Source organism: Allochromatium palmeri (assembly GCF_009720725.1).
In the GTDB taxonomy this organism is placed as follows: domain Bacteria; phylum Pseudomonadota; class Gammaproteobacteria; order Chromatiales; family Chromatiaceae; genus Thermochromatium; species Thermochromatium palmeri.
The window spans coordinates 173,015-229,193 of the sequence record NZ_WNKT01000001.1 but is presented as its reverse complement, the minus strand read 5'-3'; the positions used below and the strand labels follow the sequence as shown (position 1 = coordinate 229,193).

The 56,179-nt window shown below is 64.5% G+C and carries 54 protein-coding genes (2 of these 54 cut by a window edge); 32 read left to right on the top strand and 22 right to left on the bottom strand.

Annotated features, from left to right (window positions below; translation table 11 throughout):
• A protein-coding gene (gene hemC, locus GJ668_RS01050) for a hydroxymethylbilane synthase (RefSeq protein ID WP_155448245.1) crosses the window boundary here: on the bottom strand, positions 1 to 877 show its 5' portion. 50 nt of this gene lie to the left of the window's left edge; 877 of the gene's 927 nt are visible here — the first part of the coding sequence; the start codon lies at positions 875 to 877; the stop codon falls past the left edge of the window.
• A gap of 259 nt (positions 878 to 1,136) precedes the next feature.
• On the bottom strand, positions 1,137 to 1,406 hold the full coding sequence (locus GJ668_RS01045) for a hypothetical protein (protein ID WP_155448244.1): 270 nt from the start codon (positions 1,404 to 1,406) through the stop codon (positions 1,137 to 1,139).
• Between the two features lie 225 nt (positions 1,407 to 1,631).
• Here GJ668_RS01045 and GJ668_RS01040 point away from each other — a divergent pair, with 225 nt between their 5' ends.
• From GJ668_RS01040 to GJ668_RS01025, 4 genes are read left to right on the top strand one after another with little or no spacing between them, the layout of a single operon-like run.
• Positions 1,632 to 4,505: a 2-oxoglutarate dehydrogenase E1 component gene (locus GJ668_RS01040; RefSeq protein ID WP_155448243.1), complete on the top strand. Its 2,874-nt coding sequence runs from the start codon at positions 1,632 to 1,634 to the stop codon at positions 4,503 to 4,505.
• Entirely contained in the window at positions 4,502 to 5,788 is a 1,287-nt protein-coding gene (gene odhB, locus GJ668_RS01035; RefSeq protein WP_155448242.1) for a 2-oxoglutarate dehydrogenase complex dihydrolipoyllysine-residue succinyltransferase, read from the top strand. Before GJ668_RS01040 ends, odhB begins: the two co-directional genes overlap by 4 nt.
• Entirely contained in the window at positions 5,781 to 6,320 is a 540-nt protein-coding gene (locus GJ668_RS01030; protein WP_343032157.1) for a retropepsin-like aspartic protease family protein, read from the top strand. The genes odhB and GJ668_RS01030 overlap by 8 nt, the downstream gene beginning before the upstream one ends.
• Positions 6,317 to 6,829 carry a retropepsin-like aspartic protease family protein gene (locus GJ668_RS01025; RefSeq protein ID WP_155448241.1) on the top strand — a complete coding sequence of 171 codons (513 nt, stop codon included), beginning with the start codon at positions 6,317 to 6,319 and terminating at the stop codon, positions 6,827 to 6,829. The genes GJ668_RS01030 and GJ668_RS01025 overlap by 4 nt, the downstream gene beginning before the upstream one ends.
• Before the next feature lie 82 nt (positions 6,830 to 6,911).
• Here the strand turns inward: GJ668_RS01025 and GJ668_RS01020 are convergent, their stop codons facing one another.
• Positions 6,912 to 8,108 carry an ATP-binding protein gene (locus tag GJ668_RS01020; protein WP_155448240.1) on the bottom strand — a complete coding sequence of 399 codons (1,197 nt, stop codon included), beginning with the start codon at positions 8,106 to 8,108 and terminating at the stop codon, positions 6,912 to 6,914.
• A gap of 115 nt (positions 8,109 to 8,223) precedes the next feature.
• Here GJ668_RS01020 and GJ668_RS01015 point away from each other — a divergent pair, with 115 nt between their 5' ends.
• From GJ668_RS01015 to GJ668_RS00980, 8 genes are all read left to right on the top strand, one after another.
• Positions 8,224 to 8,406, top strand: coding sequence for a hypothetical protein (locus tag GJ668_RS01015; RefSeq protein ID WP_155448239.1), 183 nt, complete (start codon positions 8,224 to 8,226; stop codon positions 8,404 to 8,406).
• 32 nt (positions 8,407 to 8,438) lie between these two features.
• On the top strand, positions 8,439 to 8,669 hold the full coding sequence (locus GJ668_RS01010) for an AbrB/MazE/SpoVT family DNA-binding domain-containing protein (RefSeq protein WP_155448238.1): 231 nt from the start codon (positions 8,439 to 8,441) through the stop codon (positions 8,667 to 8,669).
• A complete protein-coding gene (locus GJ668_RS21060; protein ID WP_343032156.1) occupies positions 8,644 to 8,958 on the top strand; it encodes a type II toxin-antitoxin system PemK/MazF family toxin in 315 nt (104 codons plus the stop codon). Before GJ668_RS01010 ends, GJ668_RS21060 begins: the two co-directional genes overlap by 26 nt.
• An 85-nt stretch (positions 8,959 to 9,043) precedes the next feature.
• Positions 9,044 to 9,511: an alpha/beta hydrolase gene (locus GJ668_RS01000; protein WP_155448237.1), complete on the top strand. Its 468-nt coding sequence runs from the start codon at positions 9,044 to 9,046 to the stop codon at positions 9,509 to 9,511.
• Positions 9,508 to 10,551, top strand: coding sequence for an HlyD family secretion protein (locus tag GJ668_RS00995; protein WP_155448236.1), 1,044 nt, complete (start codon positions 9,508 to 9,510; stop codon positions 10,549 to 10,551). Before GJ668_RS01000 ends, GJ668_RS00995 begins: the two co-directional genes overlap by 4 nt.
• Before the next feature lie 28 nt (positions 10,552 to 10,579).
• Entirely contained in the window at positions 10,580 to 12,316 is a 1,737-nt protein-coding gene (locus GJ668_RS00990) for an ATP-binding cassette domain-containing protein (RefSeq protein ID WP_155448235.1), read from the top strand.
• Positions 12,316 to 13,446 (top strand): ABC transporter permease, encoded by a 1,131-nt coding sequence (locus GJ668_RS00985; protein WP_155448234.1) that lies wholly within the window; start codon positions 12,316 to 12,318, stop codon positions 13,444 to 13,446. Before GJ668_RS00990 ends, GJ668_RS00985 begins: the two co-directional genes overlap by 1 nt.
• Positions 13,446 to 14,564 carry an ABC transporter permease gene (locus GJ668_RS00980; RefSeq protein WP_246194575.1) on the top strand — a complete coding sequence of 373 codons (1,119 nt, stop codon included), beginning with the start codon at positions 13,446 to 13,448 and terminating at the stop codon, positions 14,562 to 14,564. The genes GJ668_RS00985 and GJ668_RS00980 overlap by 1 nt, the downstream gene beginning before the upstream one ends.
• 76 nt (positions 14,565 to 14,640) lie before the next feature.
• On the opposite strand, the gene GJ668_RS00975 is transcribed toward GJ668_RS00980, so the two are convergent.
• Positions 14,641 to 15,954 carry a DUF3422 family protein gene (locus GJ668_RS00975; RefSeq protein ID WP_155448233.1) on the bottom strand — a complete coding sequence of 438 codons (1,314 nt, stop codon included), beginning with the start codon at positions 15,952 to 15,954 and terminating at the stop codon, positions 14,641 to 14,643.
• Between the two features lie 208 nt (positions 15,955 to 16,162).
• On the opposite strand from GJ668_RS00975, the gene GJ668_RS00970 reads away from it, so the two are divergent.
• Entirely contained in the window at positions 16,163 to 17,620 is a 1,458-nt protein-coding gene (locus tag GJ668_RS00970) for an SUMF1/EgtB/PvdO family nonheme iron enzyme (protein WP_246194574.1), read from the top strand.
• A 32-nt stretch (positions 17,621 to 17,652) separates the two neighbouring features.
• Here GJ668_RS00970 and GJ668_RS00965 read toward each other — a convergent pair whose 3' ends face one another.
• The 5 genes from GJ668_RS00965 to egtB form a co-directional block, all read right to left on the bottom strand.
• On the bottom strand, positions 17,653 to 18,732 hold the full coding sequence (locus GJ668_RS00965; protein WP_155448232.1) for a phosphotransferase enzyme family protein: 1,080 nt from the start codon (positions 18,730 to 18,732) through the stop codon (positions 17,653 to 17,655).
• A gap of 34 nt (positions 18,733 to 18,766) precedes the next feature.
• Positions 18,767 to 21,013 (bottom strand): RelA/SpoT family protein, encoded by a 2,247-nt coding sequence (locus GJ668_RS00960; protein ID WP_155448231.1) that lies wholly within the window; start codon positions 21,011 to 21,013, stop codon positions 18,767 to 18,769.
• 72 nt (positions 21,014 to 21,085) lie between these two features.
• The gene (locus GJ668_RS00955; protein WP_155448230.1) at positions 21,086 to 22,321 is read right to left on the bottom strand and encodes a DUF1015 domain-containing protein; all 1,236 of its coding nucleotides are present in this window, start codon (positions 22,319 to 22,321) and stop codon (positions 21,086 to 21,088) included.
• A 127-nt stretch (positions 22,322 to 22,448) separates the two neighbouring features.
• Positions 22,449 to 23,444 (bottom strand): L-histidine N(alpha)-methyltransferase, encoded by a 996-nt coding sequence (gene egtD, locus GJ668_RS00950; protein WP_425482463.1) that lies wholly within the window; start codon positions 23,442 to 23,444, stop codon positions 22,449 to 22,451.
• A 32-nt stretch (positions 23,445 to 23,476) separates the two neighbouring features.
• Entirely contained in the window at positions 23,477 to 24,769 is a 1,293-nt protein-coding gene (egtB, locus tag GJ668_RS00945) for an ergothioneine biosynthesis protein EgtB (protein WP_155448228.1), read from the bottom strand.
• Positions 24,770 to 24,968: 199 nt separating this feature from the next.
• Between egtB and GJ668_RS00940 the strand changes: the two genes are divergently transcribed.
• Entirely contained in the window at positions 24,969 to 25,631 is a 663-nt protein-coding gene (locus tag GJ668_RS00940; RefSeq protein ID WP_155448227.1) for an LON peptidase substrate-binding domain-containing protein, read from the top strand.
• 9 nt (positions 25,632 to 25,640) lie between these two features.
• Here the strand turns inward: GJ668_RS00940 and GJ668_RS00935 are convergent, their stop codons facing one another.
• Together GJ668_RS00935 and GJ668_RS00930 are read right to left on the bottom strand one after the other, a co-directional pair.
• Complete coding sequence (locus tag GJ668_RS00935; protein ID WP_155448226.1) at positions 25,641 to 26,351, bottom strand: glutamine amidotransferase; 711 nt, start codon at positions 26,349 to 26,351, stop codon at positions 25,641 to 25,643.
• Positions 26,352 to 26,355: 4 nt separating this feature from the next.
• On the bottom strand, positions 26,356 to 28,197 hold the full coding sequence (locus GJ668_RS00930; protein ID WP_246194573.1) for an ATP-binding response regulator: 1,842 nt from the start codon (positions 28,195 to 28,197) through the stop codon (positions 26,356 to 26,358).
• 140 nt (positions 28,198 to 28,337) lie between these two features.
• On the opposite strand from GJ668_RS00930, the gene GJ668_RS00925 reads away from it, so the two are divergent.
• A complete protein-coding gene (locus GJ668_RS00925; RefSeq protein WP_155448225.1) occupies positions 28,338 to 28,664 on the top strand; it encodes a HesB/IscA family protein in 327 nt (108 codons plus the stop codon).
• Between the two features lie 18 nt (positions 28,665 to 28,682).
• Positions 28,683 to 29,102: a SufE family protein gene (locus GJ668_RS00920; protein WP_155448224.1), complete on the top strand. Its 420-nt coding sequence runs from the start codon at positions 28,683 to 28,685 to the stop codon at positions 29,100 to 29,102.
• Here the strand turns inward: GJ668_RS00920 and GJ668_RS00915 are convergent.
• The 3 genes from GJ668_RS00915 to GJ668_RS00905 all read right to left on the bottom strand — a co-directional run bounded on the left by GJ668_RS00915 (position 29,099) and on the right by GJ668_RS00905 (position 33,214).
• Positions 29,099 to 31,222 carry a xanthine dehydrogenase family protein molybdopterin-binding subunit gene (locus GJ668_RS00915; protein ID WP_246194572.1) on the bottom strand — a complete coding sequence of 708 codons (2,124 nt, stop codon included), beginning with the start codon at positions 31,220 to 31,222 and terminating at the stop codon, positions 29,099 to 29,101. The genes GJ668_RS00920 and GJ668_RS00915 overlap by 4 nt on opposite strands.
• 10 nt (positions 31,223 to 31,232) lie before the next feature.
• The gene (locus GJ668_RS00910; RefSeq protein WP_155448222.1) at positions 31,233 to 31,697 is read right to left on the bottom strand and encodes a (2Fe-2S)-binding protein; all 465 of its coding nucleotides are present in this window, start codon (positions 31,695 to 31,697) and stop codon (positions 31,233 to 31,235) included.
• Between the two features lie 71 nt (positions 31,698 to 31,768).
• Complete coding sequence (locus tag GJ668_RS00905) at positions 31,769 to 33,214, bottom strand: TrkH family potassium uptake protein (RefSeq protein ID WP_155448221.1); 1,446 nt, start codon at positions 33,212 to 33,214, stop codon at positions 31,769 to 31,771.
• A gap of 287 nt (positions 33,215 to 33,501) precedes the next feature.
• On the opposite strand from GJ668_RS00905, the gene GJ668_RS00900 reads away from it, so the two are divergent.
• Complete coding sequence (locus GJ668_RS00900; protein ID WP_155448220.1) at positions 33,502 to 33,870, top strand: cupin domain-containing protein; 369 nt, start codon at positions 33,502 to 33,504, stop codon at positions 33,868 to 33,870.
• 52 nt (positions 33,871 to 33,922) lie between these two features.
• Here the strand turns inward: GJ668_RS00900 and nifA are convergent, their stop codons facing one another.
• On the bottom strand, positions 33,923 to 35,509 hold the full coding sequence (nifA, locus tag GJ668_RS00895; RefSeq protein ID WP_155448219.1) for a nif-specific transcriptional activator NifA: 1,587 nt from the start codon (positions 35,507 to 35,509) through the stop codon (positions 33,923 to 33,925).
• 18 nt (positions 35,510 to 35,527) lie between these two features.
• A complete protein-coding gene (gene nifL, locus GJ668_RS00890; protein ID WP_186342810.1) occupies positions 35,528 to 37,174 on the bottom strand; it encodes a nitrogen fixation negative regulator NifL in 1,647 nt (548 codons plus the stop codon).
• A 471-nt stretch (positions 37,175 to 37,645) separates the two neighbouring features.
• Between nifL and rsxA the strand changes: the two genes are divergently transcribed.
• The 15 genes from rsxA (at position 37,646) to GJ668_RS00815 (ending at position 52,127) form a co-directional block, all read left to right on the top strand.
• Complete coding sequence (gene rsxA, locus GJ668_RS00885; RefSeq protein WP_155448218.1) at positions 37,646 to 38,221, top strand: electron transport complex subunit RsxA; 576 nt, start codon at positions 37,646 to 37,648, stop codon at positions 38,219 to 38,221.
• A 13-nt stretch (positions 38,222 to 38,234) separates the two neighbouring features.
• Positions 38,235 to 38,768: an electron transport complex subunit RsxB gene (gene rsxB / locus GJ668_RS00880; RefSeq protein WP_155448217.1), complete on the top strand. Its 534-nt coding sequence runs from the start codon at positions 38,235 to 38,237 to the stop codon at positions 38,766 to 38,768.
• A complete protein-coding gene (rsxC, locus tag GJ668_RS00875) occupies positions 38,765 to 40,282 on the top strand; it encodes an electron transport complex subunit RsxC (RefSeq protein WP_155448216.1) in 1,518 nt (505 codons plus the stop codon). Before rsxB ends, rsxC begins: the two co-directional genes overlap by 4 nt.
• A gap of 2 nt (positions 40,283 to 40,284) precedes the next feature.
• Complete coding sequence (locus tag GJ668_RS00870; protein ID WP_155448215.1) at positions 40,285 to 41,376, top strand: RnfABCDGE type electron transport complex subunit D; 1,092 nt, start codon at positions 40,285 to 40,287, stop codon at positions 41,374 to 41,376.
• Positions 41,373 to 42,035 carry an electron transport complex subunit RsxG gene (gene rsxG, locus GJ668_RS00865; RefSeq protein WP_155448214.1) on the top strand — a complete coding sequence of 221 codons (663 nt, stop codon included), beginning with the start codon at positions 41,373 to 41,375 and terminating at the stop codon, positions 42,033 to 42,035. Before GJ668_RS00870 ends, rsxG begins: the two co-directional genes overlap by 4 nt.
• Entirely contained in the window at positions 42,032 to 42,742 is a 711-nt protein-coding gene (locus GJ668_RS00860; protein ID WP_155448213.1) for an electron transport complex subunit E, read from the top strand. Before rsxG ends, GJ668_RS00860 begins: the two co-directional genes overlap by 4 nt.
• 21 nt (positions 42,743 to 42,763) lie before the next feature.
• On the top strand, positions 42,764 to 43,045 hold the full coding sequence (locus GJ668_RS00855) for an RnfH family protein (RefSeq protein ID WP_155448212.1): 282 nt from the start codon (positions 42,764 to 42,766) through the stop codon (positions 43,043 to 43,045).
• A 120-nt stretch (positions 43,046 to 43,165) separates the two neighbouring features.
• Complete coding sequence (gene phoU / locus GJ668_RS00850) at positions 43,166 to 43,831, top strand: phosphate signaling complex protein PhoU (RefSeq protein WP_155448211.1); 666 nt, start codon at positions 43,166 to 43,168, stop codon at positions 43,829 to 43,831.
• A 49-nt stretch (positions 43,832 to 43,880) separates the two neighbouring features.
• On the top strand, positions 43,881 to 44,870 hold the full coding sequence (locus tag GJ668_RS00845) for a TIGR00341 family protein (RefSeq protein ID WP_155448210.1): 990 nt from the start codon (positions 43,881 to 43,883) through the stop codon (positions 44,868 to 44,870).
• 17 nt (positions 44,871 to 44,887) lie between these two features.
• Complete coding sequence (gene hyfB, locus GJ668_RS00840) at positions 44,888 to 46,897, top strand: hydrogenase 4 subunit B (protein ID WP_155448209.1); 2,010 nt, start codon at positions 44,888 to 44,890, stop codon at positions 46,895 to 46,897.
• Entirely contained in the window at positions 46,894 to 47,841 is a 948-nt protein-coding gene (locus GJ668_RS00835; protein ID WP_155448208.1) for a respiratory chain complex I subunit 1 family protein, read from the top strand. The genes hyfB and GJ668_RS00835 overlap by 4 nt, the downstream gene beginning before the upstream one ends.
• Entirely contained in the window at positions 47,838 to 48,554 is a 717-nt protein-coding gene (locus GJ668_RS00830) for a formate hydrogenlyase (RefSeq protein WP_155448207.1), read from the top strand. The genes GJ668_RS00835 and GJ668_RS00830 overlap by 4 nt, the downstream gene beginning before the upstream one ends.
• A gap of 1 nt (position 48,555) precedes the next feature.
• Positions 48,556 to 50,028, top strand: coding sequence for a hydrogenase 4 subunit F (locus tag GJ668_RS00825; protein WP_155448206.1), 1,473 nt, complete (start codon positions 48,556 to 48,558; stop codon positions 50,026 to 50,028).
• The gene (locus GJ668_RS00820) at positions 50,025 to 51,638 is read left to right on the top strand and encodes a hydrogenase large subunit (RefSeq protein WP_155448205.1); all 1,614 of its coding nucleotides are present in this window, start codon (positions 50,025 to 50,027) and stop codon (positions 51,636 to 51,638) included. The genes GJ668_RS00825 and GJ668_RS00820 overlap by 4 nt, the downstream gene beginning before the upstream one ends.
• 54 nt (positions 51,639 to 51,692) lie before the next feature.
• Positions 51,693 to 52,127: a DUF29 domain-containing protein gene (locus tag GJ668_RS00815; protein ID WP_155448204.1), complete on the top strand. Its 435-nt coding sequence runs from the start codon at positions 51,693 to 51,695 to the stop codon at positions 52,125 to 52,127.
• Positions 52,128 to 52,206: 79 nt separating this feature from the next.
• On the opposite strand, the gene GJ668_RS00810 is transcribed toward GJ668_RS00815, so the two are convergent.
• The 6 genes in view from GJ668_RS00810 to miaB are tightly spaced (at most 17 nt apart) and all read right to left on the bottom strand, a layout consistent with a single transcriptional unit that may run on beyond the window.
• Complete coding sequence (locus GJ668_RS00810; RefSeq protein WP_343032160.1) at positions 52,207 to 52,605, bottom strand: HAMP domain-containing protein; 399 nt, start codon at positions 52,603 to 52,605, stop codon at positions 52,207 to 52,209.
• 17 nt (positions 52,606 to 52,622) lie between these two features.
• Positions 52,623 to 52,949, bottom strand: coding sequence for an extracellular solute-binding protein (locus tag GJ668_RS00805; protein ID WP_155448202.1), 327 nt, complete (start codon positions 52,947 to 52,949; stop codon positions 52,623 to 52,625).
• Positions 52,949 to 53,833 carry a CorC family transporter gene (locus GJ668_RS00800; protein ID WP_155448201.1) on the bottom strand — a complete coding sequence of 295 codons (885 nt, stop codon included), beginning with the start codon at positions 53,831 to 53,833 and terminating at the stop codon, positions 52,949 to 52,951. The genes GJ668_RS00805 and GJ668_RS00800 overlap by 1 nt, the downstream gene beginning before the upstream one ends.
• Positions 53,814 to 54,350, bottom strand: coding sequence for an rRNA maturation RNase YbeY (gene ybeY / locus GJ668_RS00795; protein ID WP_155448200.1), 537 nt, complete (start codon positions 54,348 to 54,350; stop codon positions 53,814 to 53,816). The genes GJ668_RS00800 and ybeY overlap by 20 nt, the downstream gene beginning before the upstream one ends.
• Positions 54,347 to 55,318, bottom strand: coding sequence for a PhoH family protein (locus GJ668_RS00790; protein WP_155448199.1), 972 nt, complete (start codon positions 55,316 to 55,318; stop codon positions 54,347 to 54,349). The genes ybeY and GJ668_RS00790 overlap by 4 nt, the downstream gene beginning before the upstream one ends.
• Before the next feature lie 5 nt (positions 55,319 to 55,323).
• A protein-coding gene (miaB, locus tag GJ668_RS00785; protein WP_155448198.1) for a tRNA (N6-isopentenyl adenosine(37)-C2)-methylthiotransferase MiaB crosses the window boundary here: on the bottom strand, positions 55,324 to 56,179 show its 3' portion. The gene runs 470 nt beyond the window's last position; 856 of the gene's 1,326 nt are visible here — the last part of the coding sequence; its start codon lies off the right edge, out of view; its stop codon occupies positions 55,324 to 55,326.

Sequence of the window (56,179 nt, the reverse complement as noted above, 5' to 3'; positions counted from 1 at the left end):
GATCCTCGGCCACGCGCACGCCGATCGCCTCGGCCTCGGCACGCGGTCCAGACGCCTCGGCACGCAGGATGCGCGTGCCGTCGGTGGTTCCGACCAGACCCTTGAGGATGAGCTGATCGCCGTCGAGCACCGCATGACCGCCGATCGGCACCTGACAGCCGCCGTTGAGCCGCGCGTTCATCGCACGCTCGGCGAGCACGCGGTCGGTGGTGTCGCGATCGGCCAGCGGCGCGATGAGCTGATGCACGCGCGCGTCGTCGATGCGGCACTCGATGCCGATGGCACCCTGACCGATGGCCGGCAACGAGTCGACCGGATCGATGCAGTCACGGATGCGCGACTCAAAACCGAGCCGGATCAGTCCGGCCGCCGCCAGGATGATGGCGTCGTACTCGCCGGCATCGAGCTTCGCCAGACGGGTGTTGACGTTGCCGCGCAGCGGCTCAATACGCAGATCGGGACGGCGATCGGCGAGCTGGCTCTGACGGCGCAGGCTGGAGGTGCCGACACAGGCGCCCTCGGGCAAGTCGGCCAGGCTGGCATAGGTGTTGGAGACGAAGGCGTCATAGGGATTCTCGCGCTCCATGATCACCGCCAGATGGAGTCCCTCGGGGAACTCGACTGGCACGTCCTTCATCGAGTGCACGGCGATGTCCGCCTCCCCGGCCAGCATCCCCTGCTCCAGCTCCTTGACGAACAGCCCCTTGCCGCCGACTTTCGACAGCGGCGAGTCGAGCAACTGGTCGCCCTTGGTGGTCATGCCGATGATCTCGACGGTGAGACCGGGATGGAGTGCCTTGAGCCGGGCGGTGACGTGCTCGGCCTGCCACATGGCCAGGGGGGATTTGCGGGTGGCGATACGAATGCTGTTGGACATGTTGGATCCTGGGGTCAAACCGCGTCCGATCATCGGCTCGACGCCGAGCCGGCGATGCAAGCATCGTCGTCGACGCGGTTCAAGATTGAAAACAAGATTGGCCAACCGCGTCGAGGCTGGTTCCGGATCGGCGGAAATGGCGTGGTTCCCACCGGAGACGACGCCTCACAACCAAACGGACGCGGCTTGGGTGGCGATTGTGTCACAGGATAGCGCGACAGGTCTCGGGATCGGTGCGCTGAAGGCACACTGAACGCCCTCAGCGCAGTTCGGCATGGTGCCGCCGGGTGTCGAGAATCTCCTTGGCGACGGCCTTGTGCAACAGCGTGAACAGCTTGCGCTGTGCGGCACGGTTGCTGCTAGTGGGTTCACCGATCAATTCGAGACGCGCCTGGAAATAGGCGATGTCGGCTTCGAGCTTGGCCAAGCGGATGCGCGTCTCGCGCAAACGCTGTACATGGCCCTGGTGGCGATCAAACGCGAAATCAGGGATTACAAGACGCTCGGCTGAATCCGGATCGTTTGGCATGGCTGTCTCGGGTTCGTCGGCTACAGCCGCACTGTCGACGCGAACCAACTATTTAATAACACGATCATTTCAATTGCTTTCATTGACCATAAGCGGTTTGTGACAGCGTGTCGGGTTCTGTGTCGAGTATGCTATAAAACCCGCGCGTCGGGCCGTATCCCGTGGAGCCGAGCCAGACTATCCACAATAAAAAATACACCACCAAAGGCAATCGAACACTTCAGCATGAGCACACTCCTAGACCTATTCCGAGGCTCCAGCGCGCTCTATGGCGGCAATGCGGCCTTTATCGAGGATCTCTACGAACGCTATCTGGTCGACCCGGAAAGCATCGATGTCGCCTGGCGCGCGCGCTTCGACGGCCTGCGCCGGGAGGCGGCCAACGAGCCGGCCACCGCCGAGACGCCACACGGCCCGATCCGCGACAACTTCCGGCGTCTCGCCCGTGAGCCACGCGCGCATGCCGCCAGCCGCGCGGTCGACTGTCTGGATCCGGCCGCCGCCGAGAAGCAGGCTGCCGTACTCAGTCTCATCAACGGCTATCGCTATCGCGGACATCAGGTCGCCGCCATCGACCCGATCCAGCTGCGTGAACCGCCGCGCATCGCCGATCTGGATCTGGCCTATCACAATCTGGAGCCAGACGACCTGGACAGCGTTTTCAACACGGGTTCGCTCTATGCCCCGGATCGCCTGCCGCTGCGCGAGATCGTCAGCATGGTCCAGGAGACCTACTGCGGCACGGTCGGCTCGGAGTACATGCATATCACCAGCACCCAGGAGAAGCGCTGGATCCAGAAGCGACTGGAGGGCTATCGCGCCCGGCCCGAGCTGGATACGGACGGTCGGCGCTGGCTGCTGACGCTCCTGACCGCCGCCGAGGGCATCGAAAAATATCTGCATCAGCGTTATGTCGGTCAAAAACGCTTTTCGCTCGAAGGCGGCGAAGCGCTCATCCCGCTGCTCGACGAGATGATCCAGCGCGCCGGACGCCAGGGGATGCAGGAGATCGTGATCGGCATGGCCCATCGCGGTCGGCTCAACGTGCTCACCAATATTTTCGGCAAGCCGCCGGCTGACATCTTCGACGAGTTCGAGGGCCGGGTCCAGATGGATTGGCGTCAGATGGCCGGCGACGTCAAGTATCACATGGGTTTTGCCACGGATGTCGAGACGCCCGGCGGTCTGGTGCATCTGGTGCTCGGTTTCAATCCCTCGCATCTGGAGATCATCAACCCGGTGATCGAGGGTTCGGTGCGTGCGCGCCAGCGCCGCCGGGGCGATCGGACCGGCGATCAGGTGCTGCCGGTGCTCATCCACGGCGATGCCGCCTTCGCCGGTCAGGGCGTGGTCATGGAAACGCTGCAACTGTCGCAGACGCGCAGCTATGGCACCGGCGGCACGGTGCACATCGTCATCAACAACCAGATCGGCTTCACCACCAGCCATCCGCTCGACGCGCGCTCCACGCCCTACTGCACCGATGTCGCCAAGATGGTGCAGGCGCCGGTGTTCCATGTGAACGGCGACGATCCCGAGGCGGTGATCTTCGTCACCCGACTGGCGCTCGACTTCCGCAACCAGTTCCACAAGGATGTCATCATCGACCTGATCTGCTATCGCCGGCTCGGGCACAACGAGGCCGACGAGCCGGCCGTCACCCAGCCGATGATGTACCAGAAGATCCGCCAGCATCCGACATCGCGCGCCGTCTATGCCGAGCGGCTGATCGCGCAGGGTCTGCTCACGCATGACGACGAACAGGCGATGGTCGCCGCCTATCGTCATTCCATCGAGCAGGGCGTGGTCATCGCCCGTCCGGTGCTCTGCGGGCTGGACAACATCTCGCGCGTCGACTGGAGTTTCTGTCGCGGGAAGCACTGGAACCAGGACATCGACACCGGCGTGCCGCTGGAGACAGTGCGCGCGCTCACCGAGTCCATACTGCGTCTGCCCGAGGGCTTCGAGCTGAATCCGCGCGTGGAGAAGATCTGGGACGAGCGACGCAAGATGGCCCTGGGCGATCAGCTCCTCAACTGGGGCTATGCCGAGAATCTGGCCTATGCCAGCCTGCTCGACGCCGGTATTCCGGTGCGGCTCTCGGGTCAGGACGTCGGACGCGGTACCTTCGTCCATCGTCATGCCAAGCTCCATGATCAGGTGACGGGCGAGGCCTACACGCCGCTCCAGCATCTGGGGCCGCATCAGGGCGCGTTCATCGCCATCGACTCCATCCTCTCCGAGGAAGCCGTGCTCGGCTATGAATACGGCTTCGCCACGGCCGAGCCGCACGCGCTCACGCTCTGGGAGGCCCAGTTCGGTGACTTCGCCAATGGCGCCCAGGTGGTCATCGATCAGTTCATCACCTCGGCCGGCACCAAGTGGGGTCTGTACTGCGGTCTGGTGATGCTGCTGCCGCACGGCATGGAGGGCCAGGGTGCCGAGCATTCGTCGGCGCGTCCCGAGCGCTTCCTGCAACTGTGCGCCGGGCACAACATCCAGGTCTGCGTGCCGACCACGCCGGCGCAGATGTTCCATCTGCTGCGCCGCCAGATGCTGCGTCCCTATCGCACGCCGTTGATCGTGATGACACCCAAGAGCCTGCTGCGGCATCGGCTCGCCGTCTCCTCGCTCGACGAGCTGACCCACGGCCAGTATCAGGTGCTGATCCCCGAGACCGACCCCATCGACCCGACCGAGGTCGAGCGCGTCGTCTTCTGTAGCGGCAAGGTCTACTATGATCTGCTGGAGGCACGGCGTGCGCGCGGTCAGACCAATGTCGCGCTGCTGCGCATCGAGCAGCTCTATCCCTTCCCCAAGGAAGCCTTCGCAAGCGCGCTCGAAGCCTATGCGCACGTCGAGGAGATCGTCTGGTGTCAGGAGGAGCCGCAGAATCAGGGCGCCTGGGATCAGATCAAGCATCGCTTCCACAACCTTATCCAGGAGGGCAAGCGGCCCTATTATGTCGGCCGCCCGGCCTCCGCCGCTCCGGCCGTCGGTCATCGCGCAGCCCATGTCGAACAGCATGAGCGTCTGATCGACGAGGCGCTGAGCGGTTACTACAACCCGACCATGAACCAAAGGATCCCGCCGCAATGAGTCTCGAAGTCCGCGTACCCGCCCTACCCGAATCCGTCGCCGATGCACGGGTGTTGACCTGGAGCAAACGGCCGGGCGAGGCGGTCAGGGAGGGCGAGAACCTGGTCGAGCTGGAGACCGACAAGGTGGTGCTGGAGGTACCGGCGCCGCGCGCCGGCGTGCTCGGCGAGATCCTGGCCGAGGAAGGCGCGCTGGTCCACACCGATGACGTCCTGGCCCTGATCAGCGAAGGGGCGGCGAGCACCGCCGCACCCGCGCCCAAGCCTGCCGCGCCGGTGAGCACGGCACCGGCCGCGACGCCCACGCCGCCCGCCGCCGCGTCCCCGCTGAACGTACCACCTCATGTCACGCCCTCGGCGCGTCAACTGGTCAAGGAACTGCATCTGGAGCCGAACCAGATCCCCGGCCGCGACGGGCGCATCCAGAAGGCCGATGTGCTCGCTTATCTGGACGCGCGCGAACATCAGGCGCCCGAGCGTCATCCCGACCTTTCGGGCGCATCCCGGACGACTGCCGCGCCATCGTCCTTCGCGGCGGCGCCGCTCGACACAGCGCCGACGCCCGCCCTCAGCGGCGAGGCCGGTCGCCCCGAGCAGCGTGTGCCCATGACCCGGTTGCGCGCGCGCATCGCCGAGCGGCTGCTCCAGGCGCAGCAGAACGCCGCGCTGCTGACCACCTTCAACGAGATCAACCTGGCCGCCGTCAATGCCCTGCGCGCGCGCTACAAGGAAACCTTCGAGCAGCGTCATGGCGCGCGTCTGGGTCTGATGTCGTTCTTCGTCAAGGCGGTGGTCGAAGCCCTGCAACGCTTCCCGGTACTCAATGCCGGTATCGACGGCGAGGACATCCTCTATCACGGCTATTACGACATCGGCATCGCCGTCAGCTCGCCGCGCGGTCTGGTGGTGCCCATTCTGCGCAACGCCGATCAGCTCGGCATGGCCGAAATCGAGCAGGGCATCGCTGAGTTCGGTCAGAAGGCCAAGGACGGAACACTCAGCTATGAGGAACTGACCGGCGGCACCTTCTCCATCACCAATGGCGGGGTGTTCGGTTCGCTGCTCTCCACGCCGATCCTCAACCCGCCGCAGAGTGCCATCCTGGGTCTGCACAAGATCCAGGAGCGTCCGATCGTCGAAGACGGCCAGATCGTGATTGCGCCCATGATGTATCTGGCGCTTACCTATGATCATCGGCTCATCGACGGGCGCGATGCGGTGCAGTTCCTGGTCGCGATCAAGGAGCTGCTGGAAGATCCGGCGCGGCTGCTGTTGCGTGTCTGACGAGGATCGCGTCCGCGATGACTGGCCCGCCCGTCTCGGTCGAGCCATGCTGTTCGGGGCCTGGATCTCCGGGCTGGCGGTGCTGGCGCTGTTTTTTCATCAATGGCTGGAGCGGGACAACAATCCCAATCCGCATCCACTCACGCTCCAGGGGGCCGATGGCGTCGTCGAGGTGGTGCTCCAGCGCAATCGGGCCGGGCACTATGTCGCGAGCGGCAGGATCAATGGCGAGCCGGTGCGCTTTCTGGTCGATACGGGCGCAACGGATGTGGCGCTGTCGCTGGATCTGGCGCGGCGGTTGGATCTGCGGCTCGGTCCCGAGGGCAGCAGCCGCACAGCCAACGGGATCACCCGCACCTGGTCGACGCGGCTGGCGCAGGTCGAACTCGGCGGACTGGTCGCGCATGGCGTGCGCGCGAGCGTGTTGCCGAACATGCCGGGCGACGAGGTGTTGCTGGGCATGAGTTTTCTCAAGCCGCTCGAACTCATCCAGCGCGGCAACACCCTGACTCTGCGAGGTACCATGCCTTGAAGGTTCCTGGATTCTTTCGCTATGGCCGTCTCGTTGTCATCGCCCTGCTGGGGCTGGCCATCGTGCTGGTGTTGAGCCAGGTCGGTCGCCGTGGCAATCCCAATCCGCGTCCGGTGGCCTATCTGGGCAGCGATGGCGTGCCCGAGGTAATGCTCGAACAGAACCAGCTCGATCAGTATGTGGTCACTGGACGGATCAATGGTGAGCGTATCGAGTTTCTGATCGACACGGGGTCGGCTGATGTCGCCCTGCCCTATGCTGTGGCGCAACGGCTCGGTCTGCGATTGCATCCGGGGGCGGTGAGCAAGACCGGCAATGGCAATGTGCGCAGTTGGACGGCCTGGCTCGACAGTGTCGATGTCGGTGGGCTGGTCGCGCAGCAGGTCAAGGCGACCGTGCTGCCAAATATGGCCGGCGAGCAGGCGTTGCTCGGGATGGCGTATCTCAAGCATATGGAGGTGTGGCTGGCTGGGGGACAGATGCGGTTGCGGCCGTATGTCAGCCCTTGAAGCCCTGGATCTCATCGGGTCGCTGGCCGAACAGGGCTATCGCGCCGAACCCGTGGCCGGCGCCGATGCGCCGCTCAGCGCATCAGAACGGATCTTCCTCAGTGACCAAGTCGAGATCGCCGGGCGTCCCCTGTGGTGGCCAGCGACCATCCTCGACCCGTTTTTCGAACCAACGGTGCATGGCGGCATCATCCACGGCATATTCGCCCCGCGCCGATTTCCAGACCAGTGCCGGGGTGCGCTGTCGCAAGGCTTCGAGCGCATTTTGTGCCTTCTGTGCCGTGACCTTGACACCGGTTTTCTCTCGGTAGAAACGCAGTGCCTCCACGTCATAGGGCCGAAATCTTGGCCCCTGTTCCAGCAGACGCCAGAGGATGGCTCGTTCGAGTGGTTTCAGGCCCAGATACTCGGATTCCATCTGAGCTTCATCATCCGCTCGACGCTGAGCCGCCGCCTCCAGCACTGCCTGCTCAAAACGGATGGTTAGTCCAGACAGCGGACTCAGCGCCTGTCCGAGCGCCTCCATGAAAAACTGCGGGCGACATCCAAAGGCCTGAAAGGCGTCGAACAATTTGACCTCATCCACGGGTGCCAGATTGGAGCGCTGGGCTTCGATCAGGTGCGCGAGATAGTCGATGAAACCTTGGTCCAGCTCAGGCATTCGCTGGATCTGCGAGCCATAGAAGGGTGCGCCGTTAGTATTGACCAGGCGCAGCAGTTTGTCCCGATCCGACCCCGACATCACCAGCATCAGATGGATCTCGCCGGGCCGGTTGATCTGATCGCGCGCCGATTTGAGCGCGGCCATTGTTGTATCCCCAGCCTCGCTGGTTAAGGCCTGTTGCGCCTCGTCGATGATCAGGGCTACGGGGGCCTGTGTCGTCTCATGCAGTGCGCGCAGCGCATCAGGCAGGGTGGCGCCATCCTGCCGGCCGATCCTGGTCGTATCGAGCTTGACGCCGGCAATACTCACGCTTTCCAGGCCGGCCGATTTGACGGTCTTAGCCAGCTTGCCCAAGCGGGCCTGCAAGGTTCGGCCAATGGCCTCTGTGATCAACATGCCGGGATCGCGGCGCAGATCCGCCCACAGATCCACATAGATAACCACGACTCCCTGTCGCTCCAGCGTTGGTTTCAGGTCGGACTGCAAGAAGGTGGATTTGCCGGTTCGGCGTGGCGCGGCGAGAAACAGGCCATTGTGGGCATCGCTGAAGATAGTCTTGCCCTGGAGGGCCGCCGCCAGCGCTTCAGCCAGTTCTGTGCGGGGATAGTGGATCATGAAATTATCGATCTTTATCCAAATAAAGATAATTTATCCGATTCAGAATAAAAATCAATAATTTTGCACCCGCCCTGATCAGCGGCCTGATCGCGTCTAATCACCTGGACGCAACATGTACTCGCTGAACAAGCCGGACGATTTCATCCCGGCGATGGTCGAATTCCTTGGCGACCAGCAGTATCGTGTACACTACCTGCGCCAACCCTTTATCCGGGAGCCGGATTTTGGCGTCACCAGCGTCAACTACAGCTTTGCCGAATTGCTGGCCCGAGCGGAGGCGTTGGTACTACCGTAATGCGGTAATACTTGCACAGCTCGGAGGGTTCAATGGGTCACATCGTCAAAATCACAACCAAGGGTCAGACCACCATCCCCCAAGACGTGCGTGCCGCCCTGCATGTCTCCCCTGGAGACTATGTTTCCTGGGAGATGGCCGAAGACGGCAGCGCCCGTGTGCGCCGTGTGCAACCGCTTGATATCGATTATCTGCGTGCCATTGAAGGCACCCTCTCCGAATGGGCTGGGGAGAACGATGAGGCCGCCTACCGTGATCTTTGAGCGCTACACCGTGGTGCGAGTGCCTTTTCCATTCACTGACCGCACGGCGACCAAGAACCGGCCGGCTTTGGTGCTCTCCGACGCTGAAGCCTTCAATACACCAGTCGGCCACTCGGTGATGGCCATGATCATCTCTCAATCCAACGCCCCTTGGCCTCTCGACTGCCCGCTCACGATGTACTGCGGAGTGACGCCAAGCTCAAACGCAAGGCCAAGACGCGGCTCAAGGCCCGGCGCAAGGTCTGGGATGAGGCCAGGGCGCTCGCTGAAAAGGCCCAGGGCACGTTGATCGACGCGCCGGTGCCAGGCCCCAAACTTTTCAAAAAACGCGCCTACAATCTCCAGAGACTTGACACTCAAATGGTTGCGAATCGATGAAAATTCTATTTTTACACGGATGGCACTCAACCCCAGGCGGCATGAAACCTTCGTTTCTACAAAGCCTGGGGCATGAGGTGCTCAATCCCGCCCTGGATGACGATGACTTTCAGTTGGCGGTCGACGTCGCCCAAGCCGCTTATGATCAGCATGCTCCCGATATCATCGTCGGCTCCTCGCGCGGCGGCGCCGTGGCCATGCACCTAGCGTCCCGAGACACCCCCTTGGTGCTGCTGTGTCCGGCCTGGCGCAATCACGGCAGGATCGATCGCGTCAAACCTGAAACCTGGATTTTGCATTCACAGCAGGATGACGTCGTGCCCTATGTCGACTCGGAACGGCTGCTGGCACACAGCGGCCTGCCGGCATCGCGGCTGATCACCACAGGCTCCGATCATCGCCTGGTCGACCCGGATTCCCTGGAAGCCTTGCGATCCCTCTGCGCCGCAATCTCAAACGCATGAAGAAACCTTTAGTGTTCATCGGCCTGTTGCTGCTAGCGGCGGCACTGGTCTATCTGTTCGGACTCAAACGCTCGACCAACGAGTCGGACAGCAGTCGTCTGACACTCTACGGCCATATCGACGTGCGTCAGGTCGATCTGGCGTTCGAGGTCAGCGGACGCATCGAATCCATGGTCGTATCCGAGGGTGCGTCCGTCACGCGCGGCGAGAAACTGGCCCAGCTCGATGCACGCCGTCCGACACTCGCACACACGATGGCCGAGGCACGGGTCGAGGCCCAGCGCGCCGAGTTGCGCAAGCTCCTGGCCGGCGCGCGCGCCGAGGAGATCGCCAAGCTGCGCGCCGATCTGGAAGCCACTCGGACCGAGGCGACCAACGCCCGCCATCATGCCGAGCGTTCCAAGGAACTGGCCGCGCGCAAGCTCGTCTCGCCGCAAGATTACGACGACGCGCGCAGCGTGGCCGAGGCGGCCGAGGCCCGCGCCGGAGCCGTGCAAGCCAGTCTGGATCTGATGCTGGCCGGCACGCGCGCGGAAGACATCGACGCGGCGCGCGCGAGTCTGCGGGTGCTGGAAGCCGAGTTGAACTCGGCGACGATCGATCTGGAAGAGACGACGCTCAAGGCGTCAGCGGCTGGCGTCATCCAAAACCGGCTCCTGGAGCCGGGCGACATGGCCTCGGCACAACGCTCGGTCTTCCGGCTCACCCTGACCGAACCCCTGTGGGCGCGCGTCTATCTCGCCGAGCCGGATCTGGGTCGCGTCAAGCCGGGGCAGCCGGCCGCCGTTTTCAGCGACAGCTTTCCGGGGCGCGCCTATCTCGGCTGGGTCGGCTACATCGCCCCGACCGCTGAGTTCACCCCCAAAACGGTGCAGACCACCGAGTTGCGTACCGATCTCGTCTATCAGGCGCGGGTGTTCGTTTGCAACCCGCGCGGCGAACTACGCCAGGGAATGCCGGTGACGGTCGAGATCGACCTGACCGCCGCGCCGCTCGCCGCGCCCGGCTGTCCCGCCGAACCCGGTTCGAGCCAACCCTGATCGCCACCCGACCGGTCGCGAGCACCCCATGACGGCTCCTGAGTCCCCCACCCCGCTGCGCATCGAGCGGCTCGTCAAGCGTTTTCAGAGCGACGGGCGCCGGGTCGAGGCGCTCGCCGAGGTCTCCTCCACGCTAGCGCCTGGCGTCGTCACCGGACTGGTCGGCCCCGATGGTGCCGGCAAGACAACGCTGATGCGCGTGGTCGCGGGTCTGCTGCGGCCGGATGCCGGACGGGTCGAGGTGCTGGGGCTGGATGTCGCGCGCGATCCGCTCGCCGTGCAATCGTGCATCGGCTACATGCCGCAGCGCTTCGGACTCTACGAGGATCTGAGCGTGCGCGAGAACCTGGATCTCTATGCCGATCTCCACCAGGTGCCCGAGGCCGCGCGGACCGAGCGCTATGCGCGCCTGATGGACATGACCGGACTCGCGCCCTTCATGAGCCGTCTGGCCGGTCGGCTCTCGGGCGGGATGAAACAGAAACTGGGTCTGGCCTGCACGCTCGTCGAACCACCGCGCCTGCTGCTGCTCGACGAACCGACGGTCGGGGTCGATCCGGTGTCGCGGCGCGAGCTGTGGTCGATCGTCGATCAACTGGTTCAGCAGGACGCCATGAGCGTGCTGCTCTCGACGGCCTATCTGGACGAGGCCGAACGCTGCACCGATGTGATCCTGTTGCACGCCGGGCGGCTGATCGACCAGGGACCGCCCGCGCGCTTCAGCGAACCGCTACGCGGTCGGGTGTTCCAGGTCAGCGCCACGCCCGCCACCCGCCGCGCGCGCCGCGCCGAGCTGAGCCGACAGCCGGGCGTGGTCGATGCCGTGCTTCAGGGCGAGTCGATCCGCGTTATCCTCGACGCGACGAGCGCGCGCGAGCGCCAGCCCGATCTGAGCGACTGGCAGGCCGTCGCGCCGCGTTTCGAGGACGGATTCGTCGACCGGCTGAGCAGCGGAGCACGAGCCGCCCCGCTGTCGGTCTCCAGTTCGCGAACGAAGACGCGCGCAACGGGCACGGCGATCGAGGTCGAGTCACTGAGCCGCGTTTTCGGGGATTTCGTGGCCGTGAAGGGCGCAAGCTTCAGCGTCGCGGCGGGCGAGGTCTTCGGCCTGCTGGGCGCCAATGGCGCGGGCAAGACCACCACCTTTCGGATGCTGTGCGGACTGCTGCCGCCGAGCGCGGGCCAGGTGCGCGTGGCCGGTGTCGATCTGCGCCGCGCGCCGGCCGAGGCGCGCGGGCGCGTCGGCTATATGTCGCAGAGCTTCGCGCTCTATACCAATCTGACGGTGCGCCAGAACCTCGAGTTCTTCGCCCGCGCCTATGGACTGCGCGGACCCCAGGTTCGGGCGCGGATCGATTGGGCGTTCGCGTCCTTCGAACTCGAGGCGCTGTCCACGACTGACAGCGGTGCCCTGCCCCTCGGCTACAAACAGCGTCTGGCCATGGCCGCTGCGCTCATGCACGAGCCGGACATCCTCTTTCTCGACGAGCCAACCTCGGGGGTCGATCCGCTGGCGCGGCGCGAGTTCTGGGATCGCATCAACGCTTTGGCTGAGGACGGCGTGACCATCCTGGTGACGACGCACTTTCTGCAGGAGGCCGAATACTGCGATCGGCTTGCGATCCTCGCCGCCGGCGAGATCCTGGCCCTGGGCACGCCCGCTGAGATCAAGACGCGGGCCGCGACCCCGGAGCACCCCTGTCCCGAGCTGGAGGACGCCTTTATCCGGCTCATCCAGACGCACGAACCTGGAGGAGGCAGCTGATGGCGCCGTGGTTTTCACGCCGACTGCGCGGCTTGCTGCGCAAGGAGTGGTTGCAGATCCTGCGCGACCCATCGAGTCTGGCCATCGCCTTTGTCCTGCCGGTCGGGCTGCTGTTGCTGTTCGGCTATGGCGTGTCGCTCGATTCCAAGCGGGTGCCGGTCGGACTGGTGATCGAACAGCCGAGCGCCTCGGCCCAGTCGTTCGTCGCGGCCTTTCAACGCTCGGTCTACTTCGCGCCACGCCTGTATCACACACTCCAGGACGGACGCGCGGCCGTGCGCGCACATCAGGTCAAGGGGTTGGTGGTGCTGCCGAGCGATTTCAGCCAACGCCTCGCCCGCGCCGACTCGGACGCGGCACCGATCGGCGTCATCCTCAATGGCGTGGATGCCAACTCAGCGCGTCTGCTGCACGGCTATATCCAGGGGGCCTGGTCGAACTGGCTGGAGCAGGAGCGCGACGCACGCGGCCTGAGCCTGACGCCGGTCGTCGCGCCCGAGGTCCGCATCTGGTTCAATCCGGAGCTGGAGAGCCGCCACTATCTGGTGCCCGGACTGTTGGTGATCAACATGACCCTGGTCGGTGCGCTGCTCACGGCGCTGGTGTTCGCGCGCGAGTGGGAACGCGGCACGCTGGAGGCGCTGCTGGTCACGCCCGTGACCCTCAACGAGATCCTGATCGGCAAGCTGCTGCCCTATTTCGTGCTCGGTCTGGGCGGGATGGTGCTGTCGGTCCTGATGGCGCTGGGGCTGTTCGGGGTGCCGCTGCGTGGCTCGTTCTGGGTGCTGGCGCTGTGCTCGACGCTCTTTCTGCTCACCGCGCTCGGCATGGGGTTGCTGATCTCGATCATCACCCGGAATCAGTTCCTCGCCGGCATGATCGCGCTGCTCGTGACCTTTCTGCCGGCCTTTCTGCTCTCGGGGTTTCTGTTCGACATCGACAGTATGCCGACGCTGGTGCGCGGCCTGACCCATCTGGTTCCGGCGCGCTATTTCGTGACCATCCTTCAGACGCTGTTTCTGGCCGGGGATGTCTGGAGCGTGATCCTGCCGAACGCCGCCGCGCTGGCGCTGATGGCAACGGTCTTGCTCGGCCTCAGTCGCCGCCGGCTGCACAAGCGGCTCGAATAATGATGACGCTGTTCACGCGCCTGTGGGCGCTGACGATCAAGGAATTCCTGGCGCTGTTTCGCGACAAGCGCAGTCGGGTCGTGGTGATCGTGCCGCCGCTGATACAACTGCTGGTGTTCGGCTATGCGGCCTCCTTCGACCTGAACCACATCGAGTATGCCGTGCTCGATCGCGACGGCGGCGCGGCCGCGCGTGAGCTGCTCGCCCGCTTCGAGGGTGCGCCGAGCTTCGCCTTCGCCGGCCATCTGCGCCATCCCGACGAGATCGCTACGCAGATCGACCGGCGCGCCGTGCGGCTGGTGATCCAGATCCCGCCGCGCTTCAGTGCTGATCTGAGCGCCGGACGCACGGCGCCGCTCCAGATCCTGATCGATGGACGCAACTCCAACAGTGCCCAGGTGATCAACAACGACGTCGCGCGCATCCTGGCCGACTTCAACCGCGACTGGGCACAGGCGCACGGCCGGCCAGGGCTGCCGACGCGGCTCATCATTCGCGCCTGGTACAACCCCAATCTGGAGAGCCGCTGGTTCTTCGTCTCGGGGCTGGTGGGTCTGTTGACCCTGGTCGTGACTCTGATGTCGACGGCCTTATCAGTGGCGCGCGAACGTGAACAGGGCACCTTCGACCAACTGCTGATGACACCCCTGAGTCCAGTCGAGATCCTGATCGGCAAGGCCCTGCCCGGGGTGCTGGTCGGGGTCTTCGAAGCCTCGCTGGTGCTGACGATTGCGGTGTTCTGGTTCGCGGTGCCGCTGACCGGGGATCTTGGGGCGCTCTATGCCGGCGCGCTGCTGTTCGCGCTGGCGAGCGTGGGGATCGGGCTGATGATCTCCTCGCTCGCCGCCACGCTCCAGCAGGCGCTGCTCGGGGCTTTTCTGTTCATGGTGCCGGCGGTGATCCTCTCGGGATTTGCCACGCCGATCGACAACATGCCGCCGGCGGTGCAGACCCTGACCCTGATCGATCCGTTGCGTTACTACCTCGTGATCCTGCGCGGTGTCTTTCTCGAAGGCGCCGGTTTCGCTCAGGTAGGCCCGCAACTGTGGCCACTCGGCCTGATCGCGCTGTTCACGCTCGGCGCGGCCGGGTGGCTGTTTCGGCATCGGCGGTATTGAGCCGGACTTACAGACGGACATCGCCGCGTCCGGGTGATGGGCTCGATTGAGCGTCCCGCCGACGCTGGACGCCGCGCTAGATTTTCGTGTGCTCGGACTTGAGCAAACGCGCCTTCATGCGCCGGATCCCGAACCAGGCGATCAGCACCACCAGCGGCGCGGCCACCCCCGTGGCATAGGTGGCATCGAACATAAACGGCACGCCATAGGCCTCCAGCCCCTTGAACAGATAGCCCAGCAATCCAACGCCGTAATAACCGATGGCGATCACCGATAACCCCTCGACCGTCTCCTGGAGCCGCAGTTGCAGCTTGGCGCGCTGGTTCATGGATTCGAGCAGACCGCGATTCTGTTTCTGTAGCTCGACCTCAACGCGCGCGCGCAACAGACTGGTCAGACGCGCCGCACGCTCGGCCAGTCCCTGCTGGCGCTTGGCGGTCGAATCACAGGTGGCGACCGCCGGGGTCAGACGCGCGTCGAGAAACTCGCTGAAGGTCTGCAAGCCCTCGATGCGCCGCTGGCGCAATTGATCCAGGCGCTGCATGACCACGCCGTAATAGGCGCGTGAAGCCTCGAAGCGATAGCTGGTGCGGGCGGCCACGGCCTCGATCTCGGCGGCCAGATCGGTCAGCTCGGCCAGCAGTTCGCTCTCAGGAACCTCGCTCCTGCGATCTTCCTGGCAGGCCATGCGCGAGGAAACGGCCACCAGACGCCGCTCGGCATCGCTCAGACAGGCATTGGCCTCGCGGGCCGGCGGCAGCCCCAGCAACGCCATGGCCCGATAGGAGCTGACCTCCAGGATACGCTTGGCCAAGCGCCCGGCCTGATTGGGTGAGAGTCCCTGATCGCGCAGCAGGATGCGCGAGAATCCATCCGCATGGATGCGCAGATCCGAATACGCGCGTGCCAGACCGCCGACCACTTCGGAACCGATCACCGGATTGCCGCCGAATAGCGCGCTCAACTCTTCGAGCGAATACTCCTGCTCCGCCGCCGGTTCGAGCGCCAGCGAAACAGCCGCAATGACCTCGCCCGGAATCCCGACGAGCCATTCGTTCGGCAGTTGCGCTGTCGCCGGATTCGCGAAGGGATGCGTGAACTCGCCCGGCAGACTGAAGGTATAGCTGACAAACTCAGTGTGACGCTCCCAGAGCAGGCGGATGTCACCGAGCCTGACCATGTAATACTGCTCGACGCGCTCCGGGCGCGGCACGCCATGATGCTCGAGCAGCTCGTACAGGTGGCGCACGGTGCGACCGCTCCCACGCTCGCCGCAGACAGCCGCGATGTGTGAAAGACGCGCCGGCACTTGCAGTGGCATATAGGTGCGCGCATGCAGTTCGGTGACGAGCGAGTGGCGCAGTGAATGCTCCTTGAAGGGCAATAGCATGGGCGGAGATCTCCTGGATGAATGATGAAGCTGGAATTGGCGCTAAGTATCGCCTTGAAACACGTCGTTTAGAACCATTCCGCGTCAGCGCCTTTCGAGGGCGACGGACACGCGCGATTGGGACCGAGACGCTGGCGGCGTCATAAAGCCGGGTTTGGTCTGGTATCCATGCCGCCAAAGTCGGACAATCGACCGCATCACCGTCCCCATGCTGATCGAGACTGAACACACGCCGATGGCTGAGCAACCCGACTCGCAAATCTATTCCGACGCCGAGTCCGAACTCTTGCGCAAGACCCTGGAGCAGATGCGCCAGGAGGCGGAAGAGGAGATCCAACGACTCAATGCCCGACTGACTGAGCACAACTTTGTGCCCAACAACCAGGTCGCAACGGCCACCGAACGGCTCGCGTTCCAGCAGGAGCTGCTGATCATGCAGCAGTCGCTGGATGCCAAGGAGCAGGCGCTCGATCACATCACCGAGGAATGCCGGCGGCTCGAAGATGCCATGGAAGACAAGCATCTGGCGCTGGAGGGACTCAGGAAGGAGCTCGATCGCAAGGAGCAGTCACTCCAGGAGGCCCAGAGCGAAATTGAGCGCTTGCGTCAGGAATTACTGGAGACCAGTGGCACTGCCGCTCAGAACGCACCGGCACCAGCACCGGCTCAGACCGCTCCTGTGGTCGTCCGTAGCGGCTCGGTGACGCCGCGCTGGCTGCTCGCGAGCAGCGGTGTGCTGGTCGTACTGCTCACGGTCTCGGCGATTGCCAATATTTATCTAATGGGCGATCGCGACACGGCCCCCAGGCCCGATCAGCGTCCTGAAGTCGCCGCCCAGGTCGAGCCGCCTCCCAAAGGCCGCAACCCGCCCAAGGTGCAAACCGAACCGGCGGCGGCCCCATCCTCCGTGCCGCCTCCGGTGGTTGAGTCCAACCAGCCGCCGCGCATCCATCAGGATCGGCTCCGCGACGGCACGCCCGGGCCGGCGATGCTCGTACTCAGCGGCGGCACCTTCCGGATGGGATACAACAGTCTCGGCGGCGAGGACTACAGCCCGGCGCGTTCAGTCAAGGTCGATTCCTTCATGATGGCCGCCCATGAAGTCACCTTTCTGGAGTACGACCGCTTTGCCCGCGCCACGGGCCGCAAACCGCCCAGCGATCAGGGTTGGGGACGCGGAACACGCCCAGTGATCGGTATCAGCTGGGCGGAGGCCCGCGACTATACGGCCTGGCTCTCGCAACAAACCGGCCATCGCTATCGCCTGCCCAGCGAGGCTGAATGGGAGTTCGCCGCGCGCGCCGGAACCACCACGCCCTTCTGGTGGGGTCAGGACGTCGGTTCCAATCACGCGGTCTGTTTCGACTGCGACAGTCAATGGGATGACCGTTCCACAGCGCCGGTGATGAGCTTTCCGGCCAATCCTTTCGGCCTCTACGAAACGGCCGGCAACGCGCTGGAATGGGTCGCCGACTGTTATCGAGCACGCTATGAAGGCGCTCCAGACAACGGACGCGCCCTGCTCACCGGCAATTGCACCAACCGGGTCGCCCGCGGCGGAGCCTTCAACAAACCGGCGGACTCAATGCGCGCCTTCGTCCGCGCGCATTTTGCACCCGATACCAAGCTCAACATGCTCGGCTTTCGGGTAGCGCGTGAGCCTTGACGAAGGCACGTCTTTTCGGCGCAAGCCGTCGCTCAGGACCGGAAGGCTTCGACGATCACTGCGCGGATCGCCGCGTCCTGGCGCTCGATGTCGGCAACCAGGGCGAACTGGATCCGCGCCTTGATGAGATTGCGTCCCGGCCGGTCGACCTTGAAATAGCGATCACCCTGGAGATGATCAGTGAGAAAGCGCAGACCCAGCTCGAAGGGCATGACCCGGATGCCGTCGAACAGACAGTCGATGTCTTCACCGCTCAGCCAGTCGCGCGTGGCCTCGGCATAGCCGGCGAGGATCGCCCCGGCGAGCCTGAGATCGAACCGCACCCGCGCCGGATCGGTCTCGCCTTCGCCCAGGGCATTGCAGCAGGAACGCAGACAATCACCCAGATCGTGCTGGATCAGCCCCGGCTGGATGGTGTCCAGATCGATCAGCGCCAGGGCGCGCCGAGCGTCCTGGTCGAAGAGGATGTTGTCGAGCTTGGGATCGCCATGGGTGAGGCGTGGCGCGATCCGGCCTGAACGCACGGCCTGATCCAGCGTCTCAGCCAGATCCGACCGCGCCTCAATGAAGCGCAGGAGTGGGGCGATCTCGGTCGCGGCAGTCCCCGGTTCGAACAGCGCACGCAGACGCCCGAGATAGCCCGCTGTGTCGTGATAGCCGGGCAGCGTGACCGCGAAGTCCTCGACCGGCAGCGCCGCCGTCCAGCGATGGAAACACCCCAGCACCCGACCGACCTCGCGCGCCTGCTCGATGCTCTGGAGACGAGGCAGATTGCAGGTGTCGGGGACGAAATCCATCAGACGCCAGACGGCGCCTGTCTGATCGCGGACGCAACTCGTCCCGTCGCGGGTCGGAATCAGGGCCGGAACGTGCAGCCCGAGCGATTCGGGCGGCTCGGGATGACGCCCCAATCGCGCCAGATTGACCATGATCCGCTCAGGCTCGGGAAAGACATGCCCATTGAGCCGCTGAAGCACATAGGCGCGCCCACCGGCCTCCAGTCGATAGGTGTCGTTGATCAGCCCTCGCCCCAGGGGCGAGATGGCGCTGATCGGCGGCTCAATGGCAAAGTGCTGGCAAAGCCCCAGCAAGTGGCTGTAATCGGCGGTCATGGCCCCTGCACTCGATCCAATAGTTTCGCGATGATCAATGGAAACGGCGGACTTCATCGACCCCTGGAATCTGCTGGAGCTTGATCATGAGCCGTTCCAGATGCGCATTGTCCGCGACCTCGATGGTGAAACGCATCGAAGCGGTATCGGTGCTGCGCTCCGAGTGGGTCTCGACCCCGATCACATCGATATCGGCATCCGAGAAGATGGAACTGACATCGCGCAGCAAGCCCTTGCGATCGGCGGCCACGACGAGTAGATCGACCGGGTAGTGACTGCTGCCGGGCTGATCGGCCCAGTGTGCCTCGATCAGCCGCTCACGCTCATCGGCGCCCAGATGCCGGATGTTGCCGCAGTCGCGCCGATGGATGGTCACGCCGCGCCCGCGTGTGACGAAACCGATGATGGGATCATACGGGACGGGCTTGCAGCAGGGCGCCATCTGGGTCATGAGATCGTCGACGCCCTCGACCACGACATCGCTGCCCGAACCGTTCTTATGATGGCCCGGTTTGTGATGGCGCGGGGCGCGCGGCTTGATTTCAGGTTCGCGCTCGCGTTCCTTGGACTCCTCGCTCTTCGGCTCGCCAACCTGACGCGCGACCAGACCGACCGCCAGATCACCGCGCCCGATGGCCGCCAAGACATCCTCACCGCGCTTGAAGTTGAAACGCGGGGCAATCGCATCGAGGTGCGGCTTGTCGCCGATGCCGAGCCGCGCCAGCTCGCGTTCCAGCATCCCGCGTCCCTCGTGCAGATGCTTGTCGAAGTCCTGCTGCTTGAACCACTGGCGCACCCGGTTGCGCGCGCGGGCCGTGGTCAGATAGCCGTGATGCGGACTGAGCCAGTCGCGGCTCGGGGCCGCGTTCTTCTGGGTCAGGATCTCGACCGTATCGCCGCTGTGGAGTGTGTGATTGAGCGGGACGATGCGCTCGTTGACCTTGGCGCCCCGACAGCGGTTGCCGATCTCGGAATGGATGGCATAGGCAAAATCGAGCGGCGTGGCGTCCTTGGGTAGCTCGACCACCTTGGACTGGGGCGTGAGCACATAGATGTGCGCCGGTTCGAACTCGGCTTTGAAACGCTCCAGCCGCTCGCCGGCGGCTTCGTCCTCATTCTTGGTCTCCAGCCACTGGCGCATCCAGACCACGCGCCGCTGGAACTCGGCGTCATGGCCCTTGGCTTCTTTATACGCCCAGTGCGCGGCTACGCCGAACTCAGCATGCTGGTGCATGGCGTGGGTGCGGATCTGGACTTCCAGCGCCTTGCCTTCCGGCCCCTCGACCGCCGTGTGCAGCGACTGATAGAAGTTGCCCTTGGGCGTGGCGATGTAGTCGTCGAATTCCTTGGGGATATGACGCCAGAGTCCATGCACCACACCGAGCGCGGCATAGCAGTCGGCGACCGAGTCGACCAGGATGCGCACGGCGCGCAGGTCGAAGATGTCGTCGATGTCGACAGCCTTGCGCTGCATCTTCTTCCAGATGCTGTAGATGTGCTTGGGACGGCCGGTGATCTCGGCGCCGATGCCGAGTTCGTCGAACTTCTCGCGCAGCGTCGCCATGACGGCGGCGATATAGTGCTCGCGCTCCTCACGCCGCTCGGCCAGTAGCTTGGCGATGCGCCGGTATTCACCAGGCTGGAGATAGCGCAGTGACAGATCTTCCAGCTCCCATTTGATCTGCCAGATACCGAGCCGGTTGGCCAGCGGCGCATAAACGCGCTGGGTGTCGCGCGCGATCTTGGTGCGCCGCTCCGGCTCCAGATCCTTGATCGCGCGCATCAGATGCACTCGCTCGGCCAGCACCACCAGGACCACGCGCACGTCCTCGGCGATGCCGAGCAGCAGGCGACGCAGATTTTCCTCATGCTGGGGCTGATCCTTGGCGGCGATGACCGCTTCGACGTTGGCGAGCTGATCGATCCGGGCCAGATCGTCGACCATGCGCGCGAGGCCGGGGCCGAAGTCCTCCAGCCGCGTCGTTTCGCTCAGCTCGCCCGCGCTCAAGGCCGGACAGCCCTTGAGCAGCGCGGCGATCAGCGTCTCATGATCCATGCCCAAGCGCGCCAGGATGTCGGCGGTGGAGAGTCCGTGACGAATCGCGCTCTCACCAGTGTCTGGACGCAACTCACCCTGGCAGTGTGACAGGACGTCACAGGCACGGGCGAGGCGCTCGTGCTCGTCGGCCGGATAGTCGCCCTCCAGACTGTCGAGCCAATGGCGGATCGTCTCCGCGTCGTCGGTGTCCGGCTCGGGGAGGTTGTAGAGTGGTTTGACCATGAGATGCGCGCAGCCTCCAGCAATCAGCGATCGGTCTTGATCAGCCGAATGGGCCGACCTTTGGGCCGAGTCCTAAAGAACGAGGCTGACCAGCCCATCGGCGAGCTTGGGTTCGAACCAGGTGGATTTGGGCGGCATGACCTCGCCCCGGTCGGCCACCGCCATCAGTTCCTCCAGGCGGGTCGGATGCAGGGCGAAGGCCACGGCCATCTCACCCGAGTCGACGCGCGCGGTGAGGCCAGCCAGACCCCGGATGCCGCCGACGAAGTCGATGCGCTCGTCGCGGCGCGGATCCTGGATGCCGAGGATCGGGCCAAGCAGATATTCCTGCAACCGGCTCACATCCAGCGCGGCGACTGGATCGGTAGCGGGCGGGATCGTGTCGGAAAGCGTCAAGCGGTACCAGGCACCCTGGAGATACATCCCGAAGACGCCCGGACGCTCGGGTGAGACCGGCGTGTCGGACGGCTCGACAGTGAAGCACTCGGCGACCCGTTCCAGGAAAGCACCGACATCCAGGCCATTGAGATCGCGCACCAGTCGGTTGTAGTCAAGGATGCGCATCTGATCGTGCGGGAAGGCTACGGCAAGGAAGCCCTGATGCGCCTCGGCGGCCCCTCCATCCCCACACCGTCGCGAGGCCGCAACGCGCGAGGCGGCCGCTGAGCGATGATGCCCATCGGCGATGTAGAGACTGTCGAGCCGATCGAACGCCTGAGTCAGATGCTCGATCACATCGCGCCCGACCACCGGCCAGAGCTGATGGCGCACACCGTCGGCGGCGGTGATGTCGACCTCGGGCGGCGTGTCGGCGACGATGGTCGCGAGTGTCCGGTCGATGTCGGGCGTGGCGCGATAGGCCAGCAGCACCGGCCCGGTCTGGGCGTCGAGCGCCTGGATCTGGCGCACCCGATCATCCTCCTTGGACGGACGGGTGAACTCGTGCTTCTTGATGCGCCCGGCGTCATAGTCGGCGATCGAGGCCGAGACGACCAATCCAGTCTGGACATGCTCGCCCATGATCAGACGATAGACGGAGTAAGACGGCTCAGGATCGCGGACCAGCACGCCTGCGGCCAGCATCCGCTCCAGGCTCTCGCGTGCTTTGGCATAGACCTCGGGCGCGTAGGGGTCGGTATCCTCGGGCAGATCGACCTCGGCGCGCGAGATGTGCAGAAAGCTCCAGGGATGCCCCGTAACCAGACGCCGTGCCTCGGCGGTGTTCAGCACGTCATAGGGTGGCGCGGCGACTTCGGCCGCACGACCGGGCGCCGGACGCAGACCAGCGAAAGGTTGAATCAGTGACATGGCGCTTGCTCCCACACCATTGGCGGTTTGAAAACCATTGAGAACCTGATGGTATCAGGTTGCCTGGAAGCGATGAAAATAGCCGTCGCCTCGAAGCAACGACGAACGCCATGCCGTGTGACGGCGCTCAGGCATCCTCCACGCGCAGACAGTGGACGCTGAACAGCTCGCCCGCGTCGGTCCACACCTGCTCGGAGACGAAGCCTGCCGAGCGCGCGAGCCGCTGGAAGTCCTCGATGCCGTATTTATAGGAGTTCTCGGTATGGATGCTCTCGCCGAGCCGGACGTCGAAGACCTGCCCGGCGACGCGCACGCGCTGATTGCCCCGACTGACCAGATGCATCTCGATACGGCTGGCGTCCTCGTTGAAGACAGCGCGATGACGGAAGGCGTCGACCTCGAAATCGGCCCCCAGCTCACTGTTAAGCCGGGTGAGCAGATTGAGATTGAACGCGGCTGTGACGCCCTGGGCGTCGTTGTAGGCCGCTTCCAGCACGGCGCGCTCCTTCTTGAGATCCACCCCGATCAGCAAGCGCCCGCCCGGACCCAGCACACGCCCCACGCGCTTGAGGAAAGCACGCGCCTCGTCCGGATCGAAATTGCCGATGCTCGATCCGGGGAAGAAGGCCGCCAGATCGCGCCACTCGGGTTCCAAGGGCAGCTCGAAGGGTCCGGAATAATCGGCACAGGCAGCGCGGATCGACAGCTCCGGAAAACGCTCGGCGAGCGCCTGGGCCGATTCGAGCAGATGGGCCCTGGAGATGTCGACCGGGATATAGACCCTGGGCCGCAGAGCCGCGAGCAACGTCTGAATTTTGAGACTGCTGCCGCTCCCCAACTCGATCAGCACACAGCCGCGTCCAAGCTGCTCGGCCATCGCCTCGCCATGATCGCGCAGGATCTGGATCTCGGTGCGGGTCGGGTAATACTCGGGCAGTTCGGTGATGGCGTCGAACAGCCGCGAGCCCTGCTGATCGTAGAACAGCTTGGGCGGCAGCCGTTTGTGTGGTTGGCTCAGTCCCTCCAGCACCTCGGCGCGCACGTCGGCCGTGGTCGGATGGAAGTCGAAGAAGCGGATGCGTGACTCGACGCGCTCGCCCGATCCGGTGTGTCCCTGTGTCATCGATGAAGCCTGTAATGCCGCTGTGTCCAGTCTCATGCGCCCACCTCCGCCAGTCGGAAGCCCATGAACTGCCAGCGCTCCTGGGGATAGAAAAAGTTACGATAGGTCGGGCGGATATGGTCGCGCGAGGTCGCGCAGGAGCCGCCGCGCAGCACCATCTGGTTGCACATGAACTTGCCGTTGTACTCACCGAGCGCACCCGGTGCGGCGCGATAGCCTGGATAGGGCAGATAGGCCGAGCCGGTCCACTCCCAGACGTCGCCGAAGAGCTGTTTCAGCCCCTCGCCACGCTGAGCCGGACGCGGATGCAGCCAGCCGTCGTCGACGAAATTGCCCGCGATCGACTGACCGTGCGCGGCCTGCTCCCACTCGAACTCAGTCGGCAGACGCTTGCCGGCCCAGGTGGCGTAGGCATCGGCTTCGTAATAGCTGACATGGCAGACCGGCTCGGCTGGATCGAGCGGCCGCATTCCGGAGAGCGTCATCAGCCACCATTCGCCATCACGCTCTTCCCAATAGAGCGGTGCACGCCAGCCCTGTGACTTGACCGTCGCCCATCCATCCGAGAGCCAGAGTCCGGTGTTCTGATAGCCGCCGTCCTGGATGAACTCCAGGAACTCGCCATTGGTCACAGGACGGTCGGCGAGCTTGAAGGGCGCGACGAACACGCGATGGCGGGGTGCTTCATTGTCGTAGTGGAAACCTTCGCGCTCGGTGCCGACCTCGATCAGACCGCCTTCGAAGTCGAGCCACTGGAGCGGCGCGGGCAAGCTCGCGGACGCCACAGGCAGATCAGTGCGATAGGCCGGTCGCAGTGGGTTATGGGCAAAGTGGCGCTTGATGTCGGTGACCAGTAGTTCCTGATGCTGCTGCTCATGATTGAGTCCGATGCGCAGGCGGAGCTCGACGGTCGGCCAATCCGACTCAGCACACTCAGCGATCAGACGCGCCATGGCCGCATCGACATGCCGCCGGTAGTCGTACACTTCAGCCACGGTCGGACGCGCCAGCAGGCCGCGTTCGTGACGCGGCCAAAAGCCGGTGCCGGTCTGTTCGTAATAGCTGTTGAACAGATACTCGAAACGCGGATGGAAGACCTGATAGCCCGGCAGCAAGGGTCGCAGCAGAAAGGTCTCGTAGAACCAGGAAACATGGGCCAGATGCCATTTAGGCGGGCTGGCCTCGACCACGGTCTGCAAGCCATAGTCCTCGATCTCCAACGGCTCGCAGAGTTGCTCCGAGAAACGGCGCACCCGCGGGTACTGCTCGGCGAGTGACGCACGCGCGGCGTCGATCCGGTCCTGGGTGGCTGATGTATCCGGCATGGTTCCCTCTCAGTCGATAAATAGGCGCCCGTCTGGCGCGTTCGGCCTGGAAGGTGCGGCCGGGCGCGGCAATTTCCAGGTTCGAGACTGGTGATTCGATCACAATGCCCCATCATAGGGCATGTACAGCGCCAACACGCGCGCTTGCTACGCCTTTCCAATAGGATTCATCGGACGCGGTTCGACTGGAGCTCCATTGATGACTCGTACTCCGTTCTTCCCCAAGTTCTCCGACCTACCCCCGACGTTGCAGCTGTTCCCGCTGGCCGGCGCGGTAGTGATGCCGGGCGTGCAACTGCCGCTGAACATCTTTGAACCGCGCTATCTCAGTCTGGTTGCCGATGTGCTGGCCTCGCATCACTTGATCGGGATGATCCAGCCGACCAGTGAGACGCTGATGGAGGATGTCCCGGCGATCCATCACGTCGGTTGTGCCGGGCGCATCACCTCCTACAGCGAAACCCCGGATGGGCGCATCATGCTGGTGCTCACCGGGGTCTGCCGCTTCCAGGTGTCGCACGAAATCGAGGAGCACAACGGCTATCGTCGCGCGCAGGTCGACTGGGAGCGCTTCGCTGCCGACTGTCATGACGACGAGGGACGCATCCCCGATCGCCCCGGCTTTCTCAGCTCGCTCAAGACCTATTGCAGCCTGCACGGCGTCGAGATCCCCTGGAACGACATCGAGAAGATGGCCGATCAGGATTTGACCAACCTGCTGTGCGCGCATCTGCCGCTCAGTCCCGAGGACAAGCAGGCGCTGATCGAAACCTTGCCAATGGCCGAGCGCGCCGCCCTGATGCGCGGACTGCTCGACATGGCCTCGGCCTCCAGCATGCGCGTGGCCGAGCATCGGCATTGAGGCCGCGCATCACGGATGAGCGTCGACGGCCGTTAGCCAGGCGTCGAAGAACCGCTGACCCTGCTGCTCCAGGGTTGGCGCCAGACGCGCACTCTCGGCGCGCAAGTCCGGTATCGAGATTCCGGCACCGGCCAGCTCGCTGGCATGACCGATCAGCCAGCGTTCGAGCTGGCCGGCGCGTACCTCGGGATGACACTGAAGCGCCAGCGCCGAGCGTCCCCAGGAGAAGGCTTGATTGGGATACAGGTCGGTGGAGGCCAGTCGCGTCGCGCCCGCCGGCAGATCGAAGGTATCGCCATGCCAGTGCAGCATCGAGGTCAGGGCGCCATCCACATGCGCCAGCGGTACAACCTGCCCCTCCGGCGACAGATGCAGCGGCATCCAGCCGATTTCTTTGCGCGGTCCCGGATAGACACGCGCCCCGAGCGCCCGCGCCATCAGCTGTGCACCGAGACAGATCCCAAGCGTCGGGCGGTCGGCCTGCAAGCGTTTTTCCAGGAGGCGCAGTTCGTCGCGGATGAAGGGATAGTTCGACTCCTCGTAGGCGCCGATCGGCCCGCCCAGCACGACCAGCACGTCCGGCTCACTGGGGTCGAGGTCATCGAGTTGATCAACACCGGCCTCCAGATAACGCAGACTGAAGCCGCGCTGAGCCAGTACCGAGGCAAAAGACCCCAGGTCTTCAAACGCCACATGCCGAATTGCGACCACGGTTTTCATGCGTTCATTGCTCCACAGACTCGAGTAACGCCAGCAGCGCCTGACGTCCAAGCGGTTTAACCAGATGCTCATCGAAACCGGCCGCCAGCGAGCGCTCGCGGGCTTCTTCGTGACCGAGTCCGGTCAGGGCGACCAACTTCAAGCACTCAGGGTCTGGATACTGGGCACGCAGCCGCCGCGCGATCTCCAGCCCGTCCATGCCGGGCAGGCCGATGTCGAGCAGCGCCACGCGCGGACACTGCTGCCGCGCCAACTCCAGTGCCTCGGGACCGGAGCGGGCGACAGCGACCGGGTAGCCCAGGATCTCCAGCAGCATCGCCAGAGCGTCGACCACGTCCGGGTCGTCGTCCACCACCAGCACCTGTGGCTTCTCGCCGGATGGCGACGCGGCTGGCGCGTCCAGGCGCTTGTTCAGACTCGACGGCGGCGCGCCAGTCAGGATCGGCAGCCGCAGGCAGAGCTCGGTTCCGCGCCCCAACCCTTCGCTGCGCGCGTCCAGACTGCCGCCATGCAGTTCGGTGAGCCGGCGCGCGATGGCCAGGCCCAACCCCAGACCGCCGCTGGCGGTATCGCAGGCATGCGGCCCGCGCGTGAACAGACCAAAGAGCGAATCGAGCTGTTCGGCTGTCATCCCCTGACCATTGTCGCGCACCTCGATCAGCACAGATTCACCCTCGATCCGGGACTCAAGGCGGATCTCGCCGCGGGGTGGCGTGTAGTTGGCGGCATTGACCAGGATGTTGAGCAGAATCTGTGACAGCCGCACCGGATCGCCCAGAACGCGCCACGCGGACGGGGGCAGCCGACAGACGAAACGGTGCCGATGCTCGTCCATGAGTGCGCGTACACCATCGGCGGCCTGCTGGAGCAGTTCACGCACCTGAAGCTCGACCGTTTCCAGCTCGATGCGCCCCTGCACGATCCGCGACACATCGAGCAGGTCGTCGAGCAGACGGCCCATGTGCGCCGTCTGGCGGTCAAGCACCTTGATTGCCCAGTTGACCCGCGGATCTCCGTTGACGCCCAGCGCCTGCAGGATCTCGACAGCATGCCGGATCGGCGCCATGGGATTGCGCAACTCGTGCCCGAGCACGGCCAGGAACTCGTCCTTGCGCCGCTCGGCTTCGCGCCGGTCAGTGATATCGATGATGGCGGCCACGGCGCGCACCGGATAACCGTTTGGATCGCGGATGAAGGTCGCATTCACCAACGCCCAGACCACGGTACCGTCCTTGCGGACATAGCGCTTCTCGGTGAAATAATCGGTGTCCAGTTGCAGCACCGCGCGCCGGAAACGTCGCCGGTCGTGCTGGCGATCTTCCGGGTAGGTGAGATCCAGAAAGGACATCCCGAGCAATTCATCGGCCTCGTAGCCGAGGATCCGACACAGACGCTGGTTGACCCGCAGCACGCGCCGGGTGCTCGGCTCGATGACGGCCATGCCGACCGTCGCCAGATCGAACATGAGTCGAAACTGGTTCTCGCTCTCGCGCCGTGCCTGCTCGACACGCCGTGTTTCGGTGAGATCGAGTACGCCGACGAAGACGCCGGTCGTCTCGCCCGCCGTGCCGAGCATGGGCGTCAGGATCAGATCGAGCCGATGCGCGTGCATGGCGCCGGCGAGTTCAATGGTCTGGCGAACCGGCTGACCATTAGCAAACACCTGGCGCGCCAGCGGCATGAACTCGGGGCTGGTCGTCAGATCCGGTGGCGGCGTCTGCGGATCATTTGGGGTCTGGAGCCAGTTCAGACACAGCGCCGTATCCAGCACGCCCAGGGCGACTGGAACCTGGATGGCGCTCTCGGACAGGGTGGGCGAGGACTGAGCGAGCGAATCGGAACGCAAGAGAGGCCTAAGCACGGAGGACGGGATCAATGGCGTGGACGATACCTGCTGTCCGGATGCGGTTCAACCTTGAAAAAGCGCCGCGGCGGATGCAAATTCAGCCCCATCAAGTGATCATGATTTTCAACGAGGTTAGAGCGATGACAGTCACCTTGACCGAGGCGGCGGCGCGACACGTCGCCATCCAGCTCGAACAGCGCGGGCATGGCCTGGGTCTGCGTGTCGGCACCAAGAAGAGCGGATGCAGCGGATTCACTTATGCGGTCGACTATGCCGACGAACTCAGCGACGACGATCGAGTGTTCGAGAGTCATGGCATCAAGGTCGTGGTCGACGACGCGAACCTGGAGCGTCTCGACGGACTGGAGATCGATTTCGTCACGACCAATCTGCTCAACCAGGGCTTCGAGTTCCGCAATCCGAATGCCAAGGATCACTGCGGTTGCGGCGAGTCCTTCCGTGTCTAGTCGCGCGTGGTGTGTGGCATGAATGAGGACATCAGCGAGATCATCGAGAACTTCGAGCTGCTGGGCGACTGGGAGTCGCGCTATCAATATCTGGTTGAACTCGGCGAGCGTCTGCCGCCCATGCCGGGCGCGGACAAGACCGACGCCAACCGTGTCGTCGAGTGCATGAGCCTGGTGCATGTGGCGGCCCATCCGCATCCGGAGCACTCCGGGCGGCTGGCCTACTGGGGCGACTGCGACACGGCTATCATCAAGGGCGTGGTCGCCCTGCTGGTCGGACTCTTCTCCGGCAAGACCCCGGACGAGATCGACGCGCTCGATGTCGACGCGCTCTTCCAGGGTCTGCAACTCGAAGAGCATCTGAGCCCCAACCGCCATGTCGGTGTCTATGCCATCGTCAATAAGATGAAGGCGCAGGCGCGCCTGCTGGCGGTTTAGAGCCGGATCGGCAGGGTTCTGAACGGCCGGCCGAGCAACGCCAGGAGCGCATTGGCCACGGCCGGCGCCACCGCCGGCGTGGCGATGGAGCTGACCCCGCCGGGCGGGGCATCGCTGTCGATCAGGATCGACTCGACCTCGGGCATCTCGTCGAAGCGCAGCAGTGGATAGTCGCCGAAATCGGCCTGCTCGACCTGGCCATCGCTGAAGGTAATCGCGCCCTTGAGCGTCGCGGTCAGCCCGAAGACGATCCCGCTCTCGATCTGCGCCCGCACCGCATCCGGATTGACTACCTGACCGCCGTCCAGCACAGCGACGAAGCGCCGTGCGCGTATCTTTCCGTCCTCGACTGAGACCTCCGCCAGCAGGGCCAGACGGCTGCCCATGGCCTCGACCAGCGCCAGCCCGCGTCCCTGCCCCTCGGGCACGGGTGCGGCCCAGTACTCGGCGAGCCGGTCGAGCAGCGCCAGATGCGCTGGACTCTCGGCCAGCAGCTGCCGGCGCAGTTCCAGTGGATCGCGCCCGCCCGCCCGCGCCAGCTCATCGAGAAAGCACTCGGTTGCAAAGGCATTGTGCGAATGACCATCACCGCGCCAGAGTCCGATCGGGACCGGCGTGTCGGCGCGTCGGTACTCCAAGCGTCGATGCGGCAGTCGATAGGGCAGGCTCACCGCTCCGTCGGTCATGAGCGAATCGATGCCGTCGCGAAGACGCCCTGGATCGCGTCGCGCGAGCACTGATGGTCCCACGACACGATGGAACCAGGCCACAGGTTCGCCCGCTGCATCGAGTCCACCGCGCAGTCGATGCAGTGTCATGGGTCGATAGTAGTCGTGCTGCAGATCGTCGGCGCGCGTCCAGATCACCTGAACCGGCCGCCCGAGCCGCTGTGAGAGTTCGACAGCGTCCTGCACGAAGTCCTGCTCACGCCGCCGCCCATGGCCGCCGCCGAGAAAGGTGGTGTGCACCCGGATACGCTCGGCTGACAGTCCGGTGAGATGCCGCGCTGTCTCGCGCGTGGCCGCAGGCGATTGGGTCGGCACATGGATGTCACAACCGTCCGGGCGCACGTCGGCCGTGCAGTTCATCGGCTCCATGCAGGCATGAGCCTGGAAGGGCACCTCGTAGACCGACTCGATCTCCAGTGCCGCCCTGGCCAGGGCGCGACTCACATCCCCTTCCTTGAGCGCCACGGGCGCGCGTCCGTTCAGACCGATACGCAGACGTGAATGCAGGCGCTCGGTCGTCACCGCCGTATTGACTCGGGGCCGACACTCGACCTCCAGACGCGCGTGCCCGGTCAGCGCCGCCCAACTGGTCTCGGCCACGACCGCGATCCCATAGCGCACCGCAAATACATCGATCACGCCGGGCACCGCGTGCGCGGCCTGCCCATTCCAGCCACTGATCTGAGCGCCGATGACCGGACAGCGCGCAATCGTGGCATAGAGCATCCCCGGCAGCCGGACATCGAGTCCGAAATGCGCCGCGCCGCGCACCTTGAGCGGGGTGTCGAGCCGGCGCGGGCTGGTGCCGATCAGGGTCCAGTCGGGCTTGGCCTTGAGTTCGACCGATGACGGGGCCGGCAGACGGGTCGCCGTAGCGGCCAGCTCGCCATAGGTGAGACGGCGTGTCCCATCTGCATGATGAACCTGTGCCCGGCGCGCCCGGCATTCCGATTCGGGTACGCCCCAGGTTTGAGCCGCTGCCGCGATCATGAGCGTTCGCGCCAGAGCGCCAGCCTCGCGCAGGGTGTTCCAGGCATCGCGGGTGGAGGTGCCACCGCCGGTCGCCTGCTCGCCCAGCAGATAATTGACATAGGCTGGAGCGACAGGCGCCGGTTCGATCTGGAGCTGATCGAGTCCGACCTCCAGCTCCTCGGCCAGCAGCATGGCCAGCGAAGTCATGACCCCCTGCCCCATCTCCGCGCGTGCCAGCCGCACCTGAATGCGACCATCGGCATGGATATTGATCCAGGCATTGGGTTCGAACGGGTCCGGGGATCTGGGGGCCGCCGGCTCATTTGTCTCCGCACGCGCCGGCCAGACCCAACCCAGCGCCAGCCCGCCACCGCTCAGGGTGACGATCTTGAGCAGATCGCGCCGCGTCAATCCTTTCATCGACCCGGAGTCAGCCACCCTGGACCTCTGGTGTGGCCGCCCGATGGATGGCGCGACGGATACGCCCATAACTGCCGCAGCGGCACAACACCTCAGACATGGCCGCATCGATCTGCTCGTCGCTCGGACGCGGATGTCTGGCCAGCAGCGCCGCCGCCGTCATGATCTGACCCGACTGGCAGTAGCCGCACTGAGGCACCTCTTCCAGAACCCAGGCCAGCTGCAACGGATGACGCCCATCGGGAGACAGTCCCTCGATGGTTTGGACCGAACGCCCTTCGACGGCCGACAACGGCGTGGAGCAGGACTTGACCGGCTCGCCGTCGAGCCACACGACACAGGCACCGCAGGCGCCCTCGCCGCAGCCGTATTTGGTGCCAGTCAGTCCGAAATGGTCGCGCAGCACCCACAGCAGGGGCGTGGCCGGATCGAGCGCGAGCGCCTGCGGCTCGCCATTGAGCGTCAAGTGGATCATGGGTCTGAGACCGAGCAAACGAGAGACGCACTAGCATTACAGATTTCGTGCCCAGGCGGAAGAAAGGCGACTCAATACCGCCAGAAGGCCGGCGTGAACAGGATCAGCAGGGTGAAGATCTCCAGCCGCCCCGCCAGCATGCCGAAGATGCCCAACCATTTGACCACCGAATCGACCGTGGCGAAGCTGGCGGCCACCTCGCCGAGTCCTGGACCGCAGAGATTGACGGTGGTGAAGGCCGCGCCAAAGGCCGATTCGAGATCCAGACCCGCCGCCATCATGGCTACCGTCAGCAGCAGACAGGTCGCGACATAGAGGACATAGAACCCCCAGACCGAGAGCAGCACGTCGTCCCTGGCGACGCGCTGACCGACCTTGATCTCCAGCACAGCATGCGGATGGGCGAACTGGAGCAACTGACGCATACCCAGCTTGAACAGCAGCATCACGCGCAGCACCTTGATCCCGCCCGCCGTAGAGCCACCACAGCCGCCGGTGAACGACAGGATGACCAGCACCAGCGGAATGTGCAGCGGCCAGTCGCCGAAGGTCGCGGTGCCAAACCCGGTGCTGGTCAGGATGGAGACGACCTGAAAGGTTCCATACCGCAGTGATGACAGCGCATCGGCATAGACGCCCGCCCAGTACAGACTGGCGGCAATGAAGAGCGAACCGCCGAAAAAGATCAGACCGAAGACCCGCGTCTCCGGGTCGCGCAGATAGGCGCGAACGTCCAGATCACGCCAGACGACGAAATGGATGGCGAAGTTCACGGCCCCGGCCAGCATGAAGACGATGGCAATCGATTCGATCAGCGGGCTGTCGAAGTACCCGATACTGGCGTCATGGGTCGAGAAACCACCGGTCGCTACGGTGGTGAAGGCGTGGCCGACAGCATCGAACACAGTCATGCCGGCCAACCAGAAGGCTAGCGCACAGGCGGCCGTCAGACCGAAATAGAGCGACCAGAGCACGCGCGCCGTTTCGCCGATACGTGGTGTCGGTTTCTCGTGCTTGGTCACGCCCGAAGCCTCGGCGCGGTAGAGCTGCATCCCGCCCACGCCCAGCAGCGGCAGGATGGCCACCGCCAGCACGATCACACCCATGCCGCCAAGCCACTGGATCTGCTGACGATGATAGAGGATCGACTGCGGCAGCCGGTCGAGTCCGGCGATGACGGTCGCCCCGGTGGTGGTAAACCCTGAGATCGACTCGAAGACCGCATCCGTCAGACTCAAATGCAGCCCGAAGATGAACGGCAGCGCACCGACCAGCCCCAACAGCGCCCAGAACAGCGCAACGATCAAAAAGCCGTCATGGACCGAGAGTTCGCTGTTGGCGTGGATATTCGGCAGCCATAACAACAGGCCCGTGCTCGCGGTCATCATCAGCGAATTCAGAAAGACGAGCCATTGACCATCCTGGTACAGCAGCGCCAGGGCCAGCGACGGCAGGAAACTCAGGCTGTAGAGCATCAATAGGAGGCCGAACAGCCGGATGATGGCGCGCCAGTGCATGATTCAACCGTTATCGACCCAATGTGAGACCTGAGAACACAACCCGACCCGGACGGTCAGAGAAGCGCGGATACTTTCAAGATGGATGTGGCGCGTCAAGTCGCCTCAGTGTTGCAGGCGAGCACCTGATCGCGCCCTGTTGAGCACGGCGGCGTTGAGCAGAACGCTGAATTCGATGCGAATGTTTCTCAGTTGCCAGCAACTTCGGTCCTTGATATCTTCCCCTGGCATGGAATATGCAAACTCCAATTCAGCATAACTAACTGTTACTAGAGGTATTTTGATCCATGAGCGATGCAACCTGGCAGATTTTTCAACTCGGCGACCTGCTCGGCAAGGTCGAGCGTTCGGGCGTGAGCCTCAAGGAATTCCTGCGCACGCCCTCGCTGTCCTGCTCGATCTATCATCTGCCGGTCGGCTCCAGGGACATGTCGAGCGCGCACGAGGAAGACGAACTCTATCTGGTCCTGGAGGGCAAGGCCCATCTGCGCATCGACGACAGCGAGCATCATGTCGAGCGCGGGACGCTGATGTACGTCCAGGCCGCCTGCGATCACGCCTTCTTCGACATCCAGGAAGACCTGACCGTGCTCGCCTTCTTCGGCGCGCCGGTGTCGATGCCGGCACACGGCCGACGCCATCGGCACGGCGCTTGACCGACGTGGATCGACCGGCCTCCCAAGTGCGCCGGTCGCGAGCGCCGCGCCATCAAAACTGCCGTACCTTGATATTGAGCGTCTGGATGCGATAGGCGATCTGGCGCGGGGTCATGTTGAGCAGACGCGCCGCTTTGGCCTGAACCCAGCCGGCTTCTTCCAGCGCGGCGATGACACGCTCACGCTCGTCGAGATCCGGGTCGTTGAAATCAATCGCGCTGCTCGGCGCGCTCATCGCGGCCGTCGAGCGCGCCGGTTCGGACGCACTGGCGGCCAGGTCGATGCCGGTGAGCTGGATGACATCGCGGTCGATGAGACCGTTCTCGCTCATCACCGCCGCGCGCTCCATGCAGTTCTCCAGCTCGCGTACATTGCCCGGCCAGTCGTAGCGCATCAGCGCCCGGAGTGCGCTGTCGGTGATCTGAATCTCGCGCCCCTGCATCCGCGCCACCTTGGTGACCAGAAAGCGCGCCAGATCCGGGATGTCCTCCATGCGCTCGCGCAAGGCGGGCATGCGAATCGGCATGACATTGAGCCGGTAGTAGAGATCCTCGCGAAACTCCCCGGCACGCACTTCGGATTCCAGATCACGGTTGGTGGCGGCGATCACCCGCACATCGACCTTGAGCGTGCGCCCGCCGCCGACGCGCTCGAACTCACCCTCCTGCAACACCCGCAACAGCTTGGCCTGAAACGCGGGTGTGATCTCGCCGATCTCATCGAGAAAGAGCGTGCCGCCGTCGGCCTGCTCGAAACGGCCCTTGCGCTGCGCGACCGCGCCGGTGAAGGCGCCCTTCTCATGCCCGAACAGCTCGGATTCGAGCAGATTGTCGGGCAACGCGGCACAGTTGAGCTTGACGAAGGGCGCGCGGGCGCGCGGCGAGTTGTAGTGGATGGCGTTGGCGATCAGTTCCTTGCCGGTACCTGACTCGCCACGGATGAGCACCGTGGTGTTCCATTTGGCGACCTGGCGCACCTGCTCGAACACCAGCCGCATGGCATCGGCGCGGCCGATGATGCTATCGAAACCATGCGTACCGCGCACCTCGCGCCGCAGCTTGTCGCGCTCCTCACGCAACGCCTGCTGCTCGGCCTCGACCGTGCGCGCCAGTCGCACCGCCTGACCGATGAGGTTGGCGACCATCTCCAGAAAACGCGCGCGGTCGTCGAGCAGTTCGGCACCCACCGGCGGTTGGGCCACGAACACGCCAATCGCCTGCTCATCGCTACGGATGGGCACGCCGATGAAGGGCCGGTCCGGATCATAGAGATTGAGCCGGTCGAGAAAACGCGGCTCATCGCCCAGACGCGGCAGCACCCAGGGCGCGTTGGCGGTGAGGATATGGCCGATGACACCCTCGCCGGGACGGTAGCTGACGGCCTCGAAGGGTTCGGCGTCCTGGCCGTGGAGGGCGCTGATCAGAAGTTCGCCACGCTCCTCGTCGAGCAGCGACACCAGACCATGACGCAGACTCGCGCACTCGTGCAGCACGCCGAGCACCTCGCGTAGGGTCTGACGCAGGTCGAGCGAACGGCTCAGCACGCGGCTGACCTCGAACAGCGCCGCGAGTTGTGATTCGAGCAGGGCAAGCCGGCTCGTCTCCCCGAATTCGCCAGGGACGGTTGGATTGAAGCTCATGGATCGATCAGTCAAGGTTCAGTCGTCCGCAAAGACAGCATTCAGGGACAGTCGCATCAGACAGCCGCCGGTGAAATCGGGATCGACCTCGATCGATCCGCCGTGGGCATTGACGATCTCCTGAGACAGAGCAAGTCCCATGCCGGACCGACCGCGCCGGTCGCGCCAGCCGATGTGGAACGGCTCAAAGACACGATAGCGATCCTCGGACGCGATGCCACGGCCGTTGTCCTGGATCTCGACTTCCACGCCCCGGTCGAGCGGGCGCGTGGTCAGAACCAGCTCACGGTTGGCGCGCCCGGACTCGCGCAGTGCCTGGATGGCATTGTCGATCAAGTGCTTGAACATGGCGCGCAACTGATTCTTGTGGCCGTTCAGCTCAGGCAGCAGGGTCGCCGGACGCCAGTCGACAACGATGCCATCCGCCAGCAGGCGCTGGGTCTCCAGTTCGAGCACCTGACGCAGCAGCTTGTTGACATTCACCCGCACTCCGGCCTCGCGCGTTTCCTCGGGCAGCGCGGCGGTCAGGGTGGCGAGCGCCTTGATCCCGGACTCATTGATCTGGTCGAGCAGGGTCGCCAGGATCTCGGGATGGCCGACACCGTCGCGCAACATGCCGCTGGCGGCCTGGATAACGTTGAGCGGCACCTGGATCTGATAGACGGCGGCAGCCAGCGCCTCGCGCATGCCGTGCATGAGCTGTTGCTCGGCCAGACGCGCGCGCAGGTTCTCCAGATGGGCGCGCTCGATTTCGCGGCGGCGGCTGGTGATGTCGTTGGCCAGCAGCAGCAGACGGCGCTCGCCGGGCATGGATTCGCCGAAATAGCTGCGGGCGCTGGCGTCGGACTCGTCGACCGGGTTGAGCGAACAGGCGAACCAGCGCGTGCTTGATTGGCCACGGATGTCGAGACTGACCTCGATGTTCTTGAAGGCGCGCCCCTGCTCCAGGCAGGCAACGAAGGGATCGAGTCCGAGCTGTTCGCCGAGCGCGGCGCGCAAGACCTCAGCCGGCTCGCGCCCCTGAAGCTCGCCGAGCAGACGCTTGTATTCCTGATTGTCCAGAATCACCCGGCCGGCGCTGTCGAGCAGGGCCACGATCACGGGCGCGGCATCGAGTACGGTCTCCAGGCGTGCCTTCTGTTGGTGCAAAGCGCCTTCCAGCGCGTGCACCTTTGTCACATCGCGGTGCATGCCGAGGAAGTATTTGAGCTCACCGTCACGGTCGATGACCGGTGTAATGATCAGCTCGGCCAGATAGTCCCCGCCCCACTTGGTGCGATTGACCAGGGTACCGCTCCAGGTCTGACGCGCCTGGATGGTGCGCCAGAGCTGTTGGTAGATGTTCGTAGGCGTGGCGTTGTTGGAGAGGAGCGACTCGTTATGACCCAGCACCTCGTCGCGCGTGTAGCCGGTCAGTTCCTCGAAGGCGCGGTTGGCGTAGAGGATGATCGCCTGCGCATCGGTGATCGAGATGGCGATCGGCGACTGCTCGACGGCCTCGAAGAACAGCAGCGGCGGCAGCGGATCGGCGCTGTTGCCGCCCATGCGCGCCAGGGCTTCCACCACCTCGGGCGGGGTGCCGTCGGGCGGCGAGGCGATGAACTCGCCGAGCGTGTTGAGGATCTCGGTCGATGGGATGGATTCCGGGGCGGATCGGGCCGGCACGGGTAGCTCCTGAGTGGACGGCGGATGACGGTTCACTGTAACGCATTTAGCAAAAAAGATACCAGATGGAGCGACAGGTATGGCGAGGTCTGCCTGTTTGGGCGCTCACTTGTTCAACACACCATGCCCAGGGGCAAGCCATAGACAAACTCCCGTAGAGACATGGGGCTTGTACGTTTTCTAACAATTCAAAGAGTACGCGACAAACCTGGCCGTCGCTAGCGCCACAGCCGCTATCGTTGCGGCCATCTTGCCGCCCGACCAGTCGCCGCGATGTCGTCTATCCAACGAGCCGCATCAACCAAATAAAGCAAATTTAATCAATCACCTAAAAAGAACTGCCAGGCGTCCTGTCGCACCAGCACAAGACCGCACGAACATCGGTTCCCGAACACTGATCGCGCGTCATTGAAGCTGGCACCTCCTTTGCATAAAACACTGTCATCAATGACACGCAGGGGTTTTGGTGCGATGGGCGAATATCTCATGCTGATCCTGGCCACCGCGTTGGTGAACAACGTGGTGCTGGTCAAGTTTCTCGGACTCTGCCCCTTCATGGGGGTGTCGGGCAAGCTCGACTCGGCGCTCGGCATGGGGCTGGCGACCACCTTCGTGCTGACCCTGGCGGCGGTGGCCGGCTGGGTGCTGGAGCACTATCTGCTCGAACCGCTCGGACTCGGCTTTCTGCGCATCCTCACCTTCATTCTGGTCATCGCGGCCGTGGTGCAGTTCACCGAGCTGGCGATGCGCAAGATCTCGCCGACGCTCTATCAGGTGCTGGGTCTCTATCTGCCGCTGATCACCACCAACTGCGCGGTGCTGGGCGTGGCACTGCTGAATGTGCAGGAGGAGCACGGCTTCCTCGAAAGCGCGCTCTATGGGTTGGGATCGGCACTCGGTTTCACCCTGGTCATGGTCATCTTCGCCGGGATGCGCGAGCGTCTGGCCCTGGCACAGGTGCCGCGCGCCTTCGCCGGTGCGCCCATCGCCTTCGTCGCCGCCGGGCTGCTGTCGCTCGCCTTCATGGGCTTTGCCGGACTGGCTTAGGAGTCAAAACATCATGTTCGCCGCCATCGTCAGTCTCAGCGTACTCGGTCTCGCCCTCGGCGGTCTGCTCGGACTCGCCGCGCGCTATTTCAGGGTCGAGGGCAATCCACTGACCGAACAGGTCACCGCCCTGCTGCCCGGCTCGCAATGCGGCCAATGCGGCTATCCAGGCTGCGCTCCAGCCGCCGAGGCCATCGCCTCCGGCAGCGCGCCTGTGACCCTCTGCCCGCCCGGCGGACGCGCACTGGCCGAGGAGCTGGCCGGCCTGCTCGGTGTCAGCGTCGATCTCTCGGGCGTCGCTGACAAACCGCCGCTGATCGCGCATGTCAACGAGGGTCTGTGCGTCGGTTGCACCAAATGCTTCAAGCGCTGCCCGACCGACGCCATCATGGGGGCTAATAACATGATCCACACGGTCTTCGCCGACGCCTGCATCGGCTGTGAACTCTGCGCCGAGGTCTGTCCGACCGAGGGTATCGAGATGCGCCCACTGGCGCCGAGCCTCCAGAACTGGTACTGGCCCAAGCCACAGGACGCGCTTCAATGAAACTCTTCAAGATTCGCGGCGGTGTCCATCCTGATGACCGCAAACGCCTGGCCTCGGAGCAACCGATCGAGACGCTGCCGCTGCCGGATCTGCTGCACATCCCGCTGCAACAGCACATCGGCGCGCCCGCCAGCCCGGCGGTGCGGCGCGGTCAGCGCGTAGCCAAGGGCGATCTGCTGGCCCAGGGTCAGGGGATGATCTCAGCGCCGGTGCATGCCCCGACCTCGGGGCGCATCATGGGCGTGGGCCAGTATCCAGCCCATCATGCCTCGGGACTCTCGGTACCGACGATCACGCTTCAGCCCGATGGCGAAGATCGCTGGAGCGACGCAATCCAGGGCGTTGATGACCCCTTCGCGCTCGAACCCGAAGCCATCGCCGCGCGCGTGGCCGCGGCCGGCATCGTCGGACTGGGTGGCGCGACCTTTCCCTCCGCCGTCAAGCTCGATCTGCGCAAGCGCTACACGATCCAAACGCTCGTTATCAATGGGGCCGAATGCGAACCCTACCTGACCTGTGACGACCGCCTGATGCGCGAGCACTCCGAAGCCGTGATCGACGGCATTCGGATCATGGCCCAGGCGCTCGGTGTGACTCAGATCGTCATCGGTATCGAGGACAACAAGCCCCAAGCGCAGGCCGCGATGGCGGTCGCCGCTTCGATCGACCCCAACATTCGGATCGCGCGGCTGCCGACCCGCTACCCGATGGGGTCGGAGAAACATCTGGTCCAGACCCTGACCGGACGCGAGACTCCGGCGCGCGGTCTGACCGCCGATATCGGCGTGGTAGTGCACAACCCGGCGACCGCCTTTGCCGTGCACGAGGCGCTGCGCTTCGGCTATCCGCTGGTGGCGCGCGTGGTCACGGTCAGCGGTAGCGCCATCAGCCGTCCGGCCAATGTGCGCGTGCCGCTTGGCACCAGGGTTCAGGATCTGATCGCGCATTGCGGCGGCTTCAAGGAGGAGCCGACGCGCCTGATCAGCGGCGGCCCGATGATGGGCCAGCCGCTGCCGAGCACGCGCGTGCCCATGGTCAAGGGCAGCAATGGCGTGCTGGCACTCACGGCCGCCGAGACCGGCCAGAGCGACGTCCGTCCCTGTATCCGCTGCGCCACCTGTGTCCAGGCCTGCCCCTGTGGCCTGGTGCCGCTGGAGATGGTCGCGCACATCCACGCTGGCGATCTGGAGGGCGCGGTCAAGCGCGGTCTGATGGACTGCATCGGCTGTGGCTCCTGTGCCTATGTCTGTCCGGGTCATATCCCGCTGGTGCAATTCCTCAACCATGCCAAGGGCGAGATGGCCGCGCGCGGTCGCTCCAAACAGAAGCAGATGGAAACCAAGCGCCTGGCCGAGCAGCGCACCGCACGCATGGAGGCGATCAAGCGCGCCAAGCGCGAGCAGATGGAGCAACGCAAACGCGAGATGGCGGCGCGTAAAAAAGCTGAAGCCGAGGCCGCACAACAGGCCGCTGCCGCTACGACCGAACCTGTCGCCTCCGAGACGGAGTCCTGACCATGCGAATCGAGACCCCCGCCGCTCAGTGCGGCCCCTTTGCTCACGACCTGGTCAGCATTCCACGCACCATGGGTCTGGTGATCCTGGCACTGGTTCCGGCCACGCTGTTTGGACTCGTGCAGTTCGGCTGGCCGGCGATCTGGCTGTTTCTCGCGACCCTCGCCGGTGCGCTGCTGGCCGAGATCCTGAGTCTGTGGCTAGCCGGTAAGCCGATCAGGCCCGATCTGAGCGATGGCACGGCGCTCCTGACCGGCTGGCTGCTGGCCATGACCCTGCCGCCCTGGGCGCCCTGGTGGATCGGCGTGATCGGCGGGTTGCTGGCGATCGTGGTCGCCAAGCAGGTGTTCGGCGGCGTGGGTCAGAATCTGTTCAACCCGGCGATGGTCGCGCGCGTGGCGCTGTTGATCGCCTTCCCAGCGGAGATGACGCGCTTCGTCGCGCCGACGCCGCTGTTCTCGGCTGAGGCGCCGGGACTGGTCGAGAGCCTGGGGATCACCTTCGGCGGTCAGGGGTTCGACGCCTTCACAGGGGCCACAGTGCTCGGTCAGGTGCGTACCGAGCTGGGTCAGGGCGAAATGCTCGCGAACATCCTGCCCGATCTGTATGCACCATTCTCGGGGGCGGTCGGCACAGTCGCCGGCAGTCTGGGCGAAACCTCGGCGCTGCTGCTCCTGCTCGGCGGCGTGTTCCTGCTCTACAAGCGCGTCATCACCTGGCATATCCCGGTGTCGCTGCTCGGCACCATCGCGGTCCTGGCTACGCTCATGCACCTGATCGACCCCGCGCACTATGCCGGTGCGCTCTATCATCTGGTCTCGGGCGCGACCCTGCTCGGCGCCTTCTTTATCGCCACGGATCCGGTGACTTCGCCGGTGTCGGCGCGCGGTCAGCTTCTGTTCGGCGCAGGCTGTGGACTGCTGATCTATGTCATCCGCACCTGGGCCGGCTATCCCGAGGGCGTGGCCTTCGCGGTGCTCTTGATGAATGCCTGTGCGCCGCTGATCGACCATTACGTCAAGCCGCGCGTCTACGGGCGCGACCGGCGCGGTCAGCCACTGGAATATCCCAATGACGCGGAGACCTCGCGATGAGCCTGCTTGCCGTGCTGAACCAACGCCAGAGCGTCGGCTATCAGGCCACGCTGCTGGGCGGATTCACCCTGCTGGCCGCCGCACTGCTGGTGATCGGCGATCTGAGCACGCGCGACACCATCGCCCTGCGCAAGGCCGAGGATCTCAAGGCGTCGCTCAGTCAGGTGCTGCCGCCCGCGCTGCATGACAACGATCTGCTGGTCGATCCGCTGACTCTGCCCGGTGCCGATGGCGAACCGGTGCTGGTCTATCGCGCCCTGCGCGGACTGGAGGTCACAGGCGTCGCCTATCGGATGAGCGGCCCCGGCTACTCTGGCACCATCGAATTGATCCTGGGTGTCGACCCGCAGGGACGGGTGCTGGGCGCGCGTGTCCTGTCGCACAGCGAAACGCCTGGACTCGGCGACAAAATCGAGATCGCCAAGGATGACTGGATTCTCGCCTTCGACGGGCGGTCGCTTGGCAACCCGCCGCCCGAGCGCTGGGCGGTCAAGAAGGACGGCGGCGACTTCGACCAGTTCAGCGGGGCCACCATCACGCCGCGCGCCGTGGTTGGCGTGCTGCGGCGCGGACTGGAATTCTTCCAGCGCCATCAGGTCGCCCTGACCGCGCCCGCCACTGTGTCAGTCGCCTCCGATCCAGTCAGGAGTCCGGAATGAGCCGCGAACCCAATACCGCTAACAAGACCGCCTGGGGCCGCCTCACCGTCGACGGTCTCTGGAGCAACAATGTCGTGCTGGCCCAATCGCTGGCCCTCTGCCCGCTGCTCGCGGTCACCGGCACGGCCACCAATGGACTCGGCATGGGATTGGCGACGACCGCCGTCATGATCGCCTCGGGAATCCTGATCGCGCTCATTCGCGGCTGGGTGACGCCGGAGGTGCGCATTCCCATCTTCGTGCTGGTCATCGCCGTGCTGGTGACGTTGGTCGATCTCGGCATGAACGCCTGGCTGCACGATCTGCACAAGATGCTGGGACTCTTCATCCCGCTGATCGTCACCAACTGCGCCATCCTGGGCCGGGCCGAATCCTTCGCCTCACGCAACAGCGTCCTGCCGGCGGCTTTCGACGGACTCATGATGGGGATTGGTTTCACCCTGGTGCTGATGCTGCTCGGCGCGGTGCGCGAAATCATCGGCTCCGGCACCCTATTCGCCAATGCCAGCCTGCTCCTTGGCGAGGGCATGTCCTTTCTGGAAGTCACGCTGATCCCGGACTATCGCGGCTTCCTGCTCGCGATCCTGCCACCGGGCGGTTTCATCGCGCTCGGTTTCATTCTGGCCGGCAAACGCCTGATCGACACGCGGCTCGCCGCCGCGCGCCAGCGTCGAGACGCGACGGCTGGAACGAACGCGCTGGCCTGATCATCACAGAGGACTCGAACCATGCTCGTCGGTGTCGCCTACGCGGACAAATTCAAACAGACCTGGCTCAAGCTCGACGTGCCTGAGGGCAGCACCGTGCGCGAGGCCATCGAGCGCTCGGGCCTGCTCGAACGCTTCCCTGAGATCGACCTCAACGTCAACAAGGTCGGCATCTTCAGCAAACTCAGCCGACTCGACACCAGGCTCAACGATGGCGACCGCGTCGAAATCTACCGCCCCATCACCGTCGACCCCGAAACCGTCGAGCGGCGCGACCGTCAGGACACGAACGACGAGGACTGAGCGCGCACCATTGCAGGAGCATTCGCCATCGGGCCATCACTGGATTTAAGATGACGCCTCGGAGCGGTCGCATCGCGTTCTGATGCCGACCGTCACATATTCATGACCGAGGATGGAGCAATGCCCGAGAGCTTGAATCTGGTTCAAAAGAGACGTTCACACCTACAGAACGTCGTGGGTGATCTCGGCGCGCAAGTAGTCGCAGCACTGCACCAATCGGTTGAGTGTCTGAAGACCCAGGACAAGGCGCTGGCCGCCAGCATCATCGCCGGCGATCAGCGCATCAACCAGCAACGCCGTCTGCTGGAACAGGAATGCCTGGTGACCCTGGCCGCCTACAAACCCGCCGGCGAGGATTTGCGCGCGGTCGGCGCCTGCATGGAGCTGGCCTCGGAGCTGGAACGCATCGGCGACTACGCGGCCGATGTCGCCCGCATCATCGAGCGAGATGTCCAGGACACACTGCCCGCCGAGCCGGTCGCGGCCATCGTCGAGCTGGCCGAGGACGCGATCGACATGCTCGAACAGACCCTGGCCGCTTTCATCGCTAACGGCAGCGAAGCAACACTGCGCGAAGCCGTCGCCAAGGAATCGCAGGTCGACCGCGAGGAAGACGCCTTCATCGCCCAGGTGCTGGAGCGCATGCGCGCCGACGCGGCCTTTGCCGCCACCGGCACCTATCTGCTGTGGATCGTGCACAACTACGAGCGCGTGGCCGATCGCGCGACTAACGTCGCCGAGCGCGCCATCTATGTCGCCTCGGGGCACACCCCCGACCTGGACTGATCCTCGACCGATCCCACTGGTCTGAGTCCGTTTTCTCGCGGAGCAACCGATGAAATATGTCGAGGTCATAGTCGGCGCTGGCAGTGCTGAGACCGTGCGCGCAGCCGCCGAGCGCGTGAAGGCGCTCGATGTGCGTCTGGGGCCGGTGGGGCCGGATGGACTCCAGGCCATCCGCCTGCTGGTGAGTGACAATCAGGTCCAGCGACTGCTGGATCTGCTCCAGGGTCTACTGGGCGCTCAGCCATCGGCCCGCATCCTGGTGCTCGCGGTCGAGGCGAGCATCCCGCCGCCCGACGAAGAGGCGCGCAAACAGGAAGACTCGGCCACGGCGGCACGCGAGGCGCTCTACGAGGGCATGGACAAAAACTCGCGGCTCGGTCCCAACTATCTGGTGCTGGTCATGCTCTCGACCGTGGTGGCCGCGATCGGTCTGATCGAGGACAACGTAGCGGTGGTGATCGGCGCCATGGTGATCGCCCCGCTGCTGGGGCCGAATCTGGCGCTCAGTCTCGGCACAGCCCTGGGCGACGTGCCCCTGATGCGCCGCTCGATCAAGACAGTGCTGGTTGGCATCCTGCTCGCAGTCCTGCTCACGACGCTCCTCGGCTGGCTGTGGCCGACCGAGCTGAACAGTCGCGAGGTGATGTCGCGCACCGAGGCCGGGCTCGACTCTGTGGTACTGGCGCTGGCCTCGGGGGCGGCGGCGGCGCTTTCGGTGACCACCGGACTGTCGAGCGTACTGGTCGGCGTCATGGTCGCCGTCGCCCTGCTGCCGCCGGCGGCGACCGTGGGTCTGATGCTGGGTCAGGGCGAGCCTGGACTGGCACTCGGCGCCGCCCTGCTGCTGGCCATCAATGTCGTGAGCGTCAATCTGGCCAGCAAGGTCGTCTTCTTCGTCAAGGGCGTCCGTCCGCGCAAATGGCTGGAGAAGGAGAAGGCCAAGCGCGCCATGGTGACCTATGTACTGGTGTGGATCCTGACGCTGGGGGTGCTGACCCTGGTGGTGCTGGAGCGACAGTATCGCCTGCTGCCGGTCTAGGTGTGGGTGTGATCCTGATGCCTGACTCACCACTCGTCCTGGCGTTGCTGGCCCTGTGGCTGGCGCTGGGTTCTTCGGCGGTCTCGCTGCTGGCCGGGCGTGAACCACGTCTGCTGCGGCTGGTCGCCGTGCCGCTGCTCGGGCTGGCCGGCGTGACGGCGCTCGGCGCCGGTCTCTGGACACTGATCGCGGGGACGAGCGCCAGCGCCATTCTGCCGCTGGGGCTGCCCTGGCTGCCCTGGCATGTGCGGCTCGATCCGCTCGCCGGAGTCTTCCTCGTCCTCATTGGTCTCGTGACCGGCGCTGTCGGACTCTATGGCCGCGACTATGTGCGCGATTTCGAGGGCGGACGCGAGTCGCTGATTGCGCTCGGCGGTTTTAGCGGACTGTTCATGGCCGGGATGCTGCTGGTGGTACTGGCCGACGACGCCTTCGTGTTCATGGTCGCCTGGGAAGTCATGTCCCTGTCGTCCTATTTCCTGGTCGCCTTCCAGCACGAACAGGCCGCCAACCGGCGCGCCGCCTTTCTGTATCTGCTCATGGCGCATGTCGGGGGACTGGCGATCCTGCTCGGCTTCGGGGTGCTGGCGGCCTTCGGCGGCGGCTTCGATTTCGAGGCCATGCGCGCGGCGGAACTCACACCGCTGTGGGCGGGCGTCGCCTTCGCGCTGGCCTTCCTTGGCTTCGGCATGAAGGCCGGTCTCGCGCCGCTCCATGCCTGGCTGCCGGAAGCGCATCCGGTCGCGCCCTCGCACATCTCGGCGCTCATGTCCGGGGTCATGCTCAAGGTCGCGGTCTACGGCTTCATCCGCGTAGTGCTGGATCTCAACGGCGCGGTTCAGTGGTCCTGGGGCGTGGCGCTGATCGTGATCGGCGGTCTCTCGGCGCTGATCGGGGTGCTGTTCGCGCTGGTTCAGACCGATCTCAAGCGACTGCTGGCCTATTCGTCGGTCGAGAATCTGGGGATCATCTTCATTGCGCTTGGGCTGTCACTGCTGTTCCAGTCCACCGGACACCCCAATCTGGCGGCGCTGGCGCTGGTCGCGGCGCTCTATCACGCGCTGAACCATGCGCTGTTCAAGTCGCTGCTGTTCCTGGGCGCAGGGGCCATCCTGCACAGCACCCATGAGCGCGATCTGGATCAGATGGGGGGGTTACTGCGGCGCATGCCCTGGACCGGATCGTTCTTTCTGATCGGCTGTCTGTCGATCTCGGCCCTGCCGCCCTTCAACGGCTTCGTCTCGGAGTGGCTGATCTTTCAGTCGGCGTTGCAAGCCTGGACGCTGGAGAGCGGCGTGCTGCGCAGTCTGGTGCCGATCGCCTCGGCGGTGCTGGCGCTCACCGGGGCGCTGGTGGCGGCGACCTTCGTCAAGGTCTATGGCATCGCCTTCTTGGGACAGGCGCGCTCGCGTCATGTCCGCCGCGCCCGACCCTCGCCCAAGGGGATGTGGGCGGGTCAGGGACTGCTGGCCGGACTCTGCGTGCTGTTCGGCGTGCTGCCGACCCAGATCCTCGGTCTGCTCGATCCGGTGGCCGAACAACTGCTGGGCACAGGCGTGCCGCAGGCGGGCGCCAGCGGCTGGCTGTGGCTGACGCCGATCTCGTCGGAGACGGCGAGCTATAGCGCGCCCCTGACGATCCTGCTGCTGGCCCTGATCGCGGGTGCGGCCATCTGGTGGTTCAAGCGCGGTGCCTCCTGGCGGGTGCGGCGCTGCGATCCCTGGGATTGCGGGTTCGCCGCGCCCACGCCCCGGATGCAATACAGCGCCGCGTCCTTCGCTCAGCCGATCCGGCGCGTCTTTGCGCTGCTGTTCCTGGTCGACGAGGGGCCGGACCGGAGCGCCGATGGCGTCACGCGCTATCGGCTCAAAATCGCGGATCGTGCCTGGGGCTGGCTCTATCTGCCGGTGGCGCGCGCCGTCGATGCCTCGGCGCGGCGGGTCGTCCGCCTGCAATCGGGGAGCGTGCGTGTCTATCTCGGCTGGACACTGGCGACCCTGCTCGTCTTACTCTGGATCATCGCATGACCGTCTGGTTCATCGCTCTGCTGCAAGCCCTGCTCTGTGTGGCCTTGGCCCCGCTACTGATCGGCTGGGTGCGCCGGGTCAAGGCGCGTCTCCAGAACCGGCGCGGCGCGCCGCTGCTCCAGCCCTATGCTGATCTGCGCAAGCTAATGGTCAAGGAGACGCGCGTGGCGCACACCGCCTCGCCGCTGTTTCGGGTCGCGCCCTATATCGTCTTCGTCGCCACCTGGCTGGCGTGCGCGACCGTGCCGCTGATCGCGCTCGATCTGCCCACGGCGCGCATTGCCGATATCATCGTGCTGGTGGGGCTGCTGGCGCTGGGGCGCTTCTTCCTCGCCCTGGCCGGGATGGACGTCGGCACGGCCTTCGGCGGCCTGGGCGCCTCGCGCGAGATGCTGATCTCGTCACTGGCCGAGCCGGCGATGCTGATGGCCGTTTTTACGCTCGCGATGACCGCGCACAGCACCAGTCTGGTTGGAGTGATGGAGCATCATCTGACCGATGGTTTTCTACTGCGTCCGTCCTATCTGTTCGCTTTCGGTGCGCTGGTGCTGGTGGCGCTGGCCGAGTGCGGACGGATCCCGGTCGATAACCCGACGACGCACCTGGAGCTGACCATGGTCCACGAGGCCATGCTGCTCGAATACACCGGACGCCATCTGGCGCTCATGGAATGGGCGGCCTGGATCAAGCTGCTGCTCTATGGCGTGCTGATCGTCAATGTCTTCCTGCCCTGGGGCATCGCGACGGCGTTCACACCAGCGGCGTTGGCGCTGGGGCTGATCGCCGTGGTCATCAAGCTGGCGCTGTTGGGCGCGGCACTCGCACTCGGGGAGACGCTGATGGCCAAGATGCGACTGTTCCGTGTGCCGGGATTTCTGAATCTGGCCCTGCTGCTGGGTCTGCTGGGACTCCTCAGCCATGTGATCCTGGAGGTTGGGGCATGAGTTTGGCTGTGTTGCCGCTGCTGCAACAGTTCGTCGTGCTGCTGGCGGCGCTGGCATTGTTTCTGTCGTTCGTGCTGCTGGCGCAGACGCGACTGGTCGCGGCGATCCATGTTTTTGCCTGGCAAGGGGCGCTGGTGGCAGCGGTGACCTTCACGGTGGCCCTGAGCGGACACGCCGGGCATCTCTATTTTTCGGCGCTCCTGACCCTGATCCTCAAGGCGCTGCTGATTCCCTGGATGCTGCACCGTCTGGTGCGCCGTCTGGGGCTGGAGCGTCACACCGAGCGTCTGCGACATCCGGCGCTGGTGGTCATGGCCGGCGTGGCGCTGGTGATCTTCAGCTACTGGCTGGTGCTGCCCATGGTCGAGCAGGGACTGGCGTTCACCCGCAACATCATCGCCGTGAGTCTGGCGCTGGTGCTGATCGGACTGCTGATGATGGTCTTCCGCCAGCAGGCGGTGGCGCAGGTACTGGGCTTTATGTCGATGGAGAACGGACTGTTTCTGGCCGCTGTCTCGGCGACGGCCGGGATGCCGCTGGTGGTCGAGCTGGGCGTGGCCTTCGATCTGCTGGTGGCGATGGTGCTGTTTGGCGTCTTCTTCTTCCAGATCCGCGACAGCATCGATTCGCTCAATGTCGACCGGCTCAATCGGTTAACGGAAGTGGAGTCGCTGGACAGCGCGCCACATCACTCGGCGGATGGCTGGTCCTGACATGACCCCGTTACTACTGACCTTGCTGACGCCCCTGATCGGCGGACTCGCACTCTTTCTGGTGCGCGCGCTCGGGCCGGCGGGCTGGCTCAATCTGGGAGTCTCGGGTCTGACCCTGCTCAGTTCGCTGTGGCTGGCCTGGACGGTTGCGCAGGTCGACATCGTCACAGGTCCGGGCTTTCGGGTCGATGCCTTCAACGTCTATCTGATCGTGCTCACCGCCTTCGTGGGGCTGACCACGGCCATTTTCTCGCGCCCCTACATGCAGCATGTGCAGGCGAGCGGGCGCATCAGTGTGTTCAACCTGCGTCTGTATCACGCGCTCTATCAGGCGTTCATGCTCACCATGCTGGTGGCGCTGACCACCGACAATCTCGGCGTGCTCTGGGTGGCGGTCGAGGGCGCGACGCTCGCGACCGTGCTGCTGGTCTCGCTCTATCGCACCCCGGAGGCGGTCGAGGCCGCCTGGAAGTATTTCATCCTCTGCGGTGTCGGCATCGCGCTGGCTCTGTTCGGCACGGTGCTGACCTATTTCGCGGCGCAACTGGTGCTTGTCGACACCGAGTCCGGTCTGACCTGGAGTGTGCTGCACGCCCACGCTGCCGCGCTCGACCCGACGGTGATGCGCATCGCCTTCGTGTTCCTGCTAGTCGGCTATGGCACCAAGGTCGGTCTGGTACCCATGCACCAATGGCTGCCGGACGCCCATTCCGAGGGACCGACGCCGATGTCGGCGGTGCTCTCCGGGCTGCTGCTCAATGTCGCGCTCTATGCGGTGGTGCGGCTCAAGATGCTGGTCGATGGCTCGCTGGCGGCGACCGAGACGCCGCATCTGGCCGGGGCGCTGCTGATGGGCTTCGGGCTGGTGTCCTTCATGGTGGCGGCGCTGTTCCTACACCGTCAGCGCGACATCAAACGCCTGTTCAGCTATTCGTCGATTGAGCACATGGGGCTGATGACCTTCGCCTTCGGACTCGGCGGGCCGCTGGCGACCTTCGGCGCCCTGCTGCACATGCTGGTGCATTCGCTCACCAAGTCGGCGATCTTCGTCACGGTTGGTCATGCGACCCATCTGGCCGGCACCCAGTCGATCGAGCGCATTCGCGGACTGATCCGTACCCAGCCGGCGATCGGCTGGTCGCTGTTGTTTGGCGTGGTCGCCATCGCCGGCTTTCCGCCGTTCGGGGTCTTTACGAGCGAGTTTCTGCTGCTGACCGCGACCATGCAGACGCATCCCTGGTTCACCCTGGTGCTCCTGAGCGGACTGGCGATTGCCTTCGCCGGACTGTTCCGACATCTGCAGCCGATGGTTTATGGCAGCGCACCCGAGGGACAGGGGCCGGTCTCGGCCAATCTGCTGCCGGTGTTCGTGCATCTGGGCCTGGTGCTGTGGCTGGGATTGTCCATTCCCGGTTTTCTCGCTGAATGGCTGGATCGGGCCACAGTCCTGATCACGGGCGGGGGACTGCTATGAGCCGCTGCGACTGGCTGCCCGACTTGCTGAGCCGCCTCGGTGAATCCGGCGCGAACATCCGTGACGACGAAACACTCGCTCCCGCACAGCGCCTGATCCTCGATCCCGAGGCGTGGGAACCAGCCGCGCGGATCGCCGCTGAGCTGGGTGCGCGTCACGCCGGCGTCTGGGCCGATCCGCTCGACACGTCAGCCGATCTGGCACGCCACGGCACCGAACCGCGTCTGCGCGTGATGGCCTGCCTGGAGCGCGACGGCGACTATCTGATCCTGGAAACCGAAGTTCCGTTGAGCCGGCCGCATCTGGCCTCACAGGCGCCGCATTTCCCCGGAATCAGCCGACTGGAGCGCCACGCGCATGACCTGACCGGACTCATCTGGACCGATCAGCCCGACGGACGCCGCTGGACGCGCCATCAGGCCTGGCCCGAGGATCGTTTTCCGCTGCGCGCCGATTTTCCCGCGAGCGGCGAGGATACGCGCCGCGCCCCGGCCGATGCCGAGTATCCCTTCGAGCCAGCGCTCGGCGGTGGAACCCACGAGATCCCGGTCGGCCCGGTCCATGCGGGCATCATCGAACCAGGACACTTCCGCTTTCAGGCCATGGGCGAGGACGTGCGGCGGCTGGAAGAGCGGCTCGGCTATGTCCATCGCGGCATCGAAAAACTCGCTGTCGGACGCGATCCGGCTGGACTGGTGCGGCTCGCCGGACGGGTCTCGGGCGACTCGACGGTCGCCCATGCCTGGGCGGCCTGTCAGGCCATGGAACGCGCCGGTGGCTGTGAGGTGCCGCCCCGCGCCCTGGTCCTGCGCGCGCTCCTGGCCGAACGCGAGCGCATCGCCAATCATCTCGGCGACATCGGCGCCATCTGCAACGATGTCGGGTTCGCCTTCGCCCATGTCCAGTGCGCACGCCTGCGCGAGCAGTGGCAGCGACGCTCGCGCGAGCTGTTCGGACATCGACTGCTGATGGATGCGATCGTCCCCGGCGGGGTCGCCCAGGATCTCTCGGCGGCCGGTTTTCAGACGCTGCGTCAGGACCATGCCGCGTTCCACCAAGCCATCGAACCCATCTTCGACATCGTCGAGGATCTGCCCTCGCTCGACGACCGGCTGCTCACGACCGGCCTTCTGTCTGAAGCCGATGCGCGCGAACTCGGCTGCACCGGCTATGTCGGCAAGGCCAGCGGTCTGGCGTTCGATGTCCGCCATGACAGCCCCTACCCGCCCTATGAGCGGCTGCGGGTCGAGGTTCCGGTTCAGACCGAAGGCGATGTAGCCGCGCGAGTGCGGGTACGGCTCGGTGAGGTGCGCGGCAGTCTGTGGATGCTGGATCGCCTGCTCGACGACCTGCCGGCGGGTGAGATCGCGACACCGCTCCCGCCGCCCGAAGCCGGCGCCATGGGACTGGGGTTGATCGACGGCTGGCGCGGCGAGATCCTGAGCTTCGTGCGTTTCGACGACACCGGACACATCGCCCGCTACTTCCCGCGCGACCCGAGCTGGTTCACCTGGCCGGCGCTCGAACGGCTGATCCTGGGCAACATCGTCCCCGATTTCCCGGTCTGCAACAAATCGGTCAACGGCTCCTACGCCGGCCATGACCTCTAATCCCGAAGACCACTCCGACCACCGAATAGAGCCAAGGTCCAGAGGATTTCCATCATGCATACCTATAACGAAGATATCTTAGCCTGGTCGATGGAGCAGGCTCAATTGATCCGCGCTGGTCGCTTCGACTTGGTGGATATAGAGCATGTCGCCGAGGAGATCGAGGACGTGGGCAAGAGCGAACAGCGCGAACTGACGAGCCGAATGAGCGTACTCCTGGCCCATTTGCTGAAATGGCAGTATCAACCCGAGCGACGCGGAGCCAGTTGGGAGCGAACGATCCGGGCGCAGCGCAAGGAAATCGCCTATCACCTGGATGATACCCCCAGCCTGAAGCCCAAACTCCTGGAGCCACGCTGGCTGGATATGGTCTGGTCAAAGGCACTCGCACAGGCCACCACCGAAACAGGACTGGACTGCTTTCCGGAGACTTGTCCCTGGCTCATGGATGATGAAATCCTGAATGCATGCTGGTTTCCCGAAACCTGACACTGGCTCGCCGCTGGTCTTTTTCCAAGACGTTCGGACCTAAACCAGGTCCGGGATCAATTGGCCACTGACACCAGACTCAGGCGAGCACGCGGTTACGTCCCTCCGACTTGGCCCAATAGAGTGCCTGGTCGGCGCGCTCAACCATCGCGTCCTGAAGTTGCTCTTGGAACTGCTCGTCGAGCTTGACCCGGTTGCTGATCTGCGTCAGGCCGTCGGTGGATGAAGGCCGTTCGAGCTGCCGGTTCTTCTCTTCCAGTTCGCGCGTGCGCTCGCTGACTTTCTGCTCCAAGCATGCATTGGCGTCTTTTAGCTCCTGATGCGTGGCGCGGATCGTCTCGATCATCAGATTGAAGGTTCGGATCAAAATGCCGAATTCATCCTGACGTTGCGCGGAGGTGTCGCAGGACTGGATGAAATGCCAATAGCCCTTGGCGATATCATCGGCGTGACGTGTCAACTGCCTCAGCGGCCGGATGATCGTGACGAGGGTGATCAGTGAGATCGCCAGCAGCGCCTGGAGATCCTGGACCAGACGCTGTTCGGCCTGCTCGATCTCGGCGCGAGAGGTCTCGCATAGAGATCGATGATGGTTCCACCCCGGTACGAATCGATCCATTCCAGCGCATTGCAGGTCAGGCCCTCGTAGGCGCTGCCCTGCCAGACGAAGCCTGCGAGCTGAGGATCGGCTTCGCGCTCCAGAATGACGCGCGCGATCCGCTCCAAATCGGCCCAGGTCTCGGGCGGCGCGAAGCCATGCTTGTCGAGCAGATCCTTGCGGTAATAGAGCAACATCAGGGCACCGAGTCTCACTGAGACCATCAGTCCCCATCGCCCTCGTGATCGGACGGGGACGGATCCGGCGGGTCGAGAGACTCGATATTGAGCAGATGCACCCGCCGGCTGTCGGCGCGCATCACGGTGAAACGGAAGCGCCCGAGCTCCACCGACTCGCCGCGCTTGGGCAGATGCCCGAAGGCATTGACCACCAGCCCGCCGATGGTGTCGAACTCCTCGTCCGAGAAGTCGCTGCCGAAGTATTCGTTGAAATCCTCGATCGGGGTGCGCGCCTTGGCGCTGAAATCGTTCTCGCCGCGACGGAAGATTCCAGACCCCTCGTCATAGTCGTGCTCGTCTTCGATCTCGCCAACGATCTGTTCGAGCACGTCCTCGATCGTCACCAACCCCGAGGCATTGCCGTACTCGTCGACCACGATCGCCATGTGATTACGGCTGGCGCGAAATTCCTTGAGCAGCACGTTGAGCCGCTTGCTCTCGGGCACGAAGACCGCCGAGCGCAGCAGATCGCGGATGTTGAAGGCACGCCGCCCTGTCTCGACACAGAACGACAGCAGATCCTTTGCCAGCAGGATGCCGACCACCTCGCCCTTGTCATCGCCCGTGACCGGAAAGCGTGAATGGGCCGACTTGACCGCGATCTGGAGGATCTTCTCCAGCGGATCGTCGCGGCGCAGCGCGACCATCTCGGCGCGCGGAATCATGATGTCGCGCACCCGCAGGTCCGAAACCTGGAGCACGCCCTCGATCATGCTCAGGGCATCCGTGTCCAGCAATTGGCGCTCGCGCGCATCCTTCAGCAACTCGATGAGCTGCTCCCTGTCCTGTGGCTCGCCACCCAGCAACTGGCCCAAACGTCCGAGCCAGTGGCGTGATCGCGAACCCTCGCTAGATCGATCGCTCGTCATGAGGTGTCTTGAAATCCTCCAGGTTGCCCTGGTCTTCATAGGGTGGTGGGAATCCTAACCCGCCCAGGATCGCCGTTTCCAGTGTTTCCATCACAGCGGCCTCGGCATCTGTAACGTGATCGTAATCAAGCAGATGCAGGACGCCATGTACCACCATGTGCGCCCAGTGTGCCTCCGGCGCCTTGCCCTGCTCCAGTGCCTCGTGTCGCACCACCTCGGTGCAGATCACCAGATCGCCGAGCAGGTCATGGATCGGGTCGTCCGCGTCGAGACCGGGTGGCGGCTCGAACGGAAAGGACAGCACATTGGTCGGCGTGTCGCGTCCGCGATACTGAAGGTTGAGCGCCTGGCTCTCGTCGGGATCGACAAGCCGGATGGTCAGCTCGGCGTGCGCACGTTGAAACGGCGGTTCCGCCTGCTCCAGCGCCGCCCGTACCCAGCGCTCGAACTGGGGCGGCAGCGGATGATCGGCGTCCTCGGTGGCGACCTGTAGATCCAGCTCCAGTTCGACGCTCATGGCTGATTCTCGAAGGCCTCGTAAGCGTTGACGATGCGCTGCACCAGGGCATGACGCACCACGTCGCGGGCGTTGAAGAAGGTGAAGCTGATCCCCTGCACGTCCTTGAGGATCTCGACCGCTTGACGCAAGCCGGACGGCTGACCGCGCGGCAGATCGACCTGGGTCACGTCGCCGGTGATGACGGCAGTCGAACCAAAGCCGATGCGGGTCAGGAACATCTTCATCTGCTCGGGCGTGGTGTTCTGCGCCTCATCGAGGATGATGAAGGACTCATTAAGTGTACGACCCCTCATGTAAGCCAGCGGCGCGACCTCGATGACATTGCGCTCGATGAGCTTGTTGACCTTCTCGAAGCCGAACATTTCGAACAGGGCGTCATAGAGCGGACGCAGATAGGGATCGATCTTCTGCGCCAGATCGCCGGGCAGGAAGCCGAGCCGCTCGCCGGCTTCGACCGCCGGGCGCACCAGCAACAGCCGCCGCACCCGATCCGATTCCAGCGCCTCGACCGCGCAGGCCACGGCCAGATAGGTCTTGCCGGTGCCGGCCGGTCCCACGCCAAAATTGATGTCGTGCTTGAGAATGGCGTGCAGGTACTCCTGCTGATTGGGTCCGCGCGCGCGGATCAGACCGCGCTTGGTCTTGATGACCACGTCCGGCAGCCGGTCCTCGACCTGCTCCAGCAGCGCGTCCACGCCGGATTCCTGGAGCGCGAGATGGAGCGTCTCGGGTGTGATCACCGCCTCGGCGGTCTCGGCATAGAGCGCGCGCAGCACCTGCTCGCCGAGCCGTACCGAGTCGCCCTCGCCGATCAGCCGGAAGCTCGATCCGCGATTACTGATCTCGATGCCGAGCCGGCGTTCGAGTTGACGAAGATGTTGATCGAACTGGCCGCAGAGATTGGCCAGACGCGCGTTGTCCTCGGGCGTGAGCTCGAAGTCGATGGATTGGGTTTGAATACTCAAGCGGCTCAGTGGGCCAGTCGCCCACGCAATGAATTGGGGAGTGATTCGGTGATGGTCAGATCGACGAACTGGCCGATGAGTTCGGCCGGGCCGTCGAAATTGACCACGCGGTTGTTCTCGGTGCGCCCGGCGAGCTGGGCCGGATTCTTGCGCGACGGCCCTTCGACCAGCACGCGCTGCACCGTGCCGACCATCTGGCGGCTGATGCGCTGGGCGTTGGTGTCGATGCGCTGTTGCAGCCGCTCCAGACGCGCCTTCTTAACCTCCAGCGGCACCGCGTCCGGATAGTCGGCGGCGGGCGTGCCGGGACGACGGCTGTAGACGAAGCTGAAGCTGTGGTCGAAGCCGACCTGATCGATCAGATCGATGGTCGCGGCGAAGTCTTCGTCCGTCTCGTTCGGGAAACCGACGATGAAGTCCGACGAGATGCAGATGTCCGGGCGTGCCTCGCGCAAGCGGCGGATCTTGGCGCGATATTCGAGCACGGTATGACCGCGTTTCATCGCCGCCAGGATGTGGTCCGAGCCGGACTGCACCGGCAAATGGACGAAACTCGCCAGCTCGGGCACCTCGGCGAAGGTCTCGATCAGATCGTCGCCGAACTCGACCGGATGGCTGGTGGTGAAGCGGATGCGCCCGATGCCCTCGACCGCCGCCACATAGCGGATCAGCAGTGCCAGACTTGCCGTGGCGCCGTCGGCCATCAGACCGCGATAGGCGTTGACGTTCTGGCCGAGCAGGTTGATCTCGCGCACGCCCTGTTCGGCCAGATCCGCGACCTCGGCGATCACGTCGTCAAAGGGCCGGCTGATCTCCTCGCCACGGGTGTAGGGCACCACGCAATAGGTACAGTATTTGGAG

Coding starts and splice junctions, on each gene's coding strand:
- egtB (WP_155448228.1), bottom strand. CDS start 24,769: ATGCCGGATACATCAGCCACCCAGGACCGGATCGACGCCGCGCGTGCG.
- nifA (WP_155448219.1), bottom strand. CDS start 35,509: ATGAGCTTCAATCCAACCGTCCCTGGCGAATTCGGGGAGACGAGCCGG.
- ybeY (WP_155448200.1), bottom strand. CDS start 54,350: ATGAGCGTCGAACTGGAGCTGGATCTACAGGTCGCCACCGAGGACGCC.
- GJ668_RS00835 (WP_155448208.1), top strand. CDS start 46,894: ATGACCGTCTGGTTCATCGCTCTGCTGCAAGCCCTGCTCTGTGTGGCC.
- GJ668_RS01010 (WP_155448238.1), top strand. CDS start 8,439: ATGGGTCACATCGTCAAAATCACAACCAAGGGTCAGACCACCATCCCC.
- GJ668_RS00940 (WP_155448227.1), top strand. CDS start 24,969: ATGACTCGTACTCCGTTCTTCCCCAAGTTCTCCGACCTACCCCCGACG.
- hyfB (WP_155448209.1), top strand. CDS start 44,888: ATGCCTGACTCACCACTCGTCCTGGCGTTGCTGGCCCTGTGGCTGGCG.
- GJ668_RS00800 (WP_155448201.1), bottom strand. CDS start 53,833: ATGACGAGCGATCGATCTAGCGAGGGTTCGCGATCACGCCACTGGCTC.
- odhB (WP_155448242.1), top strand. CDS start 4,502: ATGAGTCTCGAAGTCCGCGTACCCGCCCTACCCGAATCCGTCGCCGAT.
- GJ668_RS00910 (WP_155448222.1), bottom strand. CDS start 31,697: ATGATCCACTTGACGCTCAATGGCGAGCCGCAGGCGCTCGCGCTCGAT.
- GJ668_RS21060 (WP_343032156.1), top strand. CDS start 8,644: ATGAGGCCGCCTACCGTGATCTTTGAGCGCTACACCGTGGTGCGAGTG.
- GJ668_RS00935 (WP_155448226.1), bottom strand. CDS start 26,351: ATGAAAACCGTGGTCGCAATTCGGCATGTGGCGTTTGAAGACCTGGGG.
- rsxC (WP_155448216.1), top strand. CDS start 38,765: ATGAAACTCTTCAAGATTCGCGGCGGTGTCCATCCTGATGACCGCAAA.
- GJ668_RS00925 (WP_155448225.1), top strand. CDS start 28,338: ATGACAGTCACCTTGACCGAGGCGGCGGCGCGACACGTCGCCATCCAG.
- GJ668_RS00855 (WP_155448212.1), top strand. CDS start 42,764: ATGCTCGTCGGTGTCGCCTACGCGGACAAATTCAAACAGACCTGGCTC.
- GJ668_RS00915 (WP_246194572.1), bottom strand. CDS start 31,222: ATGAAAGGATTGACGCGGCGCGATCTGCTCAAGATCGTCACCCTGAGC.
- GJ668_RS00900 (WP_155448220.1), top strand. CDS start 33,502: ATGAGCGATGCAACCTGGCAGATTTTTCAACTCGGCGACCTGCTCGGC.
- GJ668_RS00955 (WP_155448230.1), bottom strand. CDS start 22,321: ATGTCACTGATTCAACCTTTCGCTGGTCTGCGTCCGGCGCCCGGTCGT.
- GJ668_RS00905 (WP_155448221.1), bottom strand. CDS start 33,214: ATGCACTGGCGCGCCATCATCCGGCTGTTCGGCCTCCTATTGATGCTC.
- rsxB (WP_155448217.1), top strand. CDS start 38,235: ATGTTCGCCGCCATCGTCAGTCTCAGCGTACTCGGTCTCGCCCTCGGC.
- GJ668_RS00830 (WP_155448207.1), top strand. CDS start 47,838: ATGAGTTTGGCTGTGTTGCCGCTGCTGCAACAGTTCGTCGTGCTGCTG.
- GJ668_RS01045 (WP_155448244.1), bottom strand. CDS start 1,406: ATGCCAAACGATCCGGATTCAGCCGAGCGTCTTGTAATCCCTGATTTC.
- GJ668_RS00815 (WP_155448204.1), top strand. CDS start 51,693: ATGCATACCTATAACGAAGATATCTTAGCCTGGTCGATGGAGCAGGCT.
- GJ668_RS00805 (WP_155448202.1), bottom strand. CDS start 52,949: ATGGTCTCAGTGAGACTCGGTGCCCTGATGTTGCTCTATTACCGCAAG.
- GJ668_RS00965 (WP_155448232.1), bottom strand. CDS start 18,732: ATGACCGCCGATTACAGCCACTTGCTGGGGCTTTGCCAGCACTTTGCC.
- GJ668_RS01015 (WP_155448239.1), top strand. CDS start 8,224: ATGTACTCGCTGAACAAGCCGGACGATTTCATCCCGGCGATGGTCGAA.
- GJ668_RS00980 (WP_246194575.1), top strand. CDS start 13,446: ATGATGACGCTGTTCACGCGCCTGTGGGCGCTGACGATCAAGGAATTC.
- GJ668_RS00860 (WP_155448213.1), top strand. CDS start 42,032: ATGAGCCGCGAACCCAATACCGCTAACAAGACCGCCTGGGGCCGCCTC.
- GJ668_RS00820 (WP_155448205.1), top strand. CDS start 50,025: ATGAGCCGCTGCGACTGGCTGCCCGACTTGCTGAGCCGCCTCGGTGAA.
- rsxA (WP_155448218.1), top strand. CDS start 37,646: ATGGGCGAATATCTCATGCTGATCCTGGCCACCGCGTTGGTGAACAAC.
- GJ668_RS00985 (WP_155448234.1), top strand. CDS start 12,316: ATGGCGCCGTGGTTTTCACGCCGACTGCGCGGCTTGCTGCGCAAGGAG.
- GJ668_RS00920 (WP_155448224.1), top strand. CDS start 28,683: ATGAATGAGGACATCAGCGAGATCATCGAGAACTTCGAGCTGCTGGGC.
- phoU (WP_155448211.1), top strand. CDS start 43,166: ATGCCCGAGAGCTTGAATCTGGTTCAAAAGAGACGTTCACACCTACAG.
- GJ668_RS01040 (WP_155448243.1), top strand. CDS start 1,632: ATGAGCACACTCCTAGACCTATTCCGAGGCTCCAGCGCGCTCTATGGC.
- GJ668_RS00845 (WP_155448210.1), top strand. CDS start 43,881: ATGAAATATGTCGAGGTCATAGTCGGCGCTGGCAGTGCTGAGACCGTG.
- GJ668_RS01020 (WP_155448240.1), bottom strand. CDS start 8,108: ATGATCCACTATCCCCGCACAGAACTGGCTGAAGCGCTGGCGGCGGCC.
- GJ668_RS00995 (WP_155448236.1), top strand. CDS start 9,508: ATGAAGAAACCTTTAGTGTTCATCGGCCTGTTGCTGCTAGCGGCGGCA.
- GJ668_RS01000 (WP_155448237.1), top strand. CDS start 9,044: ATGAAAATTCTATTTTTACACGGATGGCACTCAACCCCAGGCGGCATG.
- GJ668_RS00960 (WP_155448231.1), bottom strand. CDS start 21,013: ATGGTCAAACCACTCTACAACCTCCCCGAGCCGGACACCGACGACGCG.
- GJ668_RS00975 (WP_155448233.1), bottom strand. CDS start 15,954: ATGCTATTGCCCTTCAAGGAGCATTCACTGCGCCACTCGCTCGTCACC.
- rsxG (WP_155448214.1), top strand. CDS start 41,373: ATGAGCCTGCTTGCCGTGCTGAACCAACGCCAGAGCGTCGGCTATCAG.
- GJ668_RS00970 (WP_246194574.1), top strand. CDS start 16,163: ATGCTGATCGAGACTGAACACACGCCGATGGCTGAGCAACCCGACTCG.
- GJ668_RS00990 (WP_155448235.1), top strand. CDS start 10,580: ATGACGGCTCCTGAGTCCCCCACCCCGCTGCGCATCGAGCGGCTCGTC.
- GJ668_RS00870 (WP_155448215.1), top strand. CDS start 40,285: ATGCGAATCGAGACCCCCGCCGCTCAGTGCGGCCCCTTTGCTCACGAC.
- GJ668_RS00825 (WP_155448206.1), top strand. CDS start 48,556: ATGACCCCGTTACTACTGACCTTGCTGACGCCCCTGATCGGCGGACTC.
- egtD (WP_425482463.1), bottom strand. CDS start 23,444: ATGACACAGGGACACACCGGATCGGGCGAGCGCGTCGAGTCACGCATC.